56 protein-coding genes, 2 tRNA genes and 1 riboswitch (1 of these 59 running past the window's edge) are annotated in these 57,671 nt (G+C 42.4%); of the genes, 15 read left to right on the top strand and 43 right to left on the bottom strand.

The annotated features are described in order from the left end of the window. The 6 genes from K1X76_07510 to K1X76_07485 all read right to left on the bottom strand — a co-directional run. On the bottom strand, nt 1-622 hold the start of the coding sequence (locus K1X76_07510; GenBank protein ID MBX7148920.1) for a penicillin-binding protein activator. 1,340 nt of this gene lie to the left of the window's left edge; the window shows 622 of its 1,962 coding nt (coding positions 1-622); the start codon lies at nt 620-622; its stop codon lies off the left edge, out of view. Then, a complete protein-coding gene (locus K1X76_07505; protein ID MBX7148919.1) occupies nt 582-1,610 on the bottom strand; it encodes a DnaJ domain-containing protein in 1,029 nt (342 codons plus the stop codon). The genes K1X76_07510 and K1X76_07505 overlap by 41 nt, the downstream gene beginning before the upstream one ends. 12 nt (nt 1,611-1,622) lie before the next feature. Further along, complete coding sequence (locus K1X76_07500) at nt 1,623-2,270, bottom strand: nucleotide exchange factor GrpE (protein MBX7148918.1); 648 nt, start codon at nt 2,268-2,270, stop codon at nt 1,623-1,625. A gap of 127 nt (nt 2,271-2,397) precedes the next feature. Then, the gene (gene hemW, locus K1X76_07495) at nt 2,398-3,546 is read right to left on the bottom strand and encodes a radical SAM family heme chaperone HemW (GenBank protein ID MBX7148917.1); all 1,149 of its coding nucleotides are present in this window, start codon (nt 3,544-3,546) and stop codon (nt 2,398-2,400) included. 6 nt (nt 3,547-3,552) lie between these two features. After that, on the bottom strand, nt 3,553-4,269 hold the full coding sequence (locus tag K1X76_07490) for a DUF1285 domain-containing protein (GenBank protein ID MBX7148916.1): 717 nt from the start codon (nt 4,267-4,269) through the stop codon (nt 3,553-3,555). Nucleotides 4,270-4,335: 66 nt separating this feature from the next. Next, entirely contained in the window at nt 4,336-5,328 is a 993-nt protein-coding gene (locus K1X76_07485; GenBank protein MBX7148915.1) for an NAD-dependent epimerase/dehydratase family protein, read from the bottom strand. 48 nt (nt 5,329-5,376) lie between these two features. On the opposite strand from K1X76_07485, the gene leuC reads away from it, so the two are divergent. The 4 genes from leuC to K1X76_07465 are packed head-to-tail and all read left to right on the top strand — an operon-like array spanning nt 5,377 to nt 9,476. Continuing rightward, a complete protein-coding gene (gene leuC, locus K1X76_07480) occupies nt 5,377-6,780 on the top strand; it encodes a 3-isopropylmalate dehydratase large subunit (GenBank protein MBX7148914.1) in 1,404 nt (467 codons plus the stop codon). Between the two features lies 1 nt (nt 6,781). After that, nucleotides 6,782-7,423: a 3-isopropylmalate dehydratase small subunit gene (gene leuD, locus K1X76_07475; protein ID MBX7148913.1), complete on the top strand. Its 642-nt coding sequence runs from the start codon at nt 6,782-6,784 to the stop codon at nt 7,421-7,423. Nucleotides 7,424-7,440: 17 nt separating this feature from the next. Further along, a complete protein-coding gene (locus K1X76_07470; protein MBX7148912.1) occupies nt 7,441-8,181 on the top strand; it encodes an outer membrane lipoprotein-sorting protein in 741 nt (246 codons plus the stop codon). After that, the gene (locus K1X76_07465) at nt 8,178-9,476 is read left to right on the top strand and encodes a hypothetical protein (protein MBX7148911.1); all 1,299 of its coding nucleotides are present in this window, start codon (nt 8,178-8,180) and stop codon (nt 9,474-9,476) included. Before K1X76_07470 ends, K1X76_07465 begins: the two co-directional genes overlap by 4 nt. On the opposite strand, the gene K1X76_07460 is transcribed toward K1X76_07465, so the two are convergent. The 18 genes from K1X76_07460 to alaS form a co-directional block, all read right to left on the bottom strand. After that, nucleotides 9,473-9,874, bottom strand: coding sequence for a hypothetical protein (locus tag K1X76_07460; GenBank protein ID MBX7148910.1), 402 nt, complete (start codon nt 9,872-9,874; stop codon nt 9,473-9,475). The two genes, K1X76_07465 and K1X76_07460, sit on opposite strands and share 4 nt — an antisense overlap. Nucleotides 9,875-9,942: 68 nt before the next feature. Next, entirely contained in the window at nt 9,943-10,170 is a 228-nt protein-coding gene (locus K1X76_07455; protein MBX7148909.1) for a hypothetical protein, read from the bottom strand. A 99-nt stretch (nt 10,171-10,269) separates the two neighbouring features. After that, nucleotides 10,270-11,460, bottom strand: a complete 1,191-nt coding sequence (locus tag K1X76_07450) for a deoxyguanosinetriphosphate triphosphohydrolase (protein MBX7148908.1) — start codon at nt 11,458-11,460, stop codon at nt 10,270-10,272. 21 nt (nt 11,461-11,481) lie between these two features. Further along, on the bottom strand, nt 11,482-12,201 hold the full coding sequence (locus K1X76_07445; protein MBX7148907.1) for a 7-carboxy-7-deazaguanine synthase QueE: 720 nt from the start codon (nt 12,199-12,201) through the stop codon (nt 11,482-11,484). Beyond that, nucleotides 12,198-12,752, bottom strand: a complete 555-nt coding sequence (locus K1X76_07440) for a DUF366 family protein (GenBank protein MBX7148906.1) — start codon at nt 12,750-12,752, stop codon at nt 12,198-12,200. Before K1X76_07440 ends, K1X76_07445 begins: the two co-directional genes overlap by 4 nt. After that, nucleotides 12,749-13,444 (bottom strand): 7-cyano-7-deazaguanine synthase QueC, encoded by a 696-nt coding sequence (gene queC, locus K1X76_07435; protein MBX7148905.1) that lies wholly within the window; start codon nt 13,442-13,444, stop codon nt 12,749-12,751. Before queC ends, K1X76_07440 begins: the two co-directional genes overlap by 4 nt. 2 nt (nt 13,445-13,446) lie before the next feature. Beyond that, entirely contained in the window at nt 13,447-13,827 is a 381-nt protein-coding gene (locus K1X76_07430) for a hypothetical protein (GenBank protein ID MBX7148904.1), read from the bottom strand. Between the two features lie 90 nt (nt 13,828-13,917). Next, nucleotides 13,918-14,427 carry a hypothetical protein gene (locus K1X76_07425; GenBank protein MBX7148903.1) on the bottom strand — a complete coding sequence of 170 codons (510 nt, stop codon included), beginning with the start codon at nt 14,425-14,427 and terminating at the stop codon, nt 13,918-13,920. Between the two features lie 209 nt (nt 14,428-14,636). Further along, on the bottom strand, nt 14,637-16,367 hold the full coding sequence (gene recJ / locus K1X76_07420) for a single-stranded-DNA-specific exonuclease RecJ (GenBank protein ID MBX7148902.1): 1,731 nt from the start codon (nt 16,365-16,367) through the stop codon (nt 14,637-14,639). Beyond that, the gene (secF, locus tag K1X76_07415; GenBank protein MBX7148901.1) at nt 16,364-17,311 is read right to left on the bottom strand and encodes a protein translocase subunit SecF; all 948 of its coding nucleotides are present in this window, start codon (nt 17,309-17,311) and stop codon (nt 16,364-16,366) included. The genes recJ and secF overlap by 4 nt, the downstream gene beginning before the upstream one ends. 8 nt (nt 17,312-17,319) lie before the next feature. Continuing rightward, nucleotides 17,320-19,041 (bottom strand): protein translocase subunit SecD, encoded by a 1,722-nt coding sequence (gene secD, locus K1X76_07410; protein MBX7148900.1) that lies wholly within the window; start codon nt 19,039-19,041, stop codon nt 17,320-17,322. Between the two features lies 1 nt (nt 19,042). After that, nucleotides 19,043-19,381, bottom strand: coding sequence for a preprotein translocase subunit YajC (gene yajC, locus K1X76_07405; protein ID MBX7148899.1), 339 nt, complete (start codon nt 19,379-19,381; stop codon nt 19,043-19,045). Continuing rightward, complete coding sequence (gene tgt, locus K1X76_07400; GenBank protein ID MBX7148898.1) at nt 19,378-20,556, bottom strand: tRNA guanosine(34) transglycosylase Tgt; 1,179 nt, start codon at nt 20,554-20,556, stop codon at nt 19,378-19,380. The genes yajC and tgt overlap by 4 nt, the downstream gene beginning before the upstream one ends. Nucleotides 20,557-20,597: 41 nt before the next feature. Then, the gene (locus K1X76_07395; GenBank protein MBX7148897.1) at nt 20,598-21,464 is read right to left on the bottom strand and encodes a hypothetical protein; all 867 of its coding nucleotides are present in this window, start codon (nt 21,462-21,464) and stop codon (nt 20,598-20,600) included. A 55-nt stretch (nt 21,465-21,519) separates the two neighbouring features. Continuing rightward, the gene (locus tag K1X76_07390) at nt 21,520-22,293 is read right to left on the bottom strand and encodes a hypothetical protein (protein ID MBX7148896.1); all 774 of its coding nucleotides are present in this window, start codon (nt 22,291-22,293) and stop codon (nt 21,520-21,522) included. A 262-nt stretch (nt 22,294-22,555) separates the two neighbouring features. Next, nucleotides 22,556-22,720: a hypothetical protein gene (locus K1X76_07385; protein ID MBX7148895.1), complete on the bottom strand. Its 165-nt coding sequence runs from the start codon at nt 22,718-22,720 to the stop codon at nt 22,556-22,558. Beyond that, nucleotides 22,698-22,859 carry a hypothetical protein gene (locus tag K1X76_07380; GenBank protein MBX7148894.1) on the bottom strand — a complete coding sequence of 54 codons (162 nt, stop codon included), beginning with the start codon at nt 22,857-22,859 and terminating at the stop codon, nt 22,698-22,700. Before K1X76_07380 ends, K1X76_07385 begins: the two co-directional genes overlap by 23 nt. A 40-nt stretch (nt 22,860-22,899) precedes the next feature. Beyond that, nucleotides 22,900-25,539, bottom strand: a complete 2,640-nt coding sequence (gene alaS / locus K1X76_07375) for an alanine--tRNA ligase (protein MBX7148893.1) — start codon at nt 25,537-25,539, stop codon at nt 22,900-22,902. Between the two features lie 156 nt (nt 25,540-25,695). Between alaS and K1X76_07370 the strand changes: the two genes are divergently transcribed. Both K1X76_07370 and K1X76_07365 read left to right on the top strand, forming a co-directional pair. Beyond that, a complete protein-coding gene (locus K1X76_07370; protein ID MBX7148892.1) occupies nt 25,696-29,592 on the top strand; it encodes a hypothetical protein in 3,897 nt (1,298 codons plus the stop codon). Nucleotides 29,593-29,734: 142 nt separating this feature from the next. Continuing rightward, nucleotides 29,735-30,271 carry a hypothetical protein gene (locus tag K1X76_07365; protein ID MBX7148891.1) on the top strand — a complete coding sequence of 179 codons (537 nt, stop codon included), beginning with the start codon at nt 29,735-29,737 and terminating at the stop codon, nt 30,269-30,271. On the opposite strand, the gene K1X76_07360 is transcribed toward K1X76_07365, so the two are convergent. Next, complete coding sequence (locus tag K1X76_07360) at nt 30,268-31,677, bottom strand: aldehyde dehydrogenase family protein (GenBank protein MBX7148890.1); 1,410 nt, start codon at nt 31,675-31,677, stop codon at nt 30,268-30,270. The two genes, K1X76_07365 and K1X76_07360, sit on opposite strands and share 4 nt — an antisense overlap. Before the next feature lie 69 nt (nt 31,678-31,746). Next, a complete protein-coding gene (recA, locus tag K1X76_07355; GenBank protein ID MBX7148889.1) occupies nt 31,747-32,823 on the bottom strand; it encodes a recombinase RecA in 1,077 nt (358 codons plus the stop codon). Nucleotides 32,824-32,935: 112 nt separating this feature from the next. On the opposite strand from recA, the gene K1X76_07350 reads away from it, so the two are divergent. Continuing rightward, nucleotides 32,936-33,484, top strand: coding sequence for a thioredoxin family protein (locus tag K1X76_07350; protein MBX7148888.1), 549 nt, complete (start codon nt 32,936-32,938; stop codon nt 33,482-33,484). Here K1X76_07350 and K1X76_07345 read toward each other — a convergent pair. The 3 genes from K1X76_07345 to K1X76_07335 all read right to left on the bottom strand — a co-directional run bounded on the left by K1X76_07345 (nt 33,481) and on the right by K1X76_07335 (nt 39,769). Then, nucleotides 33,481-34,044 carry a four helix bundle suffix domain-containing protein gene (locus K1X76_07345; GenBank protein ID MBX7148887.1) on the bottom strand — a complete coding sequence of 188 codons (564 nt, stop codon included), beginning with the start codon at nt 34,042-34,044 and terminating at the stop codon, nt 33,481-33,483. The two genes, K1X76_07350 and K1X76_07345, sit on opposite strands and share 4 nt — an antisense overlap. 143 nt (nt 34,045-34,187) lie before the next feature. After that, the gene (locus K1X76_07340; protein ID MBX7148886.1) at nt 34,188-36,980 is read right to left on the bottom strand and encodes an OmpA family protein; all 2,793 of its coding nucleotides are present in this window, start codon (nt 36,978-36,980) and stop codon (nt 34,188-34,190) included. Nucleotides 36,981-37,012: 32 nt separating this feature from the next. Next, nucleotides 37,013-39,769 carry an OmpA family protein gene (locus K1X76_07335; GenBank protein MBX7148885.1) on the bottom strand — a complete coding sequence of 919 codons (2,757 nt, stop codon included), beginning with the start codon at nt 39,767-39,769 and terminating at the stop codon, nt 37,013-37,015. A 119-nt stretch (nt 39,770-39,888) separates the two neighbouring features. Between K1X76_07335 and K1X76_07330 the strand changes: the two genes are divergently transcribed. Then, nucleotides 39,889-40,977, top strand: coding sequence for a TMEM43 family protein (locus K1X76_07330; protein ID MBX7148884.1), 1,089 nt, complete (start codon nt 39,889-39,891; stop codon nt 40,975-40,977). Between the two features lie 3 nt (nt 40,978-40,980). On the opposite strand, the gene K1X76_07325 is transcribed toward K1X76_07330, so the two are convergent. After that, nucleotides 40,981-41,448, bottom strand: coding sequence for a DUF1178 family protein (locus K1X76_07325; GenBank protein MBX7148883.1), 468 nt, complete (start codon nt 41,446-41,448; stop codon nt 40,981-40,983). A gap of 108 nt (nt 41,449-41,556) precedes the next feature. Beyond that, on the bottom strand, nt 41,557-42,810 hold the full coding sequence (locus K1X76_07320) for a competence/damage-inducible protein A (protein MBX7148882.1): 1,254 nt from the start codon (nt 42,808-42,810) through the stop codon (nt 41,557-41,559). A gap of 61 nt (nt 42,811-42,871) precedes the next feature. On the opposite strand from K1X76_07320, the gene cysC reads away from it, so the two are divergent. Continuing rightward, a complete protein-coding gene (gene cysC / locus K1X76_07315; GenBank protein MBX7148881.1) occupies nt 42,872-43,471 on the top strand; it encodes an adenylyl-sulfate kinase in 600 nt (199 codons plus the stop codon). A gap of 99 nt (nt 43,472-43,570) precedes the next feature. Then, nucleotides 43,571-44,329 (top strand): phosphoadenylyl-sulfate reductase, encoded by a 759-nt coding sequence (locus K1X76_07310; GenBank protein ID MBX7148880.1) that lies wholly within the window; start codon nt 43,571-43,573, stop codon nt 44,327-44,329. 7 nt (nt 44,330-44,336) lie between these two features. On the opposite strand, the gene K1X76_07305 is transcribed toward K1X76_07310, so the two are convergent. The 7 genes from K1X76_07305 to cysK form a co-directional block, all read right to left on the bottom strand. Further along, nucleotides 44,337-44,690 (bottom strand): hypothetical protein, encoded by a 354-nt coding sequence (locus K1X76_07305; protein ID MBX7148879.1) that lies wholly within the window; start codon nt 44,688-44,690, stop codon nt 44,337-44,339. Between the two features lie 2 nt (nt 44,691-44,692). Further along, nucleotides 44,693-44,971, bottom strand: a complete 279-nt coding sequence (locus tag K1X76_07300; protein ID MBX7148878.1) for a MoaD/ThiS family protein — start codon at nt 44,969-44,971, stop codon at nt 44,693-44,695. A gap of 73 nt (nt 44,972-45,044) precedes the next feature. Continuing rightward, a complete protein-coding gene (locus tag K1X76_07295; protein MBX7148877.1) occupies nt 45,045-45,509 on the bottom strand; it encodes a M67 family metallopeptidase in 465 nt (154 codons plus the stop codon). A gap of 181 nt (nt 45,510-45,690) precedes the next feature. Next, entirely contained in the window at nt 45,691-46,575 is an 885-nt protein-coding gene (locus K1X76_07290; protein MBX7148876.1) for a cysteine synthase family protein, read from the bottom strand. Between the two features lie 7 nt (nt 46,576-46,582). After that, nucleotides 46,583-46,834, bottom strand: a complete 252-nt coding sequence (locus K1X76_07285; protein MBX7148875.1) for an NIL domain-containing protein — start codon at nt 46,832-46,834, stop codon at nt 46,583-46,585. A 24-nt stretch (nt 46,835-46,858) separates the two neighbouring features. Continuing rightward, entirely contained in the window at nt 46,859-48,094 is a 1,236-nt protein-coding gene (thrC, locus tag K1X76_07280) for a threonine synthase (protein ID MBX7148874.1), read from the bottom strand. Further along, nucleotides 48,091-49,026, bottom strand: a complete 936-nt coding sequence (cysK, locus tag K1X76_07275; protein ID MBX7148873.1) for a cysteine synthase A — start codon at nt 49,024-49,026, stop codon at nt 48,091-48,093. Before cysK ends, thrC begins: the two co-directional genes overlap by 4 nt. A 42-nt stretch (nt 49,027-49,068) precedes the next feature. Continuing rightward, nucleotides 49,069-49,178, bottom strand: a riboswitch (SAM riboswitch). Nucleotides 49,179-49,270: 92 nt separating this feature from the next. On the opposite strand from cysK, the gene gatB reads away from it, so the two are divergent. From gatB to K1X76_07260, 3 genes are all read left to right on the top strand, one after another. After that, nucleotides 49,271-50,704 carry an Asp-tRNA(Asn)/Glu-tRNA(Gln) amidotransferase subunit GatB gene (gatB, locus tag K1X76_07270; GenBank protein ID MBX7148872.1) on the top strand — a complete coding sequence of 478 codons (1,434 nt, stop codon included), beginning with the start codon at nt 49,271-49,273 and terminating at the stop codon, nt 50,702-50,704. A gap of 67 nt (nt 50,705-50,771) precedes the next feature. Then, nucleotides 50,772-51,809, top strand: a complete 1,038-nt coding sequence (gene mtnA / locus K1X76_07265; protein ID MBX7148871.1) for an S-methyl-5-thioribose-1-phosphate isomerase — start codon at nt 50,772-50,774, stop codon at nt 51,807-51,809. Between the two features lie 6 nt (nt 51,810-51,815). Further along, nucleotides 51,816-52,742: a branched-chain amino acid transaminase gene (locus tag K1X76_07260; GenBank protein MBX7148870.1), complete on the top strand. Its 927-nt coding sequence runs from the start codon at nt 51,816-51,818 to the stop codon at nt 52,740-52,742. On the opposite strand, the gene K1X76_07255 is transcribed toward K1X76_07260, so the two are convergent. Together K1X76_07255 and K1X76_07250 are read right to left on the bottom strand one after the other, a co-directional pair. Beyond that, nucleotides 52,739-53,197, bottom strand: coding sequence for a phosphatidylglycerophosphatase A (locus tag K1X76_07255; GenBank protein ID MBX7148869.1), 459 nt, complete (start codon nt 53,195-53,197; stop codon nt 52,739-52,741). The two genes, K1X76_07260 and K1X76_07255, sit on opposite strands and share 4 nt — an antisense overlap. Before the next feature lie 41 nt (nt 53,198-53,238). Further along, nucleotides 53,239-54,888, bottom strand: a complete 1,650-nt coding sequence (locus tag K1X76_07250; protein MBX7148868.1) for a hypothetical protein — start codon at nt 54,886-54,888, stop codon at nt 53,239-53,241. A gap of 161 nt (nt 54,889-55,049) precedes the next feature. On the opposite strand from K1X76_07250, the gene K1X76_07245 reads away from it, so the two are divergent. Further along, nucleotides 55,050-56,024: an aldo/keto reductase gene (locus K1X76_07245; protein ID MBX7148867.1), complete on the top strand. Its 975-nt coding sequence runs from the start codon at nt 55,050-55,052 to the stop codon at nt 56,022-56,024. Here the strand turns inward: K1X76_07245 and K1X76_07240 are convergent, their stop codons facing one another. From K1X76_07240 to K1X76_07230, 3 genes are all read right to left on the bottom strand, one after another. Further along, complete coding sequence (locus K1X76_07240) at nt 56,025-56,459, bottom strand: hypothetical protein (protein ID MBX7148866.1); 435 nt, start codon at nt 56,457-56,459, stop codon at nt 56,025-56,027. Between the two features lie 10 nt (nt 56,460-56,469). Beyond that, complete coding sequence (locus K1X76_07235; protein MBX7148865.1) at nt 56,470-56,883, bottom strand: PaaI family thioesterase; 414 nt, start codon at nt 56,881-56,883, stop codon at nt 56,470-56,472. A 92-nt stretch (nt 56,884-56,975) separates the two neighbouring features. Beyond that, nucleotides 56,976-57,065 (bottom strand) — tRNA-Ser (locus K1X76_07230). A gap of 367 nt (nt 57,066-57,432) precedes the next feature. Between K1X76_07230 and K1X76_07225 the strand changes: the two genes are divergently transcribed. Further along, nucleotides 57,433-57,522, top strand: a tRNA-Ser gene (locus tag K1X76_07225). Nucleotides 57,523-57,671: the final 149 nt, after the last annotated feature.

Below are 57,671 nucleotides of genomic sequence, written 5' to 3'. Positions count from 1 at the left end.
CCATGATTTTAGTAACAATACCTTCTTGCGACAAAGCTTCTAAATCACGGTCGGAGCTATCTTGATATAAATCGAGTAATCTCAAATAGGCATAATCTATTTTATCTTGCTGCACTTTTAGTTTTTTAGCAGTGGTAATAAAAAGTGAAAAATACTGGATTTGCATGCGTGTGGGCAAATCGGCCAAGGTACATTTTTTAATAGCTTCTAAAGAAGACAGATCATCGCCTGCAAGTGAATAGGCCTGAGCACGCAATAGCTGCGCCTTGGCACGGTATTCAGGGTCGGGCGATAAAGTAATAAGTGAATTAAGCTGATTATTGGCATTGCTATAATCTTTTTTAAGAATATAAATTTTCCCTGTTTTATACAAGGCTTCGTCGGTTAAACGATTATGTGGAAATGTTTTAATAAACTCTAAAAGAGCATTAAGAGCAGCATCGTATTCGTGCTTTTTATACAAAGTATCGCCAACGGCAAACGAATCTTGCACAACGGCATTTACTTTTCCCGAATATTCTGGGGCCGGACGCCCTCCTCCACCTCCCGCGCCACAGCCAGCAAGAAAAAAAAGTAAAAAACTAAGTAAAAAACTTTTTATACCAGGGAATTTTTTCAACATAACCATAATAAGGATTACAAAAACTTACTTCTTTTAAAAATTCTTTTTTTAAGCGCTCGGCATCCTTTAATTTTACTTCCTTAAAAAAAATTACCAGGGCCGATTTTTCCCGCGTTCCTGGGTTTTGCATCAAGCCCGCTTGCGCCAAACGTTCTGGTTTATCGCTAATTTTAAGCCTATGCCAGCCCCACGGTGTTGGAAATTCAATGTCAGTTTGCCAATCTTTAGATGTAACAGGGTAATGGCATACCAAAGTACCGTTTTCAACATGAAAGAATGTGCGTACAGGCAGTGTTAAATGTACAAAAGCCTCATATTGTTTTCCTTTAAAGTCTTTCACTGTCCAGGTATAGGTTTCTCCAGGCCAAAAACCCGCCGCGTTATGCACATCTACCTTTTTGGAAGAACCCTTTTTGCCAAAACCATCGCAGGTTAAACACGGGTTTTCTATCACCCGCCCTCGACCTTTACACTTGGTACATTTTTTAGGGAACGAAGTATTGCCGCTTTTGGCTGTAATAGAACCACGGCCAAAGCAGTACGAACAAACACGGTCTATAGCCTGATGACGCGAGCCTTTGCCCTCGCATTGCGGGCATAACTCATAAACAGCAAGAGTCATTTTTTGGTTTAAACCTAAAACAAAAGTAGTAAGTGGCAGTTCTACATTTTGGGGAGCATGAAACCCTAAAATGCGCCCCTGGCTAGAAAAACCAAAAATATCATCAAACACATTGTCTAAATTAACTATTTTATCGGCATACGATTTAGCCTCGTCTATTTCGGTAACATCCGAAAAATTGGCAATGTGCTCCACCAAAAAATTATAGGCATCAAGACAGTCACGGAACTTTTTTTCGGCCTTGATATCGCCAAGATTTCGATCGGGATGATACTTAAGGGCTAATTTACGAAAAGAAGTTTTAAGAACAGAAGGCGAAACCTGATCGTCAATTTCCAAAATTTTAACCGCCCGCTTAAAGTTCAAAAAAACTCCTTATTAATGCACAGTAGGTTCTTCTCCGGCTTCTTTGGCTACCGTTACACTGGCTGGGCGCACCAAACGTTTATTAAGCAAATATCCTTTTCGGTGAACAGTTACCACATTGCCAGGAGGAATGCAGTCTGAGTCTTCATAACCAATAGCTTCTTGAACATGGGGGTTAAACGGAAGACCTTCGCCACTCACCACCTCTACACCGTATTTATCTAATACCGAAACAAATTGTTTAATAACCATGGCCACGCCTTCAATAAAAGGGTCTTTGGCATCACCCTTGCCGGTTTTACCATGAAACACGGTCATTTCTAAATTATCCAAAATGGGAAAAAGCTCATTTAAAATTTTTTCGTTACTGTATTTGGTCATTTCCTCTTTTTCACGCTGCATCCGCTTTTTGGAGTTTTCAAATTCGGCCATCATCCGCAAAGCCTGTTCTTTTTGAAGCGTGGCCATTTCTTGTGCTTTAGCCAGTTCTTCTTCCAGGGTTTTAATCTTGTCTAAAAAGTCTTGAACATCACCAGAGGGAAGAGCTTCGCCGGAACTCAAATCATTTTCGGACGAATCGGATACGGTTTTATTGCCGCCCAAAACATCTTTTAATTCCTGTACTTTATCACCTGCAAAATTATCGACATTCTTTTTCATAATTCCTTAATAATTTCCAATATCGGCACTGTCAAGCCTGCAGAGTAACCCACCCCAACCCTCCCTTAGTCTAAGGGAGGGAGCTTTCTTTTCTCTCCCCCTTAAGTTAAGGGGGAGTTGGAGGGGGTTACTCTCCCTGGAACAAAAGCAACACCGTATTAAGTAACCCAATCCCCTCCCGTGTTAAACAAAAACCATCCGTCGTTATCAACCCTCTCCTCCGCGCTTCATCAACAGCTTTTCCATAAACATCCAACAGTGGCACCCCAAATTTCTCTTCAAAATCGTCTGCCTTAACCCCATCTTCCAAACGCAAACCCATCATCAGATACTCAAACATGGCTGTTTTTTTAGATATCTTTTCTTCTGTATAAAAAGCATCTCCGCAACCCACTGCTTTTTGATATAAATCGGGAGTTTTAACGGTAAACAAACGCTTGGCAAAACAAGCTTCCTCCCCCGTAAAGTATTGCCCATAAGCCCCCGCACCAATGCCTATAAAGGCGCCATAACGCCAGTAGTTTATATTATGGCGCGACTGGTAGCCTGGCTTTGCAAAATTAGATACTTCGTAAGCCATAAAACCGGCTTTCTGCATCTTTTTACGGGTTAGCCAAAACAAATCGTCCTGAAGATCCTGATTGGGCTTTACAGCACGCCCTTCTCTCACCATTTTACCGTAGGGGGCTTCTTCTTCCACCGTAAAGGCATAGGCCGAAAGATGCGGCATGGAATAAGTAAGAATTTTCTCCAGGGTTTTTGTCCACTCATCTAAAGTTTCGCCGGGAAAACCAAAAATAAGATCTACGCTCCAATTTTTAAAACCGGCCTCCATAATATCATCCATAGCCGTTAAGGCATCTTGGGCGGAATGAATACGGCCAAAGCTTTGCAAATACTTTTCGTTTAAATTTTGAACACCCAGAGAGATGCGATTAATACCAGCATCTCTAAAAGCTTTTAGCTTATCGAGTGCAATCGTTTTAGGATTTGCTTCCAGGGTAATTTCAATATCCGATTCAAACCCTACATGCCCTCTTATAAAATCAAGAAGATCACGCACGCCGGAAGGCTCCATTAACGAAGGCGTTCCTCCTCCAAAAAAAATAGTTTTAAGTGGTTGCTTTGGGTAAAAGGGCAGCTTGTGTAAAAAATCTTTTTTAAGCGTCTCGTTATATTCCTTAAATGGAATATTATGAGCTTTACTTGCATACGAATTAAAATCGCAATAAACGCACTTGTACAGACAATAGGGAAAATGAATATAGAGAAACATTAAAAATTATTTTTTTAATTTCTTCTTAGCGGCTTTTTTTTGAGGCTTCTTGGCGGGTTTTTTTAGCTGTTTTTTGGCAGCTTTTACTTTTTTGGCCTTTTTTTCTACTTTTTGCTTTTGCTTTTTCTTTTTCTCGGAACCCTTTGCTTTTTTGGAAGAAGCCTCTGATTCGGAAGTAATTTTTTCTTGGTAATAAGCTTTTAAATCACGTTCAGGTTTTTTGGCACCGGCATGTTTTAAATCTTTACTGCCTAAAACAATACCATCGGGGGCTTTAGTTGCTAAAGGATGACGCTTTTTACCCAACGCCAAAATGTATTTAGCCCCTTCTTTTTGCAAATCGCGCGTGATGTCGTTATAGGCCGCCCGAGAAAACTTGGCCGGGATATCACCCTTTACCACACAATAAAGAGCATCATTTTTTCCCACCCACATCGAATCGGGCTGGAGCAATTCCATACCGCCATCAGTTAAGGTGATCAAATAACCGGCAATAGTACGCTCAATTTTCACCACCCAAAAAGGAACTTCTTCTACTTTAAAATATACGGGTTTATCTTCACCCGTTAAATAGTAAAAGCCTTGGTCGTCGCGTTCGATATTTTTGTATAAAAATTGAATAGTTCGGTCGTGTAAAATGGGAAATTCGCCATGAAACCAGTTACCTTCCCCATCTAATTTAATAACTTCGTCTTCCCGAGCCTTTTTAATGCGGTTTTCCATGCTTACGCTTTTGTAGCAGGATTTAGCCGAAAGACAAGTAATATTGTTAGCTTATCTAGCATTTTTTCAACAATATCCTATTTTTTGGTACCAATTAATGGCTTTTTCATAGCATTTTTCCATGGAAGTGGGCTGATATCCTAACTCGGTCACCGCTTTTTGAATGGATAAATGCTGGCCATATTGAGCAAATCGAATTCCTAAACTTGTTAATTTGGGAATAGAATGAGTCATTCGAGCCATATATTCCGAAAGCAAGGTAGGCACCAAAGCCATTTTAACCGGTACTTTAACTTTAGGCGGCGATACTCCCGCTACCTCACATATTTTTTTAATAGTATCGCCAGTGGTGGTGTTAAAACCTCCCAAAATATAACGTTCGCCCGAACGCCCCTTTTCCATGGCTAGCACATGCCCTTCACCCACATCGGCCACGTTCACCACGTTCATAGGGCACTCGATATAAGCCGGTATCTTTTTATTGATGAGTTGAGGGATAAGGCACAATTCCACTGGTTTAAGCTCGTAGGGCCCAAAACAGCCGGTTGGGTTTACCATCACCACATCCATCTCCCCCTTTAAAGCTGCCTCACGCATACGGGCTTCCATAAGAGGCTTGATGGCAAAGTAAGGGTGAGGCTGTTTGGCCGTTAAATCATAAACACAGGTTTCATCGGCCAGTTCTGTGGAGTGATGCGGTTTGCCAATGGTGGTGAGCGTGCTGGTATACACCATGCGTTTAATACCCACTTTTTTTGCAGCGGTCAGAACCGATTCAATCCCCTGCATGGCACTTTTAAGATGCCCAGGCGTATCAAACATGTTGAGCGGATAATAAGGAGCGGTGTGAAAAAGATGAGTACAGCCTTCCATGGCGCGCGCCAGCGAATCGGTGTCGTACAAATCACCTTTGACGATTTCCACCGTGTTTAAATCTTCTAAATTTTTAGACGGCGTAAGCCCGCGCGAAAACACACGGACAGGAAGCCCACGGGCCACAAGGCTGCGCACCACATGATTACCAATAATACCCGTTGCCCCAATAACAAATGCTTTCATAAAAGCTCCTTGATTTATCCATCCCTAGCATGTTAGGAAGCCAGCGTCATGAACAAAAAAACTCTATACGACAAAGTATGGGAAAACCACGTGGTAACTACACTTCCCGATGGTTCTACCCTCCTCTATATCGATCGTCACTTGGTGCACGAGGTAACAAGTCCTCAGGCTTTTGAAGGCATTAAACTGGCCGGTCGCAAGGTACGCCGTCCCGATTTAACCTTTGCCACCATGGACCATAACGTTCCTACAAAAGACAAAACAAATATTAAAGACGCAATTGCCAAAGCGCAAATTGAAACGCTGGAAAAAAATTGTAACGAAACCGGTGTTACGCTTTATGGCCTTAACTCCGATAAACAAGGCATTGTGCATGTGATTGGCCCCGAATTAGGTATTACGTTACCTGGAGCCACTATTGTTTGCGGTGACTCACACACATCTACTCATGGTGCTTTTGGAGCATTAGCTTTTGGTATTGGCACAAGCGAAGTAGAGCATGTGCTAGCCACACAATGTTTGGTTCAAAAGAAAGCAAAAAACTTTCGTGTAAATTTTATTGGTAAACCGGCCGCCTGGGTAACAGCCAAAGATTTTGTATTAAAACTCATTGGCGAAATTGGAACCGCCGGTGGCACCGGTTATGTATTAGAATTTGCCGGTGAAGCCATACGCAATTTATCCATGGAAGCACGCATGACCATTTGTAACATGAGCATCGAAGCCGGTGCCCGTGCCGGCATGATTGCCCCCGACGAAACAACTTTTGCCTATGTTTCAAATTCTAACCGTCCCTTTGCTCCCAAAGGAAAAAAACTGGAAGAAGCCATTGCCTTTTGGAAAAAACTGGTAAGTGACGAAGGCGCTCATTTTGATCGTGAAATTACCATTGATGTATCCAAAATGGCCCCGCAAGTAACCTGGGGAACCAGCCCGTCGATGGTAACCAGCGTAGATGATATTGTGCCCTTCCCTGATAAAGCCAAAAACGTTACTGCTGGCGATGCCGAAAAAGCACTCGAATACATGGGACTTAAAGCAGGAACCAAAATTACCGACATTACCATTGATACTGTGTTTATTGGCAGCTGTACCAACTCACGCATTGAAGACTTGCGTGCCGCCGCCAACATTTTAAAAGGTAAAAAGGTAAATGGAAAAGTACGCGCTTTAATTGTGCCTGGCAGTGAACAGGTTAAAAAACAAGCCGAGCTTGAAGGTTTGGATAAAATCTTTTTGGAATCGGGCGCCGAATGGCGCGAAGCCGGTTGTAGCATGTGCTTAGCCATGAACCCGGATAAATTAAAACCGCAGGAACGTTGCGCTTCTACCTCTAACCGTAACTTTGAAGGTCGTCAGGGCACAGGCGGACGCACACATCTTGTAGGCCCCGAAATGGCTGCGGCGGCTGCAGTTGCCGGACACTTTGTTGATTTAAGGAATTGGAAATAATATGGAACCATTTAAAACCCATACAGGCATTGTTTCGCTACTCGATCGCGGTAATATTGATACCGACCAAATCATTTCAAAAGAATTTTTGAAATCGATCAAAAAAACCGGTTTTGGAGAATCTCTTTTTGAGCATTGGAAAAGAAAACCGGATGGCAGTCTTAACCCCGATTTTGAACTCAATAATCCTGCCTATAAAGGCACCTCTATTTTGGTTGCCGGCAATAATTTTGGTTGTGGTTCTTCGCGCGAACACGCTGTTTGGGCCATTGCTCAATACGGTTATAAAGTAGTATTAGCCCCTCAAAAGAAAAGTGACGGCGAAATTATTCCCGGCTTTGCCGATATCTTTAAAAACAATTCTTCTAAAAACGGTTTATTGCTTATTGAACTAAGCGAAGAGCAATATGCCACCATTAAAGGTATTGTCTTAAAAAACCCCGGCATTAAAGCTACGGTAAATTTGGAAAACAAAACCGTTTCCTTCCTTACCCAGCCCGAAACAACTTTTTCGTTTTCTATTGATGAAGCCGTGCGTAAAAAATTGCTAGAAGGCCTAGATGACATTGGTATTTCACTCAAATTTACCGATGCCATCGATAAATTTGAAAAGACGCACGAAAACTACAGAGCCGCGTCTTAACTAGTATTAAAGATCTGATGATAAAATCCTTTTCCTATTTTATTCTTTTTGTATTTTTATGCCCTGTTGTTTATGCACAAACAGGATTAGAAATAATTGAAGCTCAAAATAATTCTAATAAGGGATATAAAACCGAATTTATTGCTGGTACTTTTGTTACCACAGAAAAAAACAAAAGCGTTACAGAACGCGGGTTTGAAATTTACCGCGAAGAAAGCGGAAAAACCTTACTTATAGTAACCTCTCCAGACGATGTAAAAGGGGCTAAACTTTTAAGTTTGGGCCAAGATATTCAATGGCTGTATTTGCCATCGTTGGGTAAAACACGAAGACTTGCATCCGGCACCCAAAACGGATTTTTTTTGGGCACCGAATTTACTCATGAAGATTTAGCTCCAAAAAATACCGCTTTGTACGATTATAATTTATTAAAAAATGAAACAATAGGTAACAAAGATTGTACTGTTGTTGAAGCCATCCCGGCACGTACATCCTCCTCTTACTCTAAAACCATTTCGTGGATTACCACCAATACCTATCAAACTTTAAAAACAGAATTTTATGCCAAAAATAACACTCTTTTAAAAACAGCTGTATTTGAGCATTACGCAAGGCTTGAAGGTAAATTTTGGAGACCTTTAGAAGTAACCATGACCGAAACCAAAAGTGGGCGCTTTACCACCATGCGTCTTAAAAGCCACACTATTGGCCAAACATTTCCCGAAAGTACGTTTAAAATGGAGGCTCTAACGCGATGAAATTTTTTACTCTAGCTTTCCTTCTTTTTTTATCGCTTCCGGCATTAGCCCGTGTGGATTACACAGCAACGGCCTCTTTTGAACACCAAAGCTTTTTAAAAAACCGCAATGTTCATTCACACAACGATACCGATACCATTGCCGCCGATATCGACTTAATGTACGGCAATGAAAAAAATATTAAAATTGATCTTCATCCCCGCATTCAAGTGGATGTATTAGATGCAAGTCGTAATCGTTACGATCCTCAAGAAGCTTACTTTTTATACTATACATCTCATCATCAAATTTTAGCTGGCGAAAAAATACGAGAATGGGGCGTTGCTAATTCTTTTAACCCGTCACAGGTATTAAACCGCAAAGATTACGAAACCGACTTTTACAACCCTCCTCTCATGGGCGAGGTGCAAGTGGCGTATCAATATTCTTTAGAAACCCAAGGTGTGTTAAAAAACATCTCGTTTGAAGGCATGTTTTTTCCATTATTTTTAACCACCCCTCTTCCCAACCGTGATACACGTTTTGGCCTACGGGGCCAGGCTAACGGCATTGACTATAGTCTTTTTGAAAATCAGGATAGCCCCAATGGGGCCAATACCTTGGCAGGAGCTTTAGCCATTAAAAGTAATTTTTCTTTTGGCGATGCTTCTCTCTTGTATTATCACGGCCCTCATCACGATCCGGCATATTTACTTATGCTTGATGGAACCGGTGGACTAAGAGTTCGTCCTTTTTATTACACGGCCGACATTATCGCTTTTAATGCCGAAGTACCCTACAAGGGGTTTCGCTTTTATTTTGAAAGTGCCTATACTCATACCGATAACGATAGCGACAAGGCCCATGCCATCAATTTTGAAGGGGGCAATGCTTTGCCCGGCAATTACTTTCAATTTGTACCAGGTGCCGATTACACTTTTTATGGTGTACTGGGCAAAAGCAATGTGACGCTGGCAGCCGAATACTTGGGTGAAGATTCTCACGAATCCAATTTAAAAAACTTTAGACCGTTTAAAAATGATGTATTTTTAGGTGTAACCTGGGATTTTCAAAATAAACTCATGAGTGCCCTTAAGCTTGGAGTTATCAAAGATCTATCCAATGCCGAAACGGCTATTTTGTTTGATGCCGAAACCAAGATTTATAAGGATTTAAAAGCTTCACTAACAGCTCTTATTCTTACACAGGGTGATATTACCTACTCGCCTATTTCGTACTTCGACAACAACTCACGCGTGGGCGCCCAACTTAGCTATACTTTTGGCGGGGAAGTAAAAAAGAAATCGCCACATTAAGTTTTTGGTTTTTTCTGAGTTGTTTTTTTAACAAGATCCACCACAAAATCGGTTTCGTCTCCAGGGATAATGAGCTCACCATGAACAAGCTGAATACATAAAGGATAAGAAAAACCGGAAGAAATAATTTTTGATAAATCTTGAACCGGTTTTTTTTGTGAAATGTTATATTCTTTAAGCCACCACGTTCCAGAACCACCAGACACACCCGACACCAATAATTTCTTTTTATCGGGCATTAACACCGCACAATGAGCTTCCGAACTGGGCTGTAGCTCAAACACTGTTTTCTTGCCATCTTTACTAGTTAATTCCAAAAGATGATTTTGCCTATAAACACCATCAACATCATCCTGTTCAACCATGTTTAAGGTAGCGTCACTACCGGTTAAAAACACTGATTTTTCCTGAGAATACGCAAAAGGAATAAAAAAAACGATATAATGATAAAAAGTTTCTTCACGTTTTATGAAAGGACTACAAAATCAACTTTAGACATAGGAATAAAAATTTCCTTAAACTGGCTGGTAGAAAACCACTTTTTTCCATTGGAAACCGTTTTGATTTCAACAGTTAAACCACCATCATCGGTAGAAATTACTTTTCCTTGAATCTGGATGATCAACTCATCATTATCGACATTGATTTTTGCAAGTGGGGTATTGAGGTTAATGGTTACAGTTTTATTTTTCATATCTAGCCTTTCAGTGGAAGCTCTACCCCCGAAACTTTCAGTTTCGGGATAAGACCCTGTAACAGCACCAAATGCTACGCATTTGCTGCTTAACAGGCTCTAAACTTTTTCATGAGGGTCAAAAAGCTTCTTATATTCATCCAAAGCAAAACGGTCGGTCATACCAGCAATATAATCGCACACAATCCGTTCAATTTTTTCTTTCGAGAGATCTTCTTTTGGCGACCTTGTTTTCTTTTGATATCGTTCCAGAAAATCGGGAGGTAAAATTTTAGAATTGTGTGTGTACGCTTTAAAAAGTTCAGTAATAATCCTCTCGGCTTTATCGGCCATGCGTATCACCCGATAATGCCTGTACATTTTATTCAGCAAAAACCGTTTTAACTCGTGATTTTTCTTTTTAACAGCAGGCGAAAAAGACACGCAGTTAAGCCCTTTTTCTTTTACATCGTCAGAACTCTTAATTTTTTTAGATCCAATATTACGAATAGTTTCTTCCATCAAATCCATCACCAAATAGTTGATGATCATCCTTACCGTCTGTGATATTTGGTGATTGAGATGGTGATCGGGGTATTTCTTTTTAACAATTTGAAAATTATCTTCCCATAACTCAATTGTTTTTAAATCTTTCAGCACAATCATACCCGACTTTAAGCCATCGTCGATATCGTGATTGTTATAGGCAATTTCATCGGCAAAATTAGCCACCTGGGCTTCTAGCGTGGGATAACCCTTGCGTGTAAAAAAAGAACCATCAGGCATGTCGTATTCGGTCACATGTTTGGTAATGCCTTCAAGAACTTCATAGGTGAGATTAAGCCCCGGAAAATCAGGGTAACGGTCTTCTAATAAAGTAACCACACGAAAAGACTGCCGGTTATGCTCAAAACCACCAAACGTTTTCATCAAATGGTTCATCACATCCTGACCCGAATGCCCAAAGGGAGTGTGGCCTAAATCGTGAGCTAGAGAAATACTTTCGGCTAAATCTTCATTGAGTTTGAGTCCCCGAGCAATGGTGCGGGCAATTTGGGCTACTTCTAAAGTATGGGTTAAACGGGTACGATAATAATCGCCCTCGTGATTCACAAAAACCTGGGTTTTATATTCGAGGCGACGAAAAGCACGGGAATGGATAATGCGATCACGATCGCGCTGAAAACGACTTCGTAAGGGATGCTCCTCTTCCTTATACATACGACCGGATGAGTCGAGGCTGGCCACGGCATAGGGTGCCAGATGGGCTTTTTCAAATTTTTCGTATTCGTCCCGTGTTTGAATAGGCATCGGGGCATCATACAAAAGAAACTACATGACGGCCAGATATTTATGGACCTGAGGAATTACCCGGATGCGAGGGCCAAATTTTTGGGAAAACCGGCGCGCCTTTAAAAGCGCTTCTTGAAGATTTATGCTTCTCAGCGGTGATACCGGCTGAAAAACAACAGGAAGTTCGGGATATTTGTTAAAAAGCGTTTCCAGATGCCCCTCTTCTTCAGGGGTCATTTTTTCGTTAAATACAATTTTGGCATAAACCTTATGGGGTAATGTTTGTTCCAAAAACAAATCATGCTCTTTCCAATAGGGTTTTTCTCCGCTTGAAGAAGGAAGCTTAATATCCATGCTGGCCATATCCACGTATTGCTTAATAAGTTTAAAGGCTTCCACCTCTATTCCACTGGTTTCCAAAAGAATTTGGTACTGGGTTTTTAGCGTAGGAAGCCATGCTTCCAAAAACTCTACCTGCTCTAGTGGTTCACCACCGGTAATAGCTATGGATTGAAGTTTAAAAGAAGAAAGCGTGGCGTTGAGTTCTTCCACACCATATTCCAAAGCATGATTTTCAAATTCTTGAGTATAAGGAAAAACTTCAACACGTGATTTTGTAATCGCGTGATGCGTGAGGGGCGTATCACAATAGGAGCATTTGAGTTTACAGCCATGAAAACGTACAAAAATTTGTTCAATTCCCAACCACAAGCCCTCCCCCTGAACGGAGGAAAAAATTTCGATGATACGGCCTTTCACTGAACCCCTCTTACTTTGGTACAGGCTTTAGTCACACCCGCTATTTCTTCGGCATAACGGTTCATCACCGCGCGGGCAAAGGCCTGCGGGTTAATACCAAAATCATTTAAGCCTTGGGTGAGTACAGGTGTATTGTTACTATTAATATTGATGCCGGTATGAATCACACACGATACGGGCGTAGTAGTGGCAATAGAAACCGTGAGCTTATATTCATCTAAATAAAGATCATCCCCACGACGTACAATCTTTTGGTCTAATTGATCGAGAAGTTCCGTTTGTATCAGCGAAATCAGAAGTCGCTGACGTAACACCATGCGCTCCAAATCCATATCAAAATGTTCAACAATGAAATGAAGCATGCTTTCCGAATAAATACTTTTTTTAGCAATCACATCTTCCAAATCTACCATGTGATCAAGCTTAACATCACAAGGGCCAATAAAGGCCACAATCCCGTCGCCATATAACCCCGTATTATTTAAAATAAAATGGGAGCGCAACTGCGAGCCATTGTAAGCTGTTTCTTTTTCTATAAAATGGATATTCAAAACAAAACCTCCATAGAAGCACTAGCCCCGGCCGACTTGAGGGCACGCTTAAGACGCAAACACGATTCACAAACCCCACACATTTTTTGTTCGGCCTGATAACAACTCCACAAGAGATCGAGGGGAACGTCATTTTTAAGAAGCCATTTAACAATTTCTGTTTTATTTTTATCTCCCATGGGCGCCATCACTTTTACCTGATTGAGTGTAGAATAAGCCAATGCCTGATTACTTTTTTCAACAAAAGCTAAAGAGTTATCAGGAAAAGTAACGGCCTCTTCAGCATTAAAACCCACAACCAGCATATTAGCCATTTTTTCCTCGGCAAGAGAGGCTGTCACATTAATAAACACACCATTACGGTTGGGAATCCACACTTGTTTGGCCGTATTTTTAGTAATGTTCACATTATCCAAATCATTTTCGCTAAGAGCCGGCAACATTACTTTTTTGTCAATTAATCCCTGCCCAGTCATTCCTTTAAACCACGTCAACTCAATAATACGGTGATTTACCTCGTAACGTTCGCATATTTTCTTAGCTACTGCCATTTCTTGAGGAGCAGCAAACTGCCCATAATCAAAAGTAACGGCACAAACAATATCGGTATTTTCGCGTGCCCAATGAAATGAAGCATATGAATCAAGACCGCCCGACAAAAGAGTAATGGATGATGGATGAGATGTTTTCATATTTATTTTTTTTCAAATAAAATGATTCCAGACGGATTAGCCTTGTTGGCAAATTCTACTTTTTGTATTTCCCAACCATAGCCCAATGAAATAAGTTCTGCATGCACACGACCTTCACCCCTACTTCCATAAATGGTAATAAAAAAATGAGCCAGCCCACCATTGAGAGCGCCTCTTATACGTCCGGTTGGAAACCAGCCAAAGCCTTCAATCTCACCCACTTGGGTCTTAATGTCGGGACTATCTTGTATAAAGCGAATACTTTTTTGATAAGGTTCAGATCGAATTATGGATGTACGAACTATTAGTAAAATTCCCGATACCAGAAGCAAAACAAATAATAGAATAGCCGAAACAAGCATCACGATAATTTTTACATCCATTATTTATTCATACAGAAAAAAAACAAGGCCCGCAAGTCGCACTTTCGTACGCCTTACAGGCCTTTTTAGAGGGAGGTAGCTTGTTATAGGTTAAGCAGCCTTCTTGGTGATGGTTTTTAACTTCTTTTCCAAATTCACCACTTTACGGTTTAAAGCGTCTACTTCTTCTTGAGAAGGAATGCTTAAAACCTGAAGTACTTGCTTTTTGGTACTTAAAGCTTTGTCTTTAGCAAATTCCACAATGTTGGAATCTTGTAATTTGTCGATAATTTGATCAATATTGCCACGCACTTCTTTTAAAACAGTGTTAGCAGCTTTAAGGTCAAACTTTTTAAGCTTGGCTACTACATCATCGGCCAAGGTTTTAAGTTCAGCGGTTAATTCGTCCTTCTTTTCGCTGGCTTTAGAATAAATATCTAATCCGCCCAACTTGTTTAAAACTTCATCCAAGTTTTTACGGATAACCTTGCTCGATTTTTCACCACGCTTCATCAAGCGTTCGACGGCTTTTTCTACTTCGCCTTCCAGCTTTTCCAAAACCTTATTCACTTGAGTTAAACGTTCTTTAAAAAAATCAGTCTTAATGTTTCTTTTTGCCATAAATTACTCCTCTAAATGATTTGGGGGATAATTCCCCTGTTATTAAATTTCCCCCCCAGCGGAATTACGGGTAACACGTTGCGTCAAAGATTGTCAACCATAAATTAACGCATTGCATAATTTTGTGTATACAACTGATAATATCTTAAGACAGGAAAAACTAATAGAATGGGAAAGACGTTTAAAGTTAATTAATAAATATATATTTATCAAATACTTATACGTGTTTTAAAATCAATAACTTTAAGCTCAATAGAAGTGCGATTGTTAAAGGTATTTTTTTGGCAATGGAAGGCTACATCCATAAAAGGAGCTAACAAGGGAAGCGCTTCGGCCTTTCCAAAAGCAATAGCGCCATAAAAAAATGGTTTATCTTTTTCCTTAAATTTTAATTTGAGGTGCTTCTCTCCCACCACGCGCGCTTCCTGCGGAACTAGTCCACGGGCACTAAAAACAGGTTCGGGGTTACCGTTACCAAAGGGGGCTAAACGATTAAGCTCATTCCAAAACGCAAGCGTCATTTCCGACAAAGACAATTCGCCATCTAAGGCAAGCCCCACCTGAGGCGGGTTTTCCTTATTTTTATTAAACACAATCTGATCCAGCTTTTCCTCAAACAACGCTTTATTTTTAGCCGTAATCGTCAACCCACTAGCTGCCATGTGACCACCGCACTTTAAAACCAAATCTCCACAAGCCCGGATAGACTCCGTAATATTGATACCACCAAAAGACCGAGCCGATCCTTTTAAATGATCACCACCCACAGTATCGGGTGCCATAACTATAAAGGGTTTTTGATATTTGTTCATCAGACGACTAGCTACAATTCCAACCACACCCGGATGCCAGTTTTGTGAAAAAAGAACCACAGCCGACCGCTTTTGATAGACAGTATCACTTTCGTACATGGCCATAGCCTCAGCCACAATCCCCTTTTCAATTTCACGACGTTCAAAATTAGCCTTGTCTAGCTCACTGGCTAATCTTCTGGCTTCGGCTTCATCCCTACTAATCAGCATTTTTACACCGGTAGAAGCCTCATATAAACGCCCACAAGCATTAAGCCGTGGCCCCAAATAAAACCCAAGAGCCTGAGCATCTACTGGAACGCTCACTTTAGCCACATCCATAAGGGCTTTAAGCCCTTTCCATTCGGTACGGGCCATTTGCTCCATGCCGTAACGTACAAAAATGCGGTTTACACCCATTAAAGGCATTACATCGGCTACCGTAGCTAGCGCTACCAAATCGAGATACTTTCTTAAGTTTGGCTCGTGCCTCTCTTTAAAATAGCCTTCCTCCCTTAGCCTCATGCGAAGCGCCATCATCAGATTATAGGCAACACCCGCTCCACAAATTTCTTTAGCCGGATAATCACAGTCGCGCCGTTGTGGATTCACTACCGCCAAGGCCTGCGGAATGCTTGGTGGGACCTCGTGATGATCGGTTATAATCACATCGAGATTTAATGTGTTTGCAAAATCAATGGCGCCATGTGCTGCAATAGCGTTATCAACGGTAATCACTAAACCGGCGCCTTCTTCTTTTAATTTTTGGAGTGCCGCATTGTTAAGTGAATACCCTTCCCGCACACGGTGCGGCACATAAAAAGAAACCGGATGTCCTAACTCGTTAAAAAAATGCCATAACAAACTGGTAGATACCGTCCCATCCACATCGTAATCGCCGTAAATAACAATTTTTTCCTTTTTATAAATGGCCTGCACAATACGCAAAACGGCTTTATCCATATCCTTTAATAAAAACGGGTTAGGCAAGTGGGATAAATTAGAATTTAAAAAAGCATCCACTGCATCGGGCGTAGTAAGCCCACGATTAACAAAAAGCCTAGCTAAAAGAGGGCTAATATGAAGGTTATGAACAAGATTGTGAATGAGGGTATCGGAGGCAGGTTTTATAAACCATTCCTTGGTCATTTTTTATAACGGCTAGCATCCGCCAAAAGCCCCTTGTGGGGAAATAGTTTTTGCATCCATAAATAGATGGGAGACGCAATAAACATAGACGAATAACTTCCCACAATAACACCAATAATCATAAAAAAAGCAAAGTCGTGTATAACTCCACCACCAAAAATAAAAAGCACAATCATGGAAAACAAAACAGTTAAGTGGGTAATAATAGAACGTGACAAAGTTTCATTAAGAGAACGGTCAATAATATCTACTAAAGGAACGCCCGCTGGCAGTTTTTTCAAATTTTCGCGCACACGATCATAAATAATAATGGTGTCATTATTAGAATAACCAATAAGCGTTAACACCGCCGTTAAAATAGTAAGGTTAAATTCTTTTCCTAAAAATACAAAAAGACCAAGCGCAAAAATAGTATCGTGAGCCAAAGCCGCAATAGCGCCGGGTGAGAATAAGAAATCAAAACGCCAGCCAATATACACCAAAATAAGCGCCAACGATAACACGACAGCCATCAATCCCTTTTGCCTTAACTCGGCTCCTACTTTAGGCCCCACTGTTTCTTCCGATAACAAAGTGATTTTTTGGGTGGATAACTCTTGGGTTAATTTATCGGTAACTTCCTTGGCTGTATCTTTATTTTCAAGCGTTCTCACTTTAATGAGGTAAGAATTATCTTTAGCATCGCCAAAACGCACCACTTCGGCATCGGCCAAATTTATTTTTTCAAGAGCCCTTCTAATATCGGAATCGCCAATAGGATTTGAAAATTTATAGACCAGCTTCACACCCCCCATAAAGTCGATACCATAATTAAAGCCCTTATTTACCATGGCGTACACACCCAAAATCACAAAAACAAGCGATAACACCATAAAATAGTTCCTAAACTGCATGAACGGAAAATGGAACTTGGTAGTAGATGGAGGAATAGTAATTTGTTTCATATTAGAACCTATATAGTAATCTGCTTTACCTTTTTAACATGCACATAATAATCGTAAATTAAACGTGTCACCGTAATAGCTGTAAACATAGTGGTCACAATTCCAATCATGAGGGTTGTGGCAAAACCCTTAATAGAACCCGTACCAAACTGATACAACACCACACCAGCAATAAGCGTTGTCACGTTCGAATCGATAATGGCCGACATCGCATGACCGTAACCGTTTTCAATAATGGCGCGTGCCGAGCGATCGGCGCGTATTTCTTCGCGCATGCGCTCAAAAATAATAATATTGGCATCCACCGCCATCCCCAAAGTAAGCACAATCCCGGCAATACCAGGAAGGGTTAACGAAGCCTGAAGAAGTGCCATGATAGCCAAAATAAAAATCATGTTAAGCACCAAACCTACGGTAGAAACAATACCGCCCAGTTTGTAATACAACACCATGAATATAATGATAACTACAGTAGCCACTACAACCGACATCATACCCTGATTAATGGAATCGAGCCCAAGCGACGGGCCCACTACCGTTTTACTGGCTACAGTAAGAGTGGCCGGCAAAGCGCCTTCACGTAAAACCAAGGCTAAATCATCGGCTTCTTTAAGCAGGTTTTGATAATCGCCATAGCCCAGAGTAATTTGAGCCTCACCATTCATAATGGCCGTTTGAATAACGGGTGCCGAAAAAACAACACCATCTAAAACAATAGCAAGCCTTTTACCCACGTTCTTTTTTGTAAGTTCTCCAAAATTAGTTGTTCCCACCTTGTTAAACGATAGCGACACATGAGGCTCGTTGTTGTTTACTCCCACCTGGGCATTACGCAACATATCGCCTGTTACCTCAGCGCGTGTTTTTAAAAGAAGTGGAGCACCACCAATAATTTCTTTGGTAACCGGATCGCGACGTAATTCAAACACCACTTCGGTTCCCTCAGGAATTTTGCCTTTTAATTGCACATTAATTTTATCAACATCCTCTTTAGTATAACCTTCTTTTATTCCTGCTTCTTCACGGGCCTTAGCAACAAGACCTGCTAATCCGTCGCCCAAGCTATCGTCCACCATCTTAAATTCTAAAAGAGCTGTTTTGCGAATGAGGTCAATAACACGAGTAGGATCGTCAATACCGGGTAACTCCACAATAAGACGATCGCTGCCCTGTTGTATAATAGAAGCTTCCGAAACTCCATAACGATCGATACGATTACGCACCGATTCTACAGCCTGCTTAAGAGTGTTGTCGGTAATATATTTTTCGTATTTTTTGGTAAGCGTTAAATTATAAACCGTGGTGTTGGTATCGGGAGCTTCTCCCCTTGCTATAGAAAACACATCATTAAAGTTTTCTTTTAAAAGAGCATCCATTTCGGAAGCTTTAGCAGCGGGAAATTCAAGCGTTGCTCTTTTTTCACCTTTAAAGCTGTTAACTTTTACCGGTTCAATTTTATCTTTAGATTGGCGTTCAATTTCGAGAGTTAAAATATCGATACGGTTATCGATGGCTTCGTCTACAGCAATCAACATTTCCAAATAAAGGCCCCCTCTTAAATCGAGACCCAAATTGATGGATTTTTCCGGAAACAACTTGGCCCATGCCGGTTTTTTATCGGCATCCGGAAAACGAGTTTTAAAATTAAACAAGGTTGGTACCAAGAGGTAAACCGATAAGATTACGGCAAATACGGTTCCCCAGGTTTTCCATTTCCAGGTTGAGTTCATATTACTTTTTCTCGGGTGTTGGTAGGTTAGTTACGGCATTCACATGCGCGCGTTCCATTTTAACAGTAAGGCTGCCAGCAATTTGCAGCATGATGGTGCTATCGGTAATATCGGTAATTTTTCCGTAAATACCACTGGTGGTCACCACTTCATCGCCGCGTTTTAAATTATCTAACATCAACTTGCGCAATTTTTGTTGCTTTTGCTGAGGGCGTATCATGAGGAAATAAAAAATAACAAACATAATAAGGATGGGAGCAATCATCCCCAAAACACCACCTTGAGGTCCGGGGGCTGCAGCGTCCTGTGCCCATGCTGTAGAGATAAGTAGATTCATCATAAGTTCCTTTTTCTAAAAAAATCTTTTTTAAATTCAACAAATTGCCCGTTCTGAAGCGACGTGCGGACTCGTTGTAGCAAATTAAGATAGTAATGTAAATTATGAATTGTATTGAGAACTGCCGAGAGAATTTCCTTCCCCATTTGCAGATGACGGAGGTATGCCCGGGTATAATTTTTACAAGTGTAACAAGTGCAACCCTCTTCAATAGGCTTTTGATCTTCTGTGTACTGGGATTGTTTAATCTGAATAAAACCGGTATCGGTAAACAGCATGCCGTTGCGCGCGTTGCGTGTAGGAATCACACAATCAAACATATCAATCCCCATATCAATGCAGGTGATAATGTTTTCGGGCATTCCTACGCCCATCAAGTAATGTGGCAAATGGGCCGGGATAAGCGGCGTGATGTAATCGGCCATTTCATACATTTGAGGAATGGGTTCTCCCACAGACAATCCACCAATGGCCATGCCTGCAAATTTTTTACCGCCCTCTTCCATAGCTAACAATTCTTCCAGAGAGCGTTTACGTAAATCTTTGTACATCCCGCCCTGAATAATGCCAAACAGAGCCTGATCATCGCGTGTTTTACATTTAAGAGAGCGTCTCTCCCAATCCATCGATCGCGCCAGTGATTCTTCAGCTGCCGTATAAGAAGCAGTCCCTTCCAGACACTCGTCAAAAGCCATAATGATATCAGCCCCTAAATTTTCCTGGATGGCGATGGATTTTTCGGGCGTCATAAAATGTTTTTCGCCATCGATATGCGATTGGAAATGCACACCTTCATCGGTCACTTTGGCAAGCTTGGTATTTTGTGTGGGAGGGTTCGCTTCGTCTTTGGGAACAGGACGCTCTTCACGGCCCAAACTAAACACCTGAAAGCCACCACTATCAGTCAGCATGGGCCCATTCCAATTCATAAATTTTGGCAGCTGGCCCATTTTTTTAATCAGTTCATCACCAGGTCGTAAAAATAAATGATACGTATTACCCAAAATAATTTCGGCGCCCATGGCCTTAAGCTCTTCTGGGCGCATCGATTTAACGGTGGCATGCGTGCCCACCGGCATAAACACAGGCGTGTTGATAATTCCGCGTGGCGTGGTGATTTTACCTAAGCGAGCGCGTGTATCGGTAAAGGTTTTTAAAACTTCAAACTTAAAAGACATAGGAGAGGCCTTTTAAGATGGGAAATCCGTTTTGGGAAGGATTAATTTGAACTTAATTGATATGATCGAATCCTGCTAAAAATTGCTTCTAAAGACATACTTTCCGCCAGGCGGTCACGATACAAATTAGGTGCCCCAAAAGCAAAAACCATTTCGGGGTTAAAAAGAGAAGGAGCCTGAAAGGATGTCAGATAAGGCGCAATCGCCTGCTGAATGGAAGGCGGGAAATCTCCCTTTGTTGTTCCATTATAGGCAAGCCACAAAAGCAGCAAATAATTTTTTTGTCCGTAATGAGTGCTAAAATCGAAAGGAATTTTTTGCAGTGCTGCAATACGTTCTTGGGGTGTTTTTGTACTATCGGTAAGTGTATAAAATAATTTTTTATCTTCTTCACGTAAATGCTGATCGTTTACTCTTAAAAAATAATCAAATAAATCAACTTTTGCTTTAAGAGGAACATGATCGGGATGTGTAAATAAATTCCAAAGGGCTACATCCCCACCGGGTAAGTTTGATAAAACAGCAATCACCGTTTCTGGGTTCCCCTCTTTTAAACGATTAAAGCCTCCCTGTATCTGCGTTTGCGCCGACTCTACAAATAATTTATCGGCCGTAGGATATAACAAGGCTGCTAAAGCATAAGTATATTCATTTTTATTTGGATACATGAGGGCGTTTTGAACAAGTTGTGGAACAAGATGAGCTACGTGAGCACCACCATCTAAAAGAGCTAAAGCCTGCACTTGTACACGAACACAATTGAAGCGAGTGCCTTCAATGCAAATAAATGAGTCTTTACCTAATGCATTAATAAAAAGCGATTCATCGCAGCTATTGATGGAGAAATCATCCGCTTGTCTTGTTTGGTCAGATCCCGGATATGGTGATACTGGTGTAACGTCGCCCATACCTTAGTTATCGGTAAAGAACGGGAAAAGTTGCTGATGTAAATTCTTAATAAAATCAAAAGTCTACGTTAACATCACCTTCTGGGGCACTTAATCCCAGTGTGTCACATACTTCTTCATCGCTATAACTGCTAGAGGCCATATCCAATTCGTTAGCATCGTAATTATCGCCGTCATAGGTATAAAAACCATCTACACTACCTTCGTCTTCGTCTAAAGTAAGATTCATTCCCAACGAATAAGTAGTACCCGATTTTGTTACCGTTAAATTGCTAGCGCTCAGTTTAGAGATGCCACTCGTAAAATAACCATAAGCATCGTAGTTTTCACTCACGGCTAAACTTGACGAACCGCTAATACGGGCATGATCGGTACAATTATCGTATTCAAAATCAACATCACAACCCGACATCATCATAGATAAGTTTCCTGTAACCTTTACGCCGCTACTACCACCAACACCCCTAAGCGTACCCGTCACCTTCACCGTACCACCATTATCGCATGTGTAACTTTCATTAATAGGTACCGTCAAACTTTCGCTTTTGGTAAAAGATTTTTTAATACTTGTTTGTACCGAACGGCTAATAACCATGGACACACCAGTATCGGCCCCAGCTGACGATCCACCATCTTCAGCATCGATGACAGCTTTTGTGTAATAATAATAGATGGCACTAGCTGGCCCACCGGTTTTATCGATCACATCAAATGATTGAGTAGTAGTAAGAGTATCAAAATCTATCGTATCTACACTACCACCACCACCGCCGCCGCAAGCAATAAAGGTAGTCATTAAACTAAGCGCTGTAAAAATTTTAAATTTCATAATTTATTCTCCATTTATAATAGAAAGCTCGTGAGCGTATGTTATCGGTAAAGCTTTTAAAAAGTTGTGTGGGAAAGATGGGAATTATAAGAAAAATGGGTAAAAAATAATAAAACGGAAAATCCTCATAAGAGCTTAATTTTATTAACTTTTTAATTGTGAGAGATGCAAAACGTCTAATTTATCTTTTTCCCGAACAGAGCCCGATTTAAGTAAAATGAGACCATCGGCATTAAGGAAAGGAATCAATATACCGTTTAAATCAGTTGCCATAAGAAGAAAGAAACGAGAGTAATTTTTGAAGATTAGACAAATCACGTTTTACCAAAATATCAACATCTTCAGTAGCACGCACATGGCCATTCATCACACAGGCCATACCGCCAACGGTGATGTAATCGATGTTAGCCTTTGTGAGGCCGACCAACAATTTTTCGAATGGGTTTAACATTGGGCTCGGTATTAATTTTTTTGTTTAATTTTTTAATGAATAAATTGAGCTGATACACGCGTTCAAGAGGGCTTACTTCGGAAGGTTTACCTACAGTTTTTTTGAAATCCTGCATAAACTTATGATAATGGAGAGCTTTCGTTAAAGCAACAGACTTATATCAGAGACTTAGCCTTAGCCAAGGCCTCGTTAATTTTGGAAGGATCACTCCCGCCAGCTTGCGCCATATCGGGCCGACCACCACCTTTGCCGCCTACAACTTGAGCGACCTCGCCTATGATTTTACCGGCGTGATATTTATCGGCTAAATCTTTACTCACGGTAACAATGAGAGAAACTTTATCACCCGCTTTAGCAGCAATGACGGCAATACCACTTTGCAGGCGATTTTTTACGGTATCTGAAAACTCACGCAAGAGTTTGGGGTCATCAATATCCGTTTCAAAAGCTAAAAATTTTACACCGTTGATGGTTTCTACTTTGTCCATGTAATCACTACCACCACCGCCCCCACTGGCCATCTTGGTTTTAAGAGCTGCAATTTCACTATTCAGCTCTTTAATTCTATCGTTCATTTTTTTAACACGACCCGCAATTTCTTGAGGCGTAGCTTTAACGAGTTCGGCAAGCTCTCCTAAACGATGTGTCGCTGTACGGAATTCTTTTAACGCACCAAAACCAGTGACCGCTTCAATACGACGCACACCGCTGGCTACCGAGGATTCAGAGGTAATTTTAAATAATCCTATTTCACCGCTGGCATTAAGATGTGTTCCACCGCAAAGCTCGGTAGAATAAGGCCCAATCTGCACCATGCGCACTTTATCGCCATACTTATCACCAAAAAACGCGAGCGCGCCTTTGGCAATCGCTTCTTTATATCCCAACTCTTCTTTTGTGACGGGATAATTAGCCAAAATCACTTCGTTTACACGGTTTTCAATTTTTTCAAGTTGTTCGCGCGATACAGGTTCAAAATGGCTAAAATCAAAACGTAGATAATCCGGCTTTACAACTGATCCCGCCTGTTTAACGTGATCACCCAAAATTTCGCGCAGCGCCGCATGCATAATGTGCGTAGCCGTGTGATTTTTCATAATCGCCTGACGTGTAGGCGTGGTAACCTTCATTTTTACTTTGGCGCCCGAGGTAATTTTACCTTCCACTACTTTTCCACGATGCGCAAAAATACCATCCACGGGCTTTTGTGTATCAATCACTTCTACCTTACCGGTAGGCGCTTCAATAAACCCAACATCGCCTACCTGCCCGCCACCTTCACCGTAAAACGGCGTTTGATCCACAAGCACTTCTACCAAATCACCCTCGCCAGCTTCACTCGCTACTTTCCCGTCGGCAATGAGAGTAAGAACCGTTGCATCGGCATTCAGTGTTTCGTAACCTAAAAACTTAGTTTTTTTATTTTGACTAGCAAGCTCATGATAAATGGCTTCTACTTTGGCTTCGCCTGACCCCTTCCAATTGGCACGGGCCCGTTCCTTCTGCTCGTCCATGGCTTTACTAAAACCTTCCATATCCACCACAAAACCTTTTTCTTCCGAAATAATTTGTGTGAGATCGATAGGAAAACCAAAAGTATCGTAAAGTTTAAAAGCCAGTTCGCCACTTAAGGTTTTTTCTTTCTCCTTTGTGAGACGCGCAAACTCTTCACCAATCATCGCCAAACCTTTATCTAAGGTTTGAAGAAAGCTCTGCTCTTCGTTTTGAATTACCTTTTGGATAAACGACTTGTTTTTAGAAAGTTCGGGATAAGCACTCTTCATTTGCTCAATAAGAATATCGGCAATTTGAAAAATAAACGGTTTGGTGAGCCCTAACATTTTACCATGGCGGATGGCGCGACGCATGATGCGGCGTAATACATAACCTCTTCCTTCGTTAGCGGGTTGCACACCGTCGGAAATAAGAAAAGTCATCGCGCGCAAGTGATCGGCAATTACACGCACCGACACATCGTCTTCGGAATTATTACCATAAGTTTTACCGGCCACTTTTAAAATTTCTTCCATCACAGGCCAAAACAAATCGGTTTCGAAATTGGATTTCTTCTTTTGCACCACAGCGGCTAAACGTTCGAGCCCCATCCCGGTATCAATAGAGGGCTTAGGAAGCGGTGTCATCTTGCCGCTTTCATCGCGGTTAAATTGCATGAAAACCAAGTTCCAGATTTCCATGAAATCATCGGGATGTGTTCCAGGATTACCGGCCGATTTACCTGTGCCCCAATACAACTGGAGATCAACATGAATTTCACTGCAAGGGCCGCAAGGACCTGTGGGCCCCATCGACCAAAAATTATCGGCTTCATCCAAACGAACAATTTTATTTTTGGGAACACCGGCCACTTCCGTCCATAACTTTTCGGCCTCGTCATCTTCGCGAAACACCGTTATCCATAAAGGTTCGGCAGGTAATTTGATTACTTGAGTGAGAAACTCCCACGCAAACGAAATGGCATCTTTTTTAAAATAATCGCCAAACGAAAAATTACCGAGCATTTCAAAAAAGGTGTGATGGCGCGGGGTACGGCCTACGTTTTCCAAATCGTTATGCTTACCGGAAACACGCATGCACTTTTGAGAACTGGTAGCGCGGGTATAATCGCGTTTTTCCAAGCCTAAAAAAAGATCTTTAAAAGGCACCATCCCTGCATTCACAAAAAAGAGCGTGGGATCGTTAAAGGGAAGCAAACTTCCGCTAGCCACACGGGCGTGCTTTTTGGATCCAAAGTAACTTAAAAACTTTTCTCTAATTTCATTTCCTGTAAGCGTCATAGGGGGCTGGTTTTATAAGTTTTTTCTCAATCTGAAAAGCGTTATCTTTTTGACAATCCATTTTTTACAAACTCTCTTTTTTTATAAAAATAGCTAATAAAATCATATCCTTATTTTTTAGACCCGTTGGCTTTTTTGGCCCCTATTTTGCACAATATGAATGACGTGATTCAAAAATGCTTAAAATGGTCAATTTTATTAGGTTTTTGGGTAGTTTTATTCCCTATTTTAAGTGCCCACACCACACCCGAGCTTGAGCTACAAAATATCCCTGTATCTGGATCGGTTGAATATAAGTCACCTGATTACAGCAACGAACTCGATTTCATACGCAAACAAAGTAAAGCTGGATACCCCACATGGGCAGAGCACATCATCAATGCCACGTTTAAAGCCGATGGCGAAAACGGTTGGTTGGGACAAAATTATTTATTCATCGACCATTGCGATCGATGTGCCAATGGCAACAACTACAACTGGGCTCAAAATCATGGAATGTATAGTACCGTTGAAGGCGGTAACGAATATAACAGCACTATTCATACTATACCCTTAAACCCGGACCACGAACTTTTACAAAACGGAGTGGCCATTGACTACCTTGGAAATCCAATATTGATCTCAGGCACATATAGTTATTATGCCAATGCCTTAATCCCTATGTGGTCTAACATTACCGGTTTTGATTTTAATTCTTCCGCGCTCATTCCCAGTTCATTTGGAATACAACACGATAATATTGGAGGATCTATTATAGACGATGGCCCAACAGTAGACGGCCGCTACGATCCTTACAGTAGTTTTAAATTTTGTGAATATTCTAAAATGAAAAGCGATACGGTTGATACTACAAGTGCTTGCCAGGGTATCCGCGAATATATTGCTCAAAACACTTCTCTCTCTCAATTAATTGCACAAGGGCATAAGTTTGATGGAACAACTTTAATAAACGAAGATGCTGTGATGAATAGCTTTAACCTATTCAACCATCTTTCTCATCTTCATAATTTTGAAACCTATCTGGCCGATTCGCGCATTATGGCTAAATCTTTGGGGCGTGGGTATCTTATGTATGGCAATTATGGCAATTTATATTTCCCCTACACCCTCATGTTGGGAAGTGTTGCTGATGCCATTTGGATAGAGAAAAATGACAGTCACGATATCACCGGTAATGTAAACAAGCAAAAAACTTTATCCTATACCTCCAACACTTTTGAAACACTCAAATTTAAAATGGCTGAAGCTTTGTCTAAACTTGATGGACAAAATAAACCAGTGATGGCACTCGGCCGACGCGCTCAAACTAATTTTTTTCAGGGATTAAATGCGCCTCCCGAAATCTTTGAATTTGCCGAGGCTATTGCTACCAGCAATGGTGCCGCTTTCATGTTCAACCTCAAAAATGACGAAATGCCTCCGGTGCGCACCGATATTTATGAACTCATGCATAAAATTGCCGAGTTCCGCTATAAAAACCCAGCCCTCTTTGAAAAACCGTATCGCAACAAATTTGCCGAAGTTGGCTTTGTTTATTCGCTACCCACTTTCTTAAACCAAACCTATTACCAAACCGACATGTTCACGTCTCCAAACTATTACAATTTGTTTGGGTTTTCACGCGCTCTTGAAATTGCTCATTTGCAATACGAAGTTGTTTTTTTTGGGCATCCTGAATTTCCGATGCAAAAACTAAACACTAATGACCTTTTAAAATATAAGGCCCTGGTCATTCCTGCTGGCACTAACCTTACCGACGAACAAATTATTCTACTTAAAAATTATATGGATAATGGGGGCAAAGTTTTTTACACCGCCAGTTTGGGCACAAAAGATGCCTACAATAAAACCAGAAACGACCCTACAACAAGCGGTGGAACATTATATAATTATATAACAAGCCAAAAGTTAATACAGGTTTTGGGCGGTGCTAACTTTAGCGGATACAGAGGCGGGTTTTTCTCATATTCAAAAACAGAATCTGAAGCAGTAAGAGACATCCTTTTACAAAACGTTGCTAACCCCATTGTTAAATCTACTCCTGGCAGCATTCCCGACACTCTTTGGATTAACACCTGGATACATGAAAAAAACCAAAACAACTTTCTTTCGGCAAGCTTCTTAAATTATCAGGTACAAGATCATTTTGAAACGAGTTGTACCAACTGGTTAAGCAAGACCGTTACTTATAAAAATGGCACAACCGGACTAGATTATACATGTGAAAAGTATGACAACGGGTGCCAGACATGGGTTAATCTTTATGGTAGACCCGCTTGGGACACCGACAATGATCCTAACACCATTTATACTATTCCTCCTGATATGGTAGATTCATGGCCGTACGGGAAACTGTGCACCGAAATGGATTTTACAAAAGTAAGACAAGCCAGCATAACACCGGTTAATAACCAAACTCTTACCTTAAACATGCCTCAAGGGATAAGAGCAGATATAGCCTACTGGTTTGACCCGGCAACCGGAACACGTACCACACTTAGAAATCAGGCTACTAACAATAATGAGTGTACGGTAACAATTCCCCAAATAAAAGTAGAAGGCATCCTTGTTTGCGGCAACGCAGCTTCGGTTAACAACATAAATAGCATACTCATGCAGGAGCGCCTGGCCCGTAAAATACTGCACGCCCAGGGAAAAGAAGATAAAATCGACAACGCAAATACCCCCGAATGGGAGGAACTTTCCATATCAGATTCGACTACTTTAACCAATGCTCTTAATAGCCAAATAGGCGAACTCGATATAAACTTTGCCGAAACACTTATTGACGATTACCAAGAAAACAACGGCTCCATATTGGCTCTTGATTTTAACAAAAACGATGACACAGACACCATTCCGGGAAGCGCTTTACTGAAATCGGGATGGGACGGGCTTATGCCAAACTACACCTACGAGTCGGGCACTTACAGAACTTATCCGGAAGGTATTCGCTACGGCTGGCTTCCTTTTGATGACGACTCCCTACCTACTTACGAAGAAACGCTTTATCAACTTCATCCTGCTAATGGTGACCTTATTTCTACTACCGAATGCACAGCCACCTTAAACGCCGGAGAATTTTTACTGGGCACTCCTATTTTGTTAGAAAGCCCTTTTAACCGTACCTTGTGTTCGCTAGCTCGTTACAAATTAAAATTTGGTTTTTCACCAGGATATTACAAGGTAAAAATGATCCGTACCAACAATTCGAATGCAACCAATGCTTACAGGGCCTCGAGCATGGTCTGGGCTAACAATAAAGCCATGTTGCTCCATACCGCCGGCAGAGCTGGTGATTACAATGCTGATACTTTTGTTGCACATGTAAGTACCGAAGACGATGGATTAACTCTCGCAATGGCCGAATGGAATGTAGCAGGCCTGGTTATTTATCCAGCAACAGAAGACGAATACCTTGATGAGCAAAATAAACCGATGATGCTGGGGGGTATCCGCAACTGGAAAATATCGGGCAGGTTTGAAAATCCAGATTTTTACCCCCTTAACCAAATTAAAACTCCCTTTACAAAAAATGGGAATGATGTTGCTAGCCTTGGAAATTTACAAACCTTAAGCATACCCACAGAAGGTTACCCTGTTGTAAGCTTGGGAACACAAAATAAAACCAGTATGGGCGATGTTGTATATGCTGTTGCTAATGTATATGCCGACGCCGATGGCGTGGGAACATTTTCGCTGGGGGCCACAAGCTGGATGAGATTATATGTAAATGGGAAATTATGGGCATACGATCCAAATAGTAAAGGACTCATGAAGGATGAATTAAAAGTAGAGGTGAATTTAAAGAAAGGTAATAACCAAATTGTTGCCGAACTCATGCGCTATGATGAACGCGAATGGCGTTTTTATGTAAGCCAGGTCAAGTTTATGGAAGGAGCAGTAGCACCGGAGCCTTTAATACTTCCTCCTCCTGCACCACCAGCAGGAGGCTCCAGCACCCCCGTTAAAGAAGAGGCAGAGGCTGCACGAGATACTTCGCCAGAACAAAGTAGCCGCTTTACAGGATCGGGCTGCGGACTTAAGCTATAATACTCCCCAGCCTTGGGTATCCACACACCAAAATCTCTTTATTTTTCAAGTTCTAAATTTAAAATATACAATAATATCATATAGTTAATATTGTGCCTTTTGGTATTAATCTTGCTTTAATTATAACCTGAAGGACGTGTTTATGAGTAATCTGGGCCCAGTAATTAAAATGCTGGAAACAATCAACGACGCTAAAAAAACCATGATAGAAGCCATGGCTCCAACCAGCGATATAGAGCCTACTCTTGAAATGGGCGATGGGCATGGAACTCAAAATTTTGCAAGCGAGGCTGCACCGGAAACGCCTGTTAAAAAAGAAACACCCTATTTTGGTGATGCCTTGCAAAGCACTGTTATTCGCGAAGCTGATAAAGCAAAAACTTACGACAAACTGGTAAACGACGGTCATCATGAAGATTTGATAAAAAAGCAGGATCAACTTTTGACCATTTTAAATGAAGTACAGGCAACAACTCATTATGGAGGTAATCCCATGATCACAAAAGATAAGTTAGAAGAATATGTTTTTTTAGCGCTTGAAGAAGAAAAACAGGAAAAAAACTCTCATCAGTCTCAAAACGGCGAAGAAGAACACGATGAAGATAACGAACCTACCGAAGTGGTGACGATTAAAAATTCAAACCCCGGCTATTTTAAATCGCTCGTCAGTAAGATTTAACGATATAAAAAATTATACAACTTTCGCACCAACCCAAAGTTTTTGGCATACGGCGGATAACGCATGGCGTTTTCGCCCCAGAACGGACGGGCTAAAATACTTTTGAAATGACTAAAAGCATCAAAGCCAGGTTTGCCATGATACGAACCCATCCCGCTATCCCCTACTCCACCAAACGGTAATTCACTGATCGCTAAATGCACCACCGTGTCGTTAATAGCCATGCCACCCGCACTGGTTTCTTTAATTACTTTTTCCTGCACACTCTTATTGGTTGTAAAGAGATACAAGGCTAAGGGTTTGGAACGATCATTAATAAAGTTAATGGCTTCGTCCAAATTTTTGTAAGTGGTAAATGGAAGAACCGGTCCAAAAATTTCTTCCTGCATGAGAGGGGTTTCGGCGTTTTTCAATTCGACGATAGTTGGTTCGATAAAAAGGTTATTAACGTCAGACTTACCACCAATCACTACTTTCTCACCGTCCAATAATTTAAGGATACGGTCAAAATGACGCTTATTGATAATACGGGCAAAATCAGGGCTAGCTTTTACATCTTTTCCATAAAAACTTTCAATCTTTTTACGAAGCGCATCAATAAATTTGTCTTTAATCTTTTCGTTGATCAAAAGATAATCGGGAGCCACACAAGTTTGACCCGCATTTAAAAATTTGCCCCACACAATACGGTTTAGGGCAAAATCCAAATGAATTTCTTCATCTACAATACACGGACTCTTGCCACCTAGTTCAAGAGTAACAGGTGTTAAGTGTTTAGCAGCTGCAGCCATTACAATACGGCCCACTTGCGAAGAACCCGTGTAAAAAATGGTGTCGAATTTTTCATTTAATAATTCGGTTGTTTCGGGCACGCCGCCTTCTACCACTGCTAAAAATTCGGAAGGGAAATTATTATTCACTAAACGAGCCAGTAATGCCGATGTTGCCGGAGCCAACTCAGACGGTTTAATAATATTGCAGTTACCGGCAGCGATGGAAGCGACAGCAGGCCCTAAAGCTAACTGCAAAGGATAATTCCAAGGAGCTATAATAAGAGCCACGCCGTAAGGTTCGGGATGAATTTTACTGGTACCAGGTAAAAGTGGAAAATCGGTAGAAACCTTTTGGGGCTTCATCCAGCCTTTTAGACATTTTAAGGTGTGTTTAATTTCCTTGGAGATGATGATGGTTTCACCCAAATACGCTTCGGCCGGGCAACGACCCAAATCACTTTTTAAAGCAGCTTCAAAATCGAGCTCATGTTTTTCAACAAGCTCTTTTAACTTTTTAAGCTGTTCAACGCGAAAAGCATACTCTTTGCTTTTACCTGTTCTAAAAAAATCGCGCTGGCTTTGAATGAGTGAAACAATGGGAGATGACGACTGCTTAACGGCGGTATTTTGCATGAGACCTCTCGTAGGGGCGACACCAAAGTCGACCCCTACAAGAAGCGGGACAATCCATGGGTGCCAAACTTATGAGGCTTTGGCTTCTTTTTTAGCCTTAGCCTCAGCCGAAGTTTTTACCTCTTCCACAGGCAAAAGCCCAGCTTTTTGTTTAATTTGAAACTCAATCTTTTTCACTACTTCGGGATGAGTCTTCAAGTACTCTTTTACATTCTCAGTACCCTGCCCAATCCGTTCGGGCCCATACGAAAACCACGAACCACTTTTCTCGATGATTTCATTTTTTACAGCTAAATCAATGAGATCGGCCTCTTTACTGATTCCTTCACCGTAAATCATATCAAATTCAACCTCACGGAAAGGAGGGGCTACCTTGTTTTTAACAATCTTAACGCGGGTACGGTTACCAATAACATCGTCACCGTTTTTAATGGCTCCAATACGACGTATATCCATGCGCACGCTAGAATAAAATTTAAGCGCATTGCCTCCCGTAGTTGTTTCGGGGTTACCAAACATCACACCAATTTTCATACGAATTTGGTTAATGAAAATAAGCATGGTTTGCGAACGACTGACCGTAGCAGTCAGCTTACGAAGAGCCTGACTCATGAGACGTGCTTGAGCACCCATTTGCGCATCGCCCATTTCACCTTCAATTTCGGCTTTGGGCACCAAAGCGGCAACAGAATCCACCACCACCACATCCACCGCATTGGAACGCACCAAAGTTTCGGCAATTTCTAAAGCTTGTTCGCCATTATCGGGCTGGCTGATCAGTAAATCTTCGGTTTTAACACCCAGCTTGCGGGCATAGTTAACATCTAAAGCATGTTCGGCATCCACAAAGGCGCAAATACCACCCTTCTTTTGAGCCTCAGCCACCACATGTAATGTTAATGTTGTTTTACCGGACGATTCTGGCCCGTAAATTTCAATAATACGACCACGGGGTAAACCACCCACTCCTAAAGCAATATCTAAACCTAAAGAGCCGGTGGGAATGGTATCAATCTGAGAGTTTTTTGTGATCTCCCCTTCTCCTAAACGCATGATAGAACCTTTGCCAAACTGTTTTTCAATGGTAGAAACAGCCAGAGAGATGGCTTTGTTTTTATCGGTATTGTTATTGTCGATGGCTTGCATATTGTTTTTTCCTTTCGTTATGTTAAGTAATTCTTCCGTGATTTACTTTTTATGAAGCAGGCTCAGTTCACATTGCAAGACTTTTTTTAAAAAAAATAAAAAAGAGGTTTTTATGGCTTTAGTTGAATCATTAGACATCCCCTTAGGCACAACCATGCCGGCATTTAACCTGCCCTCACCCGATGGTGCTCTCTATAATAGTGCTAGCATAAATGGCCCCAAAGGCTTGCTGGTTGCTTTCACTTGTAACCACTGCCCCTACGCTATCGCTATTTGGCCTCGTTTGATTAAGCTTGCGGATGAAGCCAAAACCTGGGGCATTAACACCGTGGGCATCAATCCCAATATCCACCCCAACTATCCCGATGATGCTCCCGATAAAATGAAAATCAAAATTAAAGAATGGGGAATAAAATTTCCGTACTTAATAGATGAAAGCCAACAGGTAGCGCAAAGTTACAAAGCCCAATGCACACCCGATTTGTATTTGCTGGACCCTACCGGAAAACTCGTTTACCACGGCCGTTTGGATGACAACTGGAAAGAACCCGAAAAAGTGCAAGTGCAAGAACTGCGCAATGCGATGCTGGCGTTAAAAGAGGGCAAAGCTATCACTAGCAATCAAAAACCTTCCATGGGCTGTTCTATTAAGTGGCGCTAAAAATGCCGCGCCCGAGAACGTACCTGATACAGTTTTTCGGTAAAACCTCCTTCTTTAAGAAATTTGAGTTCTAAATGTTTGAGCTGTTGCCTTAACAGGTAAATACTTTGGTGAGTTAAACAAATTAAAATATTGGCTGCCACTTCCGGAGTTTTCTTCAAAATCTTGTCAGACAAGTCAGACTTGTCCGACGGGTCTGACAGGTCGGACAAAAACTTTCGGACTTGAAGAGTTTTTTCTTCGTTCTTACCCCACAAGCGCAAACTATTTTGTCTTAAAAAATCTTCGTAATCGAGCAAGAGTTCTTCTAGGCTGGCGCGGGCCACACCGGTTAATTTTAATTCCGTTTTTTTAGAAATTCCCGAAGCCATACTGGCTTCGGCAATATTCTGCACCCCACTCCGCGCGGCTTGCACCATTTGATCGTGAGTACGCGAATACTTACTTACCAAACGGTTACAAAAAATTACCGTATTATCGTAAACCAATTGGGCACACTGAAAGCTCCGCAAGTTGCGATAACCACCATGGACAGAAATAAGTTTGGGTGCTTCGTTCATGCTTTGGCTAAAGCAAAGCTTATGCCAAAAAGCACAAAACGATAACTCTTTGAATTTTAAAGGAAGTGTTTTTAGAAAAATTCTTCAGAGTCCGATTCTGAGTCCGACAGGTCCGACGCGTCGGACTCGTCAGACAAGTCGGACTAGCGCACTCTCAGTTCCACCCGACGGTTTTTAGCTTTGCCTGTATCATTAGAATTAGAAACAGCAGGTTTTGTATCGGCAAAACCGCTTACTTCAATACGCAAAGGCGTAATCCCCTTACCCGTTAAATATTTTTTAACCGCATTAGCCCGGCCCAACGATAATTTTTGATTGGCCTTGTGCGTACCCGTATTATCGGTATGCCCTTCAGCTACAATTAATTTTACTTTTGGATTTTGTTTTAAAAGTGAAACCACCGTATCCAGTTTTGCCTTATCGTCTTTAGAAATTTTAGACGAGTTGCTGGCAAAATAAATGGTGGGTTGCAAGGCACGCAAAGCATCACGTCCTAAACCTTTTTCGCCCTTCCCCCAGCCAACGGTCACACCCGCATCGGCTCTAAACGTAGGCGATGTAGCGCCGCGCACCAAGGGAACACCGCCGCTTACATTAAAACTAACCGGATGATTTTTAAGTTCCACATCCACGCCACCCATCGCCTCAAGCGGAGAGCTTACCTGATGTGTTAAGGGTTTGTTGATGGCCGTTGAGCCTACCAGATCCACTTTCAGTTTTACTTGTTTGGATACAGCATAGGCCGAACCGATACTGCCTAAAATACGCCCCTTCTGGTTGTAATTGCTATAGCTAACACTTTGCCGCGCTTCTACACCCACGTTTAAAGCCGAATACCATTTGTCGCCCATTTCCCAATCGAGGGCTCCAATAAGCCCGCCACGGGGATATTTATCGGCCACATAATATTTTTCCATACCGGTGGGAATAGTGAGATACGGCACCAGTGCAAAATGAGTTTTACCACTCTGGCTATGAGCAACAGGAATATGCCCTCGTAACAAAACATCGCCTAACGTGGCTTTGTTGGCATAAGTTGAAAGCGATGGGGCTAATCGTTTATTGACCGATACAATAGGCACAATCACATCGAGCCCCAGTTTTTGTTTGGGAGAAAAACTAAAACCCAAATTATGGGTAACCAGGTGGTTGATAAGTCCCTTACTCACACCGCTCCATTTTAAATGATTGTACCCATACTGAGTATCAAACGAAAAAGTATAGGGCGATGTGGGTTTTTTAGCTCCCAAGGTATAAATAATACCCGGAGAACCCAAAACAGGGGCATCGGGATTTACCGAAAATTGGTCCGTTGCCGCCATAGAACTGGAGTTATAAAGCAAAAACATCAGCACTAGAGAAAGCAGCATTTTGCCTTTGCGTAAACGCAGAGCAAAGAGCGGCAAAACAAGGAAAGCAAGCATGAGCAGAGTATTTTTTATTTCCTGGCCCACATCAAACTGCCGGCTTGGGTCAACATGGCAGGTGCAATCGGGATAAGTAGGATCCACCGCAGTTGTAAACGTAATGTCGGTGTCTATTTCGTCGATATCAGGATTTGCAACCGTGGCATAAAAAGTATTGAAGTATCTTTGATACGTAGCACCATTGTCGTTATAAAATCCCACCCTCATATTAATTCTAAAATACACGGTACTGCCTGCGTCTATCGTTCCAATATCACAAATAATGGTCAAATTGTCGGAGGTGGGTGTGCAAGCTATCGTTCCTGTTACAGTGCCTGCATCACCATCTAAGATTTCAAGTGTATCATTCTCACGCAAAATATTTCCGTTTCCACGATGTTCGTCAGGCGTATAAAGACGTAATATGGTATTGAGTGAATCGAACTCCCCTGTATTACTGATGGCCACCTGATAGTGGAATTTAGTTCCCATTTTTGCCAGCCCTGCTTTGTAGAGCTCGGAGAGATAGGTGCTGACCGCAACTGTTAAAGTGGGAGTGTTATTAAAGTGCAACATGGCAATGCCATATGGCTGGTTACCCGCAGCCACCGTAGTGTGAGTGAGTCCATCAACACTGATGATCCCTAAGGTTCCGGAAGCATCCTCGGTTAAATAAAGTTTAGTTTCATCTTCATTTAAAATAGCCTGGCGCGGAAAATTACCTACAGCGATGGTTTCAACGATAGTGCGTGTAGCTGTTGATATGACATCGATATCGTTATCTCCCGAATTGAGTACAAATAAAAGACTATCATCGTCATTTAATACCAACCCTAATGGAAAAACTCCCACTTCAATAGTTGTACTAATAGTGTTGTTAGAGGTGCTAATCTCCGTAATATCCGCTGTTCCATTGTTGGAAGAATAAAGAATAGTGCCCGCATGATTCACCAACAAATTAAGCGGGCTGGAACCACCTGGCAAGGTGATGGTAGCAGTAACCGTATTACTAGAAGTATCAATTACCGAAATGGTGCTGTCAGCTGAATTACCCACATACACTTTTGTTCCGGCCGGGTTAATAGCAATACCAACGGGCGAATTACCTACAGCAATTGTATCGGTAACGGTATTACTTGCTGTGTCGATTACATAAACAATATCATCAATGGAGCAAGTTACATAAACAGTAGAACTATCGGGAGTAGCCACTAGTTGCTCGGGGGCTATACCTACGTCAATGGTAGCACTCACCGTATTGTCGGTTGGGTCAATCACCGACACATCACTGGTTAAACTATTGGCTACATACAAAGCGCTGGCATCGGGCAAGGCCACAATACCTTTGGGTTCGTCTCCCACATCAATTGTATCGGTCGCTGTATCCGATTCCGGATCAAACACTGTAACCACGCCAAGGGCAGTATCGCCTACATAGAGGCCTAAATCATCGGCCCAACTTTTAACTGAATGGGTGAATAAACTACAAACAAGACACACAAAAAAAACAAACAAGAATTTCAAACGCATAGTTCTCCCTCTATTTTAAACACATAAATAATTTACTTTACCCTTAACTCAACACGACGATTTTGAGCACGCCCCTTATCGGTATTATTGCTGGCTACCGGTTTAGTATCAGCAAAACCTGTCACCTCAATGCGGTTAGAGGCAATTTTTTGTTTTACCAAATAATTTTTAACTGCCGTTGCACGTTTAACAGATAACTTTTGATTCACCCTGGATGAACCTTTATTATCGGTATGACCTTCGGCTACCATTAATTTAATCTTGGGGTATTGCTTTAAGAGAGCAGCCACCTGATTTAATTTGGCCTGGTCGTCTTTACCAATTTTTGCCGAGGCCGAATTAAAATAAAGTGTGGGCTGCAACGCTTTAAGTTCCGCTTTTCCAAGCCCTTTTTCGCCCTTCCCCCAACCAACAGTCACACCGGCATCAGCTCTAAAGCTGGGCGAAGTAGCCCCACGCACCAAAGGTCCACCGGCGTTTACGTTAAAAGAAACGGGATGATTTTTTAAATCAATCTCAACACCACCCATAGCTTCAAGCACCGTTGCCGGTTGATCTTTAAAAGGTTTATTGACCGCGGTTGCTCCTACTAAATCGGCTTTTACTTTTACCTGTTTAGAAACAGCGTAAGCTGTTCCAATACGTCCTAAAGCACGACCTTTTTCATTAAAATTTCTCGAATCAATACTCTGCCGCGCCTCAAAACCCAAGTTAATGGCCGAATACCATTTCTCTCCCATTTCCCAATCAAGCGCACCCACTAGCCCGCCACGAGGATATTTATCGGATACAAAATACTGATCGTTACCCGTGGGTATACTCATGTAAGGAATGATGGCAAAATTTGTTTTGCCACTTTTACTTTTTACCAGAGGAATACGTCCACGCACGGTTATATCCCCTATTCCGGGTTTATTGCCATCATGATTTATTAAATGAATTTGGTTCACCGATAAAACGGGAACAACTACATCAATGCCCAGTTTTTGCTTGGGATAAAAACCAAAACCTAAATAATGCGTCACTAAATGAGTAACAATGCCATCGGTCACACCTTGTACTTTGGCATGATTATACCCGTATTCGGTATCAAAGCTAAAATGATACGGCTTTTGGGGTGCTTTGGCTCCCAAAGTATAAATAATACCGCTACTCCCCAGAGTGGGCGCATCGGGATTAACCGAAAAACGGCTTGTAGAAGCTATAGACGGAGCACTATAAAGAAAGATAAGTAATAAAAGAGATAAAAATATTTTTGCCCTACGCCAACGTAAAATTAAAACAGGCATAATAAGAAAAGAGAATAATAATAAAGTATTTTTCATTTCGCGACTCCCGTCAAAAAGGCGGTTACCCGCTATGTTAAAAGCACACCCCGATGAATAACCAGCACCCAGCGTAGTAAGGGTTGAACTATCGTTAGCCGTGATAGAATCCGACGTGGCCGTTGCCGTAAAATCATCATCCACTTCTCCACTGGTTAAATCGCCTACATGCATCGCCACTTTAAAATAACGGGTATCTCCCGCAGTTAAGGTTCCAATATCACAAGTAAGTATTTTTGCGCCGCTCTCCGTACATGTAATAGTAGATGTAGAAGTTCCAGCGTCACCGCTTAATTCATAAATTTGATTTTCTTCCATATGAATTCTGCCACCAACCATTGTATAGGGGCCACTGGTAAGCACTAATTGTGTATCGTCCAAATCTGCCCCGCCTGTATTGGCAACAACAACCTGATAAGAAAAAGATCGGTCGGGCGTCACTTCGCCAGACGCCGTGATATTAGCATCAAAGGGAGTTGTGATGGTTACCGTTAAAGCCCCTGCACCAGCAGAAACATCACGTAAAATAGCAATACCATAAGGTGTAAGACCAACAGCCACAGATGTGCGCACCAAAGTATCGGTATTTACAATACCCACCGTAGCATTATCACTCTCGGTAACATAAAGCTTTGTTTCGTCTTCATTGAGAGCTCCATAACGCGGAAAAGCACCCACAGACACATTATCTTCAAGTGTCATGGGATCTGTCGTGATTAAATCAACTTCTTGGCTCGCGGCATCAACAGCATATACCAAGCCATCATCGTTTGTGATAACGGTGCTAAAAGTTTCAAAACCTGAGAGTGCCGAATCAACAATAGTATTGTTAGACGTATCAATCTTATCTACATCCGAACCCAAAAATTCGCTCACATAAGCAAAAGCACCGTCATGGCTAATAGTAACGTTAATAGGAAAAGAACCGCCTCCTATATTGATGGAAGAAACACTATTATCGGATAAATCCACCACCGACACTGAATCGCTTGCGGTATTGGCCACATATAAAAAAGCACCATCAGGAGTAATCGCCAAACCACGAGGGGAATTTCCCACTAGCACCGTATCGGTAACAGTACCTGATTCAACATCAATAATAGATACCGAGTTATCTCCATTGTTGGTCACATACACGGTGGTACTATTAGGGTTTGCCACCACCGAATCAGGTTCGGCCCCCACAGAAATTGTATCTACCTCTGTATTATCCGTTGGATCAATCACCGAAACATTGTTACTTCCATTATTGGCCACATACACAGCACTCGCATCCGGCAACACCGCTACACCTCGGGGGCCAGTACCCACGTTAATCGTATCCGTCACCGTATCAGTGGCAGGGTCAATGACTGATACCGTATTATCGAAATTGTTGGTGACATAAATAGCCAGATCTTCGGCAAAAACTAAGGAGGGAACAAAAAAAGCGACAACAAAAAATACAAGCAACGCCCTTTTCATAATTAAGCCCCCGCTATTTTAGATATAAAGAAAAAATCTGCAGGTAATGTAACAAAAAACAGCAAACAGACAAGAAAAGTTTTAGACTCTCTATTAGTTTCGTCATATAAACATGACTTATGAAACCAGCAACATCCGTTATTTTTGGAACTCTCTTTATCCCCTTTGCCTTGCTCATTCTTTTTTATTCGGAAACAGCACCCGAATATGGAAAAATAATGAATAGCGCCATAAATCTAAGCACAGATAAGCCCACAGAACCTTCATTCAAAAAATCGTTTTGGATATCGGGGACTATTACAGCCTCAAAACCTGCTGTTGATGAAAACTTTTTACCCCATACAAGCATTGCAAACTATCCCCCACTCTATTTAAAGAGATCGGCTCAAATTTATGCCTGGCAACAAAAAACGCTTAAAAACCCGCCTAAACAGCTTGAAGATTACCAATATACCACCGAATGGTTTAGCGATAACGTCCCTAACAGCAGTACTTTTTTCATTAAAGATGGGCATCAAAATCCATCATCCCCTTTTAAATCAACCCAGATTTTTTTAGGACAAGACATTCGCGTTGGCAATATTCCCTTGCTTATAGAACCCGACCAACTTTTTTCGTTACAAATAGCGCAAACCCTTCCCTTTACCTTATCGCCCTCAATGATCAACAAAGTAGCTCCTGACAATTCCAATTTGTTTATTGGTAGCGACTTGGTAACCTTATACAAAAGTAATAGTGCTCAATCAGAGAGCCAAGCTTTTACAGTGGGGGATCTTAAATTTACATATGAAAGCTTCCCGTTAAACAAACAAGTAACTGTGATGGGTGCGTGGGATGGCTCTTCGCTTGTACCATTATGTCTCTCTAAAATCCGTCCTTGCCATATATCTATTTATCCAGGCTCAAAAACTGAAATGCAACGATGGCTCACTCAAGCCGATACAGCCATGTTTTATGCGGGTCGCTTTTTTAGTTTTTTATTTCTTTGGTTGGCGTTTTACCTTTTGGCAAAACCCTTTAGACACGTTTTTGAAGTAGTTCCCTTTTTTGGAAAAATAGCTCACACGGCTCTTGGCGTTCTCTGTTTTATTTTTAGTCTAATTTGCGTTGTGCTAGCCGTGCTATTTATTAAATTATTCTGGCTTATTGTTGTGGGCTTTATTGGGCTACTTGTTGCTCTTTATTATATCTATAGGCCAAAGGCATAAAATTTAATTCTCAAACTCTTCACCCAGTTTAGGCACTACGGCGTAAGGCACGCCTTCATCTTCCATTTTTTGATAATCATCTTCCGTGGCACTGCCGTAGATAGCTTCATGCGGGGCTTCACCTTTGTGCATTTTAATAGCGGTTTCGGCAAATTTATCGCTCACGTTTTTACAGTTATTTTTGATGTACTGGGTCATGGCTTTTACAACCGTCACCGGATCAAAATTAACATTCATCGAATCGTGTGAAGGCGCCGACACGAGGGCATCGGCATGTTTAACAACCCGTTTTTTGGAGGCTCCCGCATGTTTGGCAATGTGACCGCCCGAAACTACTTTTTTAATATCAAGCGAACCACATTCAGAACAGGCCACAAGCCCCTCTGCACGTTGCTTATCAAAAGCATCGGCATTGGGAAACCAGCCTTCAAAGCGGTGCCCAAACAAGCATTGGAGATCGTAAATAACCATGCCCTATGCCTAATACGTAAACAAAATTTGTAAAGAGGATTCTCGCGAATCGTTTATCGCTTATCGCAGATCGCATAAAAAAGACCCTTTTCTCTTCGCGATTAGCGATCAGCGAACCACGATAAGCTCCTTTCTCAACCAATTCAAGGCGATGGAGCTCACTAAAAGCTTAAACATGTCGCGGTTACGCGGAAAATTAAACAGTTTTTCTTTGGTTCCGTTGGGGCTAGCAAGTGCCACATAAACCGTACCCACAGGTTTAGCAACAGAGCCGCCACTAGGCCCAGCAATTCCGGTTACCGCAATACCATAATCACTTTTTAATTGGCGACGAATGCCTTGAGCCATTTCAATGGCACACTGGCTGCTTACCGCGCCATGGGTTTTAAGTGTGGCCTCGCTCACACCTAAAAGTTTTACTTTAGATTCATTACTATAACTTACTGCACCACCTAAAAAATAAGCGCTTGATCCGGGCACATTGGTAACGCGGCTGGCAATAAGCCCACCCGTGCACGATTCGGCCAGGGCTAAAGTTTTTTTACTTTTATTCAAAAGTTCACCTACCACTTTTTCAAGCGTATCCTCACCTTCACCGTAAATAGCCTCCCCTATTTTTTGACGAACTTGATCTTCAACTGCCGCTAAGGCCTGAACGGCATTTTCTTCTGTTTTGTCCCAGGCCGAAAGTTTAATGGTGGTTTCGGGAAACTGCGCTCTAAAGCCCACACGCACATTGTTAATTTCGGTTACTCCCGAATAGAGTTCTTTAAGAGCCAAATCTAAATCGGCCTCACTGGTGCCAAAACATTTGAGGAATTTACTCACAAAGATTTTTTTATCGGGATTATTTTGAATAATTTCCGCGAAAACAGAATCTTCAAAAAGCTGCTTCATTTCACGTGGTACGCCCGGTAAAAAATAATATCGTTTCTTTTTAAAGGTAATACCAATACCCGGCGCCGTACCCCATTTATTGTCAAAAACATCAGCGCCTTCAGGAACATCTGCTTGTTTCTTATTATTTTCGTGCAGTGTTCGCCCCAGCTTTTTCATGAGGGTTTCTAAACGGTTTAAGGTAGGCTGATGCCTCACCATTTTTTTACGAAAAGTTTTAGCGGCTATTTCTAAGGTAAAATCATCAGCTGTAGGCCCCAACCCACCAGAAACTAAAACAATATCAGCACGCTGATTAGCAAGCAATAAAGCCGCCTTAATATCGGCCGCGTCATCCCGCACCGAGGTATGCCATACTACTTTGATTCCACCAGCCCATAGCTTATCGGACAAATAGGCCTTGTTAGTATCTACTATATTACCGGAAACAATTTCATCACCTACTGTGATAATTTCAGCTTGCATAAAAACACTTGTAACAAATGTGTTTGACACTCTCAATACGAAAGAATTAGAAAGAAGACCAATGTCTAAGTCCACCAATATCGTTTGGCATCAGGGCCATGTAAATGCTGAAGAGCGCTCTAAAAGTTTAAAACAAAAAGGAGCCGTCCTTTGGTTTACAGGTTTATCGGGCTCTGGCAAATCCACCATTGCATCAAGTGTAGAAAAAGCTCTTATAACCCAAGGTTTTCACGCCTACGTAATAGATGGTGATAATTTGCGCCATGGGCTTAATAAAGATTTGAGTTTTGATGATAAAAGCAGATCCGAAAATATACGTCGCGTGGGCGAAGTAGCCAAACTTTTTTGTGATGCCAATGTGATTACTCTCGTTTCGCTCATCTCGCCTTTTAGAAAAAACCGCGATGATGTGCGGGCCATTATTCCGCAAGGTCATTTTTTTGAAATTTTTGTAAATACACCCATCGAAGAATGTGAAAAACGAGACCCTAAAGGCCTTTACCAAAAAGCACGCAAGGGAGAGATTAAAGATTTTACCGGCATTTCGTCTCCTTACGAAGAACCGTTAAAACCGGAACTTAATTTGGAAACAGCGCAGTTGAGTATTGAGGAGTGTGCAAAGGCCGTAATTGAAATGCTGAAAAAGAATAAGATTGTGTAACCCACCTCTGTCTCCTCCCTTAATTTAAGGGAGGAGGACTTTCTTAGCCCCTCCCACTTAAATTAAGGGGGAGGACGGGAGGGGGTTACTCTTCACAACATGACCGCAATTAACGAACAACTGATTGCCGAACTGGAACAAATCAACGATACCAGCGCCCTCTTAAAGGAGGTATTCAAGCGCTTTAAAAAACGGGCGGCTATTGGTACCAGCGGTCAACTCACAGGCGTTGCGCTGATTGATCTTGCTGTCCGCGCCAAAATCAAACCTCGTATTTTTACCATTGATACACTTCGTCTCTTTCCGGAAACTTACGAACTATTTGGCAAAATAGAAAAGAAATACAAAATCAAAATTGAAAAAATAAAACCAGACCCCGTTAAAATAGACCGGATGATTAAGCAGCACGGTGAGTATTTGTTTTTTGACACGCCCGACAAACAAAAATTTTGCTGCCACTTACGTAAAGTAGAACCCAATAATAGAGTTTTGGAAACTTTAGATGTATGGATTACCGGTTTAAGAAGCGATCAATCAGCCACGCGCGCCGATGGCAAAAAGTTCCAGATTATTACAGGTCCCACAGGAAAACCTATTTTAAAAATTGCCCCTCTGTTTAACTGGACCGAGAAAGATTTGCGCGATTACATTGCCAAATACAAAGTACCCATGCACAAGCTGTTAAGCTGGAATGAAAATGGCTGGTATTACGAATCGCTGGGATGCATTTTATGCACCACCCCTATTGGTCCACACGAACCCCGCCGCGCCGGGCGCTGGCGCTGGTTTAACCAGAATGACCCTGATAAAAAAGAATGTGGACTGCATGTGAATGCTACCGATAACACGGATGGCTGACGCAGTTTTAATATATTTTTAATTCGCAGTTAATCTTGCCCTTAAGAACTTCAAACTCGTCAGTCCCAAAAAGTTTACCCATGAAACTCTTCTTTAAAGCTACCAATACCAACAAAACAGTATCAGGAAATTGAGCCGCCTGCTCACACGCAGCCAGATAGTTAGCATTTAATTTTTGAATTTCAATTTTATGCGCAAACGTTGCCCCCTGCTTGTCAATTTCAGCTAATAGCGCCTCATCGTCCCCACCCGCGTAAACCACACGCAAGGCTTTACTGCCTTCTTTGGCTTTGTGTAAACACCAGTGAAGACCCTCGGTTGAATAGCGGTTAGGGCCAATGAGATAAACAATTTGTGACATCTTTATATACCGCCGGCAATAGCAGGAACGATACTTAACTCATCACCGTCTTTCAGAGCAGTTTTATCACCGTCTAAAAAACGGATATCTTCATCATTCACGTAAAAATTAACAAAGCGGCGTAATGCACCGGCATCGTCGTACAAACGTTGACGGAAACCACCAAATTGCTTTTCCAAAGCGGCAAGCACGTCCGCTACATTTTTACCATCTACCGATACTTCACTTTGGTTAGCCGTTAAGGTTTGCAAAGGAGTAGGAATTCTTACTTTGATTGCCATATTGACTCGTGAATCGCTGATCGCTCATCGTGAATCGCAAAAGAATCACAAAGAGCGTCACTGACGCCACGCCTTACAAAATTGTATGTTCTACAAAATCTTTTTTGTCAGTACTCCACAAAAACTCGGACGAATTTTTCACTTTGCCGCTATACACCGATACCACCAGATACGACAAATGAGGGAAAAGAGGCTCACCCCAGGGTGCTGCCATCCCCTTATCTTCATCCGAAAAATAAACACCATGTTCGGGATGCGAATGAAAAATACTGATAATACTTAAACCCTTGGCCTTGGCGTCTTTTTCGATAGCTTCCATCGCTTTAGGATCAATCGCATAAGCCGTTTTGGCTTCACGCGGATAACGCTTGGGATCCTGCGCATGAAGCTTATCTTGAATATTTTCAACAGCAATAAACTGCACAGCGTTGCGGCCACCGTCTACCGTGCCCAACACAAAGCCGCAACCTTCATTGGGATAAGTTTTTTCTGCTTCGGCGTAAATTTCGTTTAATAATTTTTCTTCAATCTTAATCATATCTAAATAAAACTCTTAAAGCTTTAGGTGTGTTCTTTTTTATTTTAAGACCCTCTGTTGTCAATTGGAACAATCGGGATAAATAGCTCCAATTGGCAACAGCGGAGCGTCGACTGGGTCGTCCCAGTCGTAAGTGTGTCTTGAAATAAAAAAGAACATGCCTAAAGCTTTTCCATGCAAACTACAATTCAAAATACCGATCTCCATGATCGGCAAAAATTGTCACCACCACGCCACTCTTTAAAGTTTTGGCTACATTTAAAGCCGCCAGCATGGCAGCACCACTGGAGTAACCGACAATAATCCCTTCTTCACGCCCCAAACGGTCTACCATGTCATAACTTTCTTCAGTTTCCATCCACAGCACATGGTCGAGACTACTTTCGTTATAAATTCCCGGCACAATGGATGAGGGCATGTGCTTTAAACCTTCCAAGCCGTGTAACGAGTGCGCCGGCTGGGCACCATAGCATACAATATTTTTATTAAAAGCCTTTAAACCACGGGTAGTTCCCATGGCTGTACCGCTGGTTCCCATCGTCGCTACAAAATGTGTTACCTTGTGATGAGTCTGATTCCAAATTTCGGGAGCTGTTGTGTCCACATGCGCTTGCGGGTTAAACGGGTTATTGTACTGATCGGGCATGAAATATTTTTCGGGGTTTTCGGCGTACAATTTGTGCGCCAAACGTATCGCCCCATCCGACCCTTCAAAAGGGCTACTAAAAGTAATGCTGGCCCCAAACGATTCGGCAATATCTTTACGCTGCTGCGATACGTTTTTAGGCATCACCAATTCTACGGGATATCCTAACGCTGCCCCAATCATGGAATACGCTACACCGGTATTACCCGAGGTAGGATCCATAATCGTTTTTCCCCTGGTAAGTTTGCCGCTTTTTAAGCCTTCCTGAATCATGCGGTACGCCGCACGATCTTTTACCGAACCACCCGGGTTAAAATATTCGAGCTTCGCATACACCTCCACCCCTTTCGGTAAATCTTTGGTGATTTCCCGAATTTTAACGAGCGGCGTATTGCCGATGCGGTCTAGGATGGAGTTGATAATCAAGTTAGCCTTCGATCACATTCATTTCGATCGGCTCAACTTGAACGCCGCGTTCACGGAAGTATTTCATCGCTTCCACCACTTTATCATCCGGCCCTTCAAGGAGTACGGCCATCAAGCCTACTTGCGAATTTACTGAGGCTGAACGAATGTTAAAGCGCACTTTAAACTTATCGTACATATCGCAAATAATTGCTTCTTTGGTTTGTTTTTCGGGGAATGTTAAATACACTTTGCGTTCTACAACTTTGCTCATAAATGCTCTCCTATTGTTTGTAAGTTATTTCTTAATACTACCCATAAATTCGTTAAAAGCACCAATTTTAGGATCAATCACGGGAGGTTTCCCTAAACGATCCACCACTACTTCCTGTGTTTTTAAACCGTTACCGGTAATACACAGCACGATGGATTCATTGCGCGGGATTCTTCCCTGCTCAATCAGTTTTTTGGCCACACCCACGGTAACACCACCAGCAGTTTCGGCAAAAATTCCTTCGCTTTCGGCGAGGAGCCGGATCGCATCTACCACTTCATCATCCGTCACATCTTCACTCCATCCCTGTGTTTCGGCCATGGAACGCGCGGCATAAAAACCGTCGGCCGGGTTTCCGATTGCGAGTGATTTCACCAGCGTGTTGGGTTTAACCGGCTTAAAGATTTCCCATTTATTTTTAACGGCCGTAGAAATGGGCGAACAACCCGTAGGCTGAGCACCATAAATTTTGGCGTTATTTTCGGAAATAAGACCGATCTTTTCCATTTCCTTAAACGATTTATCAATTTTGGTTAAAAGCGAACCACTGGCCATGGGTACCACCACGTGTTGTGGCGTTTTCCATCCCAATTGTTCTACAATTTCATAACCCATCGATTTAGAACCTTCGGCGTAATACGGGCGCATGTTGATGTTCACAAAAGCCCATTTGTACTGGTTGCCAATTTCGCTGCACAAGCGATTCACTTCATCATACGTGCCTTTAATACCTACCAGGTTAGTACCGTATATCATAGTGCCCATTACTTTGGTGGCTTCGAGATCGTACGGGATAAAAACGAAACTATCCAGATCGGCCGCAGCCGCATTAGCAGCCACCGAGTTAGCCAAGTTGCCTGTAGAAGCACAGGCCACGGTCTTAAAACCAAATTCTTTAGCTTTGGATAAGGCTACAGACACCACACGGTCTTTGAAAGATAAGGTAGGATAATTAACCGCATCGTTTTTAATATAGAGTTCGTCCACACCCAAAACTTTAGCCAGGCGATTAGCCCGGCGTAGCGGTGTGTAACCCACTTGCTTACCCACGGTGGGATCGTTATCAATAGGCAGAAGCTCTTTATAGCGCCACATGTTTGGGAGGCGTGAGGTGATTACATCGCGTGTTAAAACACCTTTAATTTTGTCATAGTCATAAACCACTTCGAGAGGTCCAAAACAAAACTCACACACATGTGTGGGTGTTTTAGGATACTCATGGCCGCATTCGCGACATTTTAAACCACGTGCATAACTCATACAGTTGTTCCTTTCGTAAAAAACTTTTCGATACTGAAATAGCGCTGACCCGCATCACATAAAAACGTGAGTACCTTTTTTCCTTTTCCCAATTTTTCTGCCACTTGCAGAGCTGCAAAAACATTGGCTCCCGAGGACAAGCCCAGAAGCAGCCCCATCTGACGTGAAAGACGTTTGGTTGTTGTGTAGGCATCGGCATCGGATACTTGGATGATCTTCTCCACAATTTTGGGATTATAATTTTTAGGAATAAAACCATGGCCCAATTGCTGAATACGATGCGAACCTGCAACCCCGCCCGATAACACGGCCGAGCTCTGGGGCTCTACAGCGATCACACGGAGTGACGGAAATTTCTTTTTTAACTCTTCACCCACGCCTGTAATGGTGGCGGCTGTTCCTACACCTACCACTAAGGCATCTAAACCATCCGGGAAATCAGCAAGTATCTCCTGAGCCGTGGCACGACGATGAGCTTCCACAGCAGCGGGGTTTTCAAACTGTTTGGGATCAAAAGTATTTTTATTTTTAGCCTTAAATTCTTCAGCAGCCTTCACGGCCCCGCTCACCCCATCATTTTTAGAAGTCAGGTGAAGAGTAGCCCCAAAAGCTTCAAACATTTTGCGACGCTCCAGACTCGCATCTTCGGGCATAAATAAAACAAGAGGATATTTTTTAACCGCACACACCATGGCCAGCGCCACACCCGTATTACCCGCAGTGGCGGCTACAATTTGCGTATCTTTTTTGATAAGTCCATCCGCCTCGGCTTTTTCAATCATCGCTAAGGCCGTGCGGTCTTTTACCGATAAACTGGGGTTAGCCGCTTCGAACTTGCCAAAAAGAGACGCAGCGTTAGGACTAGTCAAACGGTCTAGCGAAAGAACTGGTGTATTCCCTACCGTTTTTAAAATGTCGTCAAAAACCTGCATAAAAAAAAACCTCTTCGCTAAGAAGAGGTTATCAAACAGCTCTTCTTATCTTAACCCGTACAGGGTTGGAATTAGCACCAGGCCTTCCTAATTTTGAGGAAGCGGTTGCTGTGACGTCATCGGGCCAATCCCTCAGTCACTCTGGATAAGATCTAGGTTTACAAAAATATAAAAACCTATTATTTAGAATGGCTTACGTGATACCAAGTGAAACACTCACTGTCAAGACCAGAAAAGGATTAAAATGACCGCTTATGAAACCATTATCGGGCTTGAAGTCCATGCCCAGTTAAAGACAAAAACCAAGATTTTCTGTAGTTGTTCCACGGAGTTCGGCGCGCCCCCCAATAAGAACACCTGCCCCGTTTGCCTGGGCCTGCCAGGAGCTCTCCCTGTGTTAAATCGCGAGGTAGTGAATTTAGCGATTAAGGCGGGGCTCGCCCTAAACTGCACAATTAATCATAGATCTATCTGGGCCCGTAAAAACTACTTCTATCCCGACCTCCCAAAAGGCTACCAAATCACTCAGTATGAAGAACCCATCTGCACCAAGGGTTATTTAGATATTAATGTGGACGGAAAAACCAAGCGCATTGGTGTAACACGCATTCATATGGAAGAAGATGCCGGCAAGTTGTTGCACGATCATGGTACCGGTGCCACATCGCATGTTGATTTAAACCGTGCCGGAACACCTCTTTGTGAAATTGTGAGCGAACCCGATATGAGAAGCAGCGCCGAAGCCGGGGCTTACCTGCGCCAGCTGCGCAGCATTGTGCGCTATGCCGATGTGTGCGATGGCAACATGGAAGAAGGAAGCCTGCGTTGTGATGCCAACGTATCTGTTCGTCCCGTAGGACAGAAGGAATTTGGAACCCGTGTCGAGCTTAAAAATATCAACTCGTTTAAGTTTGTAGAAAAGGCCATTGAATACGAAGTAGCCCGCCAAATTCAAGCGAACGAAACCGGCGAAAAGATTGTGCAGGAAACACGCCTGTGGAACACTACCAAAAATATTACCGAATCGATGCGTGGTAAAGAACAGGCACACGATTATCGCTACTTTCCCGATCCGGATCTCGTGCCTCTTATTTTGGACGACAAATGGATTGAAGGTGTTAAAAAGGAAGTACCCGAAATGCCCGCCCAAAAAGCAGCACGTTTTGTGAGTGAACTAGGCTTACCCGAATACGATGCTGGCGTGCTGACGGCCGAACGTGAACTCTCCGATTATTTTGAAGAGGCAGCCCGTGGCACCAATGCTAAGCTTGTGAGTAACTGGATTATGACCGAGCTGCTGCGTGAGCTGAAAAATTCTGATAAAGAAATTACCGATTCCCCTATTCCGGCTAAAAATCTCTCGCGCCTGGTGAGCTTGATTGAATCGGGCGAAATCAGTGGCAAGATTGCCAAAACTGTATTTGCCGACATGTATGCCGACGGTAAAGATGCCGACACGATCATCAAGGAAAAGAACCTGGTACAGGTATCAGACACAGGCGCTATCGAAGCCGTGATTGATCAGGTGATGAAAGAAAATCCCGGACAATTAGCGCAATACAAATCGGGCAAAGATAAACTTTTTGGCTTCTTTGTGGGTCAAACCATGAAAGCCATGAAGGGCCAAGGGAATCCGGGCGTGATTAATGATTTATTAAAAAAGAAATTAAATGGTTAATGGTGGATAGTGGATGGCAGGAAGAAATTCTTTCCATTCACTATTCACCATCCACTATCCACTAAATATGTTTCACACCATTCTCTGGAAAAACAACACAGCCGAAATGATTGACCAGCGCAAGCTGCCGCGCATGGAAGAATATTTTACGGCCAAGAATCATCAGGAGATGATTTACGCCATTAAAGAAATGGTCATCCGTGGCGCTCCGGCTATTGGTGTTGCGGGAGCAATGGGTGTGGCTTTAGCCGCGTTAGAAATTAAAGCGAATAATTTTGATAGTTTTCTGTCGCAATTAAAACCTCTTGCACACAACATCAGCAACGCCCGCCCTACGGCGGTGAATTTATCCTGGGCTGTGACGAAGATGTTGGCATTTATCGATGCCAACAAAACGGATGACATCAAAACGCTCACTCAAAAAATTATCGACGAATCCATCCGCATTGGAAACGAAGATGTAGCCATTAATAAAAAGATGGGATCGAATGGTGCCACTCTTATTCAAAATGGAGACACAATTTTAACCCACTGTAATGCCGGAGCTTTGGCCACAGCCGGTTTTGGCACCGCATTAGGGGTGATTTACGCCGCCCAGGAACAAGGTAAAAAGATTAAAGTCTTTGCCGATGAAACCCGTCCCTTTTTGCAAGGCGCCCGCTTAACCGCGTGGGAATTAACAAAGAACGGGGTGGATACCACGCTGATATCCGACAACATGGCGGGCCATTTGATGAAAAAGGGCCTTATTCATAAAGTTATTGTGGGCGCCGACCGTATTGCGGCAAACGGCGATACAGCCAATAAAATCGGCACTTACACGGTGGCGGTGCTGGCCAATCGTCACAAAATCCCGTTTTTTGTGGCTGCCCCGCTCTCCACTATTGACATTCGCACCCAAAATGGGGAAGAAATAGAGATTGAGGAACGTACACCCCTTGAAGTTACCCACATTCAGGGTGTTCCCATAGCGCCTGAAGGAATCAAGGTGATGAATCCCGCCTTCGATGTAACCCCAAGCGAATTAATTACCGCCATCATAACCGAGGCCGGTATTATTGAAAAACCTTTTACCGACAATATTAAACGACTCTTTGGAAAGTGATTTGTTATGGCAACAGTTAAAAAAGTAGAAAAAATCTGGCTCGACGGAAAACTCATCAATTGGGATGACGCTAACGTTCACGTGCTCACCCACACCCTGCACTATGGCTTGGGCGTATTTGAAGGCGTACGCGCTTACGAATGTGTGGATGGCCGCACCGCTGTTTTTAGATTAAAAGAGCATACCCAACGTTTATTTGATTCGGCTCATATCAATTTGATGAAAATTCCTTTCTCGCAGGATGAAATCAACAAGGCAACGGCCGAGCTCTTAAAAGTAAACAAACTTAAATCGGCCTACATCCGCCCTTTGGCCTTTTTAGGTAATGAAGAAATGGGACTGCATGCCGTTAACAATCCCGTACGCGTGATGATTGCAGCGTGGTCGTGGGGCACTTATTTGGGTGATGACGGTGTTAAAAACGGTATCCGCGCTAAAATTTCCAGCTTTCAACGCTCTACCGTTAACGCAGTAATGGCCAAAGCCAAAACCTGCGGCAACTACATCAACTCCATCATGGCTAAACGTGAAGCGTTAAGCAGTGGTTTTGAAGAAGCACTCATGCTCGATCACGAAGGTTATTTGTCGGAAGCAACCGGCGAAAATATTTTTGTGGTTAAAGATGGAGTTGTACGCACACCTGCTAAAGGGGCTTCGATCTTGAATGGGATCACACGCCAGACGATCATTCAGTTCTTAAAGGATAACAATATTCCTGTAGACGAAGGCCGCATCACGCGCGATGACGCGTATTTGGCCGACGAAATCTTTTTAACCGGAACCGCTGCCGAGGTTACCCCTCTGCGCGAAGTAGATACCCGCACCATTGGAGCGGGCAAGCCCGGTCCAATTACCAAAAAGGTTCAAGATTTTTATCATGGCCTGGTGCGTGGAAAAGAAGAGAAATACAAGGAATGGCTGTATTACGTTTAAAAGTAGAATCTAACGTAATGAATGCCTAGAAGAACAAATCCGGCCTGTATTCCCGCTACAACATCATCCATCACAACGCCTACTCCACCAGAAAGGTTATCTTGCGCCCAACGGGCGGGGAATAATTTGGTAACGTCAAAAAAGCGGAACAAAATAAATCCAACAAGAAGATAAAGCGGCACATACGGCACAAATAAAAAGGCCGTCATTTGCCCGGCAATTTCATCAATCGTGATTTTCTGGGCGTCTTTTTCACCAAAAATCTTTTCGGCTTTACTGGAGATGATACAGGAGCCGACAATTACGACAATTGTGATGACGACACGCACTACAAGGGGCAATGGATACAACAAAAAGGCAAAGAGAACTCCCCACAGGCTTCCAATGGTACCGGGCGCTTTAGGAAAATAACCAGCACCAAAACCTGTGGCTAGAAAGATAATCAAACGATCCATGAAATGGGTGTCTCAAATTTTAGATGGTTTGGAAAGAAAATTTAGGCTGTTAAACCACTATGCGAAAAAACGGTACGGGTGTGGGGTAGTTGATAAACCACATCAAAACTATCGGTTACAACAGTTTGCTGTGATGCTTGTGTGGTTTCTTTACGGCTCATTTCAGCTACCAATACTGGAGCTTGTTGCGTTTGCTGACGATCCGATCCAGAACCGGTACCCGAACCCGACTGCCCTTGACGACCTTGATCGTTGAGAGAGCCACCCGTAGGTGCCGACACACGGTGTAAATCGTCGGCGGGGGTAGAATTAACAGCTACATAACCAGGCTGCATCACATCACGACGGGCCGCCATAGCAGCTACAGCACCACTAGCCTGAGCTGTTGTTGACGAACCAACGGGCAAGGGAACAATAGCGGCATTATCACTTACTGCAACCTGTAAAGCCGAACGCACTACAACGTCATCGGCACGCGGAGGAAAAACTTGGGGAGCAGCTGATGGCACTGATGCTTGAAGCACAACAGTGGTTTCGCCTGTGCTGGCAGCAACATATGAGGATCCATTAGCCACCACAGTACCAGTTGTAGGCACAACAGGATTACCGGCTTGTTCACTTCCTGTTACAGTTGCAGGGATTACTCCCGTTACAACAACGGCTTCATCAGTAACACTTTGTACTCCGCCAAAAACAAGCTGAGCAACCACCCCCGTACCATCGTTTTCAAGCGCTAAACCATTATCTAACACCACAGGAAGTGGTACAGACACTGCAGGCACTTCGGTTGCTGTGTCGGCCACTGAAACAGGAGCTGCCTGGCTAACAGCCACCGCCGCAGTTTGTGACGCTCCTTCCTGACAAGCAGGTTTTGCGTTCTGACAAACATCAACAGAATTTTTAGGGGCATCTGCCGCCGCAACAGGAGCAGGAACAGGATCGGCCGAACGCGCTACAGCTGGTGCGGGAGAAACTACTGCATGCTCTTTTTCTTGCGGTTCTTCTACGGCCGCCACATGCACAGCGGGTTCATCCACAACAACGTCGTTAACAACACGAGGAGCTTTTTCTGCAGGTTTAGAGGCTTTTTCTTTGGAGCTTGTGGGAGACGATGCAAAAATAAGTTCAAATAAAGATTCGGGGACTTCGTCACCAGAACGATGAGTAGTTACTACCGCACCATCGTCTTGAAGAAAACTTTGACCAAGAGCTTGTTCTTCGGTGTAATAATTGCCTTGGGCATCCACATACAAACCGGTTTCGGTATCCAGCTCTAAATCAACCACTCTATTTTTAGGCAAATCAATACATTCCTCTACTAGCATCACGCTAGAGCCGTCTTCATTTACAAAACTTTGTTCTAATTCGTGGGGTAAATATACATTTCCCAAATCATCAAAACTTAAACCCGATTGGGGATCGGTGGTAACAACAACAACATTTTCCTGATTAGAATTTGCAGGCCGGGAAACAACGGGAGAATTTTGAGGTGTAATATTTCTATCGGGAGCTTGAGGAATGGGTGCAGTTTCAAAAACATCAGGAGAAGTTTCAAAATCGGAGACATCAATAGAATTGGTTTCGTCAAAACTTAAAACAGGAACATAGTAACCAACCGTATCGTTCCACGTTTCCTTTGCCGATTCCCACATCCCGGCTAAAGACCACGATTTGTCTACTGGATCGCCCATGAATCTCCCTATACTTCTTATCGGCAAATGCTAGAAAATGTTGCCTCTCAAAGCAACATTTTTCTTTTAAAAATCATATATTTTTGAAACATTTGGCCATCCAAAGCACCCCTTGACTTTTTATGAATAATTTCAAATAGATAGGAAATAAGGAGAAAGTCATGAAAACAGCCATTTTTGGACGAACTCAAGTAGAAGTGTCTCAAATTGGAGCCGGTACCTGGACCATGGGTAGCATGTGGGGTCCACGGGATGATAGAGAGGCCATTAATAGCCTCGTAAAAGCGTTAAATTTGGGAATTACTTTTATTGATACAGCTTGGATTTACGGCGAAGGTCATAGCGAAAGTCTCATCGCCAGCGCTTTTCGTGAAAGTAAAAAAAGAGTTTTTGTAGCAACCAAGGTACCTCCTAAAAATATGCAATGGCCTGCCCGCCATCATGTGCCTGTAAGCGAAACGTTTCCTGCCAATCATATTATCGAGTATACCGAAAAAAGTTTAAAAAATTTGCGGATGGAACAAGTGGATTTGCAACAACTGCACGTTTGGAGTGACAATTGGCTTGAACAAGGCGATTGGATGAGTGCGATTGAAAAACTAAAACGCGACGGCAAAATAAAATATTTTGGTGTGTCGATTAATGATCACGAACCGAACAGTGCCCTAAAAATTGTGGAAAGTGGGCTGATTGATTCGGTACAGGTCATTTATAATATTTTTGATCAATCGCCCGAAGAAAAACTTTTTCCGCTTTGCCAAAAAATGAATGTAGCTGTTATTGCCCGTGTACCCTTCGATGAAGGCTCACTAGCCGGTGCGCTCTCCCCTGGGCTTACCTTTCATGCTAAAGACTGGAGAAAACATTATTTTACAAAGGAAAGAATACCGGAAACTATAGAACATGTGGAAAAAGTTAAAAAAATTGCAGCCACAGAAAACTTAAACTTGCCCATGCTTGCGCTTAAATTTTGTTTAGCCCATCCGGCGGTTTCGGTGGTTATTCCGGGCATGCGTAAAATTCCGCATGTAGAAGCCAATGTAAAAGCAGGAGATGGAAAAGCTTTATCTCAACAAACTTTAGCAGCTCTTAAAAAAGAAATATGGTTACGCAATTTTTACCCCTCACATGGGTAATTAGGTAGCGCCCTTCATTAAATTTACTTTTTCTACATCCATGCGCCTGTGAGTAAGATGACATTTTAAGCAGGTATTACTTAAGGCATCTAAAGTTTCACCAATCGTAGTATCTTTTTTTGCAATTTTTTGCGTGAGTAAGTTGAGTACAGCATCTAATTCCGACAAATTACCATGATAAGCTTTTTTACCATCCTCTTTTTTAATCTCAAAAATCACATCCTTCATTTTAACAAGCTGCTCGTCGGCTTTTTGCCAATTAGGCTTGGCATTGTTGCGCAATTCTTCTTCCAAATTGGAATACGAATCTACAAATTGCTGCATATACACCTTAAGCTGCAGCATGGTGTCAAACTCGGGCGAGGTTATAGTTTTGGTTTTGGCATTTGCGGGAAAAGAAACAAAAAGCAAAAGAATAAAAATAATTTTTTTCATATGGCCTCCACTACATCACTGCTAGCGTAACACTAGCCTTAGCTACAAGCTTTTTATTTTCGTCAAAAATTTCGGATTCGCAAAAGGTAACCCGTTTACCAGGCTTGATAATTTGCGAAACACACTGAAGACACTTTCCCACTGCCGGCCTTAGCAGATTAATTTTAAATTCTATTGTTAATACACTCTGCCCCTCTTCCACCATAGTTCCTGCCGCGGTCCCGGCCGTGTGATCGGCCATGGTAGCCAGCACTCCTGCATGCACAAAACCGTTTTGCTGGAAATGTTTGGGTTCTAATTTGAGAGATGTGCGACAAATGCCCGGATCTAAAGAATCGAGCGTGTAACCCACATCTTGAATAAAAGGCGCATCGCAGAATATTTTGGTGCAGATTTGTTTGTAGTTGGGGTTGGGGGGATGCATAAAAAATGCGGCCCTTAACCTGCGGTTAAGGACACTTGCTTTCTAAACTTCTATCCCTGCCCTGCTGGCAGGTCTATAAGTTAAGAAAGCTGCGGAGGAGGGGGGATTCGAACCCCCGGTACGGCTTTACACCGCACAACGATTTAGCAAACCGCCGCCTTAAGCCACTCGGCCACCCCTCCGGAATTGCGAATCGCTACCTTATCAAAATCTTAATTGAGTTCAAGAACTTCCTTAAAAAATCTTCTTTAACTTTTACGAGTTATTACTTAGTGTAGAAAAGTACATTAAGGTGTACGGCCCTTAACTTAACAGTTAAGGGCACTTGTTTTCTAAATTTCTATCTTCGCCTTACAGGCAAAGCTATAAACTAAGAAAACTTCGGAAGGGTGACCGCCCCTCTTGTCAAGGGGAGGTCTTAATTTAATTGGTAGTTTGCAAGAAGCATTTTTTTGGGTTATTAGATTTTTTAAATTGATGTCAAAAAAATACCTTTAATCTGTAAATGATCCGTGCATCGATGATGCCCGGATCATTAACATATTAAAGGGAAGGGTGACCGAGTGGTTGAAGGTACCGGTCTTGAAAACCGGAGTACCCGTAAGGGTACCGTGGGTTCGAATCCCACCCCTTCCGCCAATTTACAATTTCCGCATTTTGGGGAGAGATTGCCTCGCGGCTTCGCCGCTCGGCAGGCGCGCTTCGCGCGCCAAAGCCCCATTTTGCAACGGATTGCCACGCTCCGCGTGGCGAAAAGGAAACAGCTTGGTTTTGGATTTGGAAGTTCG

This window comes from bacterium, from assembly GCA_019695305.1.
Taxonomy (GTDB): domain Bacteria; phylum UBA10199; class UBA10199; order UBA10199; family JAIBAG01; genus JAIBAG01.
This window is presented reverse-complemented; position numbering and strand designations above follow the sequence as displayed.

Coding starts and splice junctions, on each gene's coding strand:
- K1X76_07500 (MBX7148918.1), bottom strand. CDS start 2,270: ATGAAAAAGAATGTCGATAATTTTGCAGGTGATAAAGTACAGGAATTA.
- hemW (MBX7148917.1), bottom strand. CDS start 3,546: ATGTTTCTCTATATTCATTTTCCCTATTGTCTGTACAAGTGCGTTTAT.
- K1X76_07490 (MBX7148916.1), bottom strand. CDS start 4,269: ATGGAAAACCGCATTAAAAAGGCTCGGGAAGACGAAGTTATTAAATTA.
- K1X76_07485 (MBX7148915.1), bottom strand. CDS start 5,328: ATGAAAGCATTTGTTATTGGGGCAACGGGTATTATTGGTAATCATGTG.
- leuC (MBX7148914.1), top strand. CDS start 5,377: ATGAACAAAAAAACTCTATACGACAAAGTATGGGAAAACCACGTGGTA.
- leuD (MBX7148913.1), top strand. CDS start 6,782: ATGGAACCATTTAAAACCCATACAGGCATTGTTTCGCTACTCGATCGC.
- K1X76_07470 (MBX7148912.1), top strand. CDS start 7,441: ATGATAAAATCCTTTTCCTATTTTATTCTTTTTGTATTTTTATGCCCT.
- K1X76_07465 (MBX7148911.1), top strand. CDS start 8,178: ATGAAATTTTTTACTCTAGCTTTCCTTCTTTTTTTATCGCTTCCGGCA.
- K1X76_07455 (MBX7148909.1), bottom strand. CDS start 10,170: ATGAAAAATAAAACTGTAACCATTAACCTCAATACCCCACTTGCAAAA.
- K1X76_07450 (MBX7148908.1), bottom strand. CDS start 11,460: ATGCCTATTCAAACACGGGACGAATACGAAAAATTTGAAAAAGCCCAT.
- queC (MBX7148905.1), bottom strand. CDS start 13,444: ATGAAAACATCTCATCCATCATCCATTACTCTTTTGTCGGGCGGTCTT.
- K1X76_07430 (MBX7148904.1), bottom strand. CDS start 13,827: ATGGATGTAAAAATTATCGTGATGCTTGTTTCGGCTATTCTATTATTT.
- K1X76_07425 (MBX7148903.1), bottom strand. CDS start 14,427: ATGGCAAAAAGAAACATTAAGACTGATTTTTTTAAAGAACGTTTAACT.
- recJ (MBX7148902.1), bottom strand. CDS start 16,367: ATGACCAAGGAATGGTTTATAAAACCTGCCTCCGATACCCTCATTCAC.
- secF (MBX7148901.1), bottom strand. CDS start 17,311: ATGAAACAAATTACTATTCCTCCATCTACTACCAAGTTCCATTTTCCG.
- secD (MBX7148900.1), bottom strand. CDS start 19,041: ATGAACTCAACCTGGAAATGGAAAACCTGGGGAACCGTATTTGCCGTA.
- yajC (MBX7148899.1), bottom strand. CDS start 19,381: ATGATGAATCTACTTATCTCTACAGCATGGGCACAGGACGCTGCAGCC.
- tgt (MBX7148898.1), bottom strand. CDS start 20,556: ATGTCTTTTAAGTTTGAAGTTTTAAAAACCTTTACCGATACACGCGCT.
- K1X76_07395 (MBX7148897.1), bottom strand. CDS start 21,464: ATGGGCGACGTTACACCAGTATCACCATATCCGGGATCTGACCAAACA.
- K1X76_07390 (MBX7148896.1), bottom strand. CDS start 22,293: ATGAAATTTAAAATTTTTACAGCGCTTAGTTTAATGACTACCTTTATT.
- K1X76_07380 (MBX7148894.1), bottom strand. CDS start 22,859: ATGCAGGATTTCAAAAAAACTGTAGGTAAACCTTCCGAAGTAAGCCCT.
- alaS (MBX7148893.1), bottom strand. CDS start 25,539: ATGACGCTTACAGGAAATGAAATTAGAGAAAAGTTTTTAAGTTACTTT.
- K1X76_07370 (MBX7148892.1), top strand. CDS start 25,696: ATGAATGACGTGATTCAAAAATGCTTAAAATGGTCAATTTTATTAGGT.
- K1X76_07365 (MBX7148891.1), top strand. CDS start 29,735: ATGAGTAATCTGGGCCCAGTAATTAAAATGCTGGAAACAATCAACGAC.
- K1X76_07360 (MBX7148890.1), bottom strand. CDS start 31,677: ATGCAAAATACCGCCGTTAAGCAGTCGTCATCTCCCATTGTTTCACTC.
- recA (MBX7148889.1), bottom strand. CDS start 32,823: ATGCAAGCCATCGACAATAACAATACCGATAAAAACAAAGCCATCTCT.
- K1X76_07350 (MBX7148888.1), top strand. CDS start 32,936: ATGGCTTTAGTTGAATCATTAGACATCCCCTTAGGCACAACCATGCCG.
- K1X76_07345 (MBX7148887.1), bottom strand. CDS start 34,044: ATGAACGAAGCACCCAAACTTATTTCTGTCCATGGTGGTTATCGCAAC.
- K1X76_07340 (MBX7148886.1), bottom strand. CDS start 36,980: ATGCGTTTGAAATTCTTGTTTGTTTTTTTTGTGTGTCTTGTTTGTAGT.
- K1X76_07335 (MBX7148885.1), bottom strand. CDS start 39,769: ATGAAAAGGGCGTTGCTTGTATTTTTTGTTGTCGCTTTTTTTGTTCCC.
- K1X76_07330 (MBX7148884.1), top strand. CDS start 39,889: ATGAAACCAGCAACATCCGTTATTTTTGGAACTCTCTTTATCCCCTTT.
- K1X76_07325 (MBX7148883.1), bottom strand. CDS start 41,448: ATGGTTATTTACGATCTCCAATGCTTGTTTGGGCACCGCTTTGAAGGC.
- K1X76_07320 (MBX7148882.1), bottom strand. CDS start 42,810: ATGCAAGCTGAAATTATCACAGTAGGTGATGAAATTGTTTCCGGTAAT.
- cysC (MBX7148881.1), top strand. CDS start 42,872: ATGTCTAAGTCCACCAATATCGTTTGGCATCAGGGCCATGTAAATGCT.
- K1X76_07310 (MBX7148880.1), top strand. CDS start 43,571: ATGACCGCAATTAACGAACAACTGATTGCCGAACTGGAACAAATCAAC.
- K1X76_07305 (MBX7148879.1), bottom strand. CDS start 44,690: ATGTCACAAATTGTTTATCTCATTGGCCCTAACCGCTATTCAACCGAG.
- K1X76_07300 (MBX7148878.1), bottom strand. CDS start 44,971: ATGGCAATCAAAGTAAGAATTCCTACTCCTTTGCAAACCTTAACGGCT.
- K1X76_07295 (MBX7148877.1), bottom strand. CDS start 45,509: ATGATTAAGATTGAAGAAAAATTATTAAACGAAATTTACGCCGAAGCA.
- K1X76_07285 (MBX7148875.1), bottom strand. CDS start 46,834: ATGAGCAAAGTTGTAGAACGCAAAGTGTATTTAACATTCCCCGAAAAA.
- thrC (MBX7148874.1), bottom strand. CDS start 48,094: ATGAGTTATGCACGTGGTTTAAAATGTCGCGAATGCGGCCATGAGTAT.
- cysK (MBX7148873.1), bottom strand. CDS start 49,026: ATGCAGGTTTTTGACGACATTTTAAAAACGGTAGGGAATACACCAGTT.
- gatB (MBX7148872.1), top strand. CDS start 49,271: ATGACCGCTTATGAAACCATTATCGGGCTTGAAGTCCATGCCCAGTTA.
- mtnA (MBX7148871.1), top strand. CDS start 50,772: ATGTTTCACACCATTCTCTGGAAAAACAACACAGCCGAAATGATTGAC.
- K1X76_07260 (MBX7148870.1), top strand. CDS start 51,816: ATGGCAACAGTTAAAAAAGTAGAAAAAATCTGGCTCGACGGAAAACTC.
- K1X76_07255 (MBX7148869.1), bottom strand. CDS start 53,197: ATGGATCGTTTGATTATCTTTCTAGCCACAGGTTTTGGTGCTGGTTAT.
- K1X76_07250 (MBX7148868.1), bottom strand. CDS start 54,888: ATGGGCGATCCAGTAGACAAATCGTGGTCTTTAGCCGGGATGTGGGAA.
- K1X76_07245 (MBX7148867.1), top strand. CDS start 55,050: ATGAAAACAGCCATTTTTGGACGAACTCAAGTAGAAGTGTCTCAAATT.
- K1X76_07240 (MBX7148866.1), bottom strand. CDS start 56,459: ATGAAAAAAATTATTTTTATTCTTTTGCTTTTTGTTTCTTTTCCCGCA.
- K1X76_07235 (MBX7148865.1), bottom strand. CDS start 56,883: ATGCATCCCCCCAACCCCAACTACAAACAAATCTGCACCAAAATATTC.